Raw genomic sequence first — 55775 nt, 5'->3', positions numbered from 1 at the left:
GACAGCCGGCAGCGACGGCGCCAGCGCGTCCTGCAACGGGCACCCGCCTTGCCGATAGCCAATCCGCGCCGAAAGCATCGCCGGCACGGCGCATGGTCGGCAATCTGGCGAAGTCGCTGTCTGCCTCCGGCGCTGCCGTTGCCATCGCACCGAGCGGCGAAAACTGGGAAGAGTTCTGAGGCGATCCAAACACCTTAACGAAACGTAATATAAAACGGGCGCGCAAAGGCTGGAAAACGCCTCTGCGCGCCGTTATCATTTCGACGTGATCGAAACCGCTGCATGGTGTCGCGGCGAACAACGGAGATCCGCATGAGGACTGAGGCGGACATGTCCGCAAGCCTCGGAACCGGCCAGCAGGGAGCGGCAGGGGAGCCTCTTCCGCGCATGCCCCGACGCTTCCGGGGATTGTCCGGGCGGCTGTTGTGGCTGACCGTCATCTTCGTGATGTTCGCCGAAGTGCTGATCTTCATCCCGTCCATCTCGGTGATGCGCATGACCTGGTTGCGGGATCGGCTGGACACGGCCGCCGCTGCCGGCATCGTGATCGACGGCCTGCAGCCCGCCGAACTGCCGCGTGCCGTGCAGGATGACACGCTTTTGGCCACCGGCACCAAGGTGCTGGCGCTCCGCAAGGATGGGACTTCGCGCCTTCTGGCGGCCATCGACGTGCCGCCGCAGGTCGACCAGACCTTCGACCTTGCCCAGGAGACGGCGCTTGGTTCGATGCGCAATGCGCTCGATACGCTGGTCTTTGGCGGCGGGCGGGTGATGCGCGTCTTCGGCCCCATCGGCGAGACCGACATGGTGATCGAACTCGTCATGACCGACGACGCCCTGCGCAAGGCCATGATCTCCTTTTCGAAGATGATGTTCGCCATCTCGCTGCTGATCTCGCTTGTGACGGCCGTGATGATCTATGTGGCGATCAACAAGATGATGATCGGCCCGATCCGCCGGCTGACACATGGCATGCAGTCGTTTTCGGAGCGGCCGGAGGATCCGGAGCGCATCTTCCGTCCGGGAGCGGCCAAGGGCGAGCTGGAAGTCGCCGGCCAGCATCTGGCATCGATGCAGATGGAACTGCAGCGCACGCTCAAACAGAAGAAGAACCTCGCCGATCTCGGCCTGGCCGTCTCCAAGATCAACCACGACATGCGCAATATCCTGGCATCCGCGCAGCTGATGTCGGACCGGCTTGTGGATGTCGACGATCCGATGGTGCGCAGCTTCGCGCCCAAACTCCTGCGCACGATCGATCGTGCGGTCGGATATACCAGCGAAGTTTTGGCCTATGGTCAGGCGGAGGAGGCGGCCCCCAAACGCCGGCTGGTGCGCCTGTCGGACCTTTGCCAGGACGTGCGCGATATCCTCGCGCTTGACCCCGAAGCCGGCATCGTCTTTGTCGACCAGGTGGCCGAGGACATCGAGATCGATGCGGATGGCGAGCAGCTGTTCCGCGTCATCCACAATCTCTGCCGCAACGCCGTACAGGCGCTGGTGCAGGCCCCGCCGCCGGAAGAGGGTGGGCCGAAGCGGCTCAGCGTCACCGCCCAGCGGGTCGGCAGCGTCGTCAGCATCACCATCGACGACAACGGGCCCGGCATGCCGCGCAAGGCGCGGGAGAACCTCTTTACCGCCTTCCGGGGCTCGGCACGCTCCGGCGGCACCGGCCTTGGCCTTGCCATTGCGCGGGAGTTGATCCTCGCCCATGGCGGCACGATTGCACTGGTCGAAAAGCCGGGTCCCGGCACGCAATTTCGCATCGAAATTCCCGACCGCCCGGTCTCGCTGGAGGACTATCGGGCCAGAGCCTGAAAAATCACAAGATATTTCAATGGCTTGTTGAGATATTGCAGCAAAATGACAATTGGCGCGGCAAAATCGCTTGCAATCGAAAGCGAGAGGCTTTAGAGGATCGCCACACGCCGAGACGCACTAAACGTCTCCAACGGCAAGCACCCGTAGCTCAGCTGGATAGAGCACCAGACTACGAATCTGGGGGTCAGGAGTTCGAATCTCTTCGGGTGCGCCATTTCCTACATATGTGATGAATTTGAGGTTTGACGGGTCGGCGTTCTATTTACCTGTTGGCCGGGTTCGTAGGCACATCTACCTTGGCTGGTAGTCTCTAATTGCTATGGCAGTCAGATTGTGGCTCTAGCCAGTTCTTTCTGGTGATCGTATCTTATTCGCTTGGGCTGCTTGCCTCGAAACCGGCGTGCCATAGCCGCATTCTGCATAAGGTATGATGGAATGTCAGCACTAAAAAATGATCTTAAGCTTAAGCTTAAGCTGTCTCCTAATGTTAGACTGAGGATGACGTTTGAACGAGAGATGCTACTGGATGAGGACGAGAGCATCTTCAACGACGTGCTGCACAAGAAATACTTGGAGATGTACGACCGAGGGATTGCGAAGCAAGAGGCCCTCCTAAAGGCGGCTCTTCTGAGTGATGGATTATTAGCACTTCTGCTGTTCGGGAAAAACGTTACGATTCCCGGAACGTCAATCGGAATTCAAGATATTCCGGCAGCGGCAGAGGTGATGACCCTGTTTGCCTCGCTCAATTTTTTGGTCCTCTCGTTAGCTTTTATGAACGCACAGGCTTACCAAGCGATTTGCGAACAATTTACAATCCGCCTTGCTGCGAAAAGAGGAATTGATCCGGATTTCCTATCGGCAGCGCACATGTCTACTGAATTTTATCTGAAACTTTTTCGTAAAAAGATGAATATATTTGGGGAAGATTTTTTTGATGCTGGGGTTGGATATTCAGCTTTCTATTCCAGCTTATCTTTCTTGCTAGGTATGGTAATGCTTAGCGTGTTGGCGCTTCATATCTCGTTAATGGCATATGGTATCTGGATGAGTTTTTCGCTCAATTGGATATCTGTTCTGTTCGCGGTCTCAGTCTCGTTGATGAACTGCGCAGCCGTTCTGGTAAACATCTCTCCCTCTTTCAATTTCACGATTAAGCCGTCTCCCACCATTCCACAGTGACGGAAAATGCCCACCTTTGGCTGGCGCTGACCACTTGCGGCAAGCGCTAGCTACAAACGGTTTCACCTCTGCATTCGCCGCACTTTAAATTGCCTGTTAACCGTTACCAGCCGTAGCTGAAGGTCAGGCCGCCTTCGCGGTTGCCGTATTGCTCGACATCCGTGCGGGCATTGCGGCCGTACTGGAAAATGCCGTAGGCATTGTCGTTGCCATTCTGCCGCAAGGTTGCGGAATGGCCATCACCGCGCTGACGCACGAAGCCGACATTGCCGCTGCCGTTCTGCGAGACGCCGGCCTCGTTGTCGTGGCCGCGCTGGCGGATTTCGCCGTTCTTCAATCCCCGATACATCGAATAAAGCCGGATGCCGGTGGAGAGGATGTCGCCGCCTTCGTCGGAGGGAGGGGCGAGCGTGAAGGACACGCTGCCGGCAACAGCCGGAGCAGGCAGCAGTGCCGGCATCAGCAGGCCGGTCACAAGGGCAATCGACAAGGTTCTGGTCAGCGTGCGGTGCATGTCTCTCTCCGTTTCGGTCCATCCCTTGACCGTTGAATCAATCTTTGCATGGCGCGGCTGAACGGCTGCGGAACCCTCCATTCACATAGCGTTCAGCGCCATCCGTCCGCTCGCTGCACGACGAAAAAACGCCCGGGTCGCGAGGACGCCGGGCGTTGTGATGTCGCAGTGAGGAGAGGAAGTCAGATCCGGCCGCCCACCCATTCGGAACAGGAAACCGTCTTGCCGCCGGCGCTCACCTTCAGCGTCACGTCGTAATTGGCGCCGGATGAGCCGAGGGAGACGAGACCGAGCGGATTGCCGCGGCCGGCGGTGGCGCTGAAGGCGCCGCCCTGCTGGATCGAGTTGCTACCGCCGCGGCCCGAACCTTCAACCTGCAGCGAATAGGTGCCGTCGATGCTGCGGTCTGAGAAGACCACGCCCTGAAGCGTCACCATGCCGCCCTGGGGCGTCACCTTGATTTCACACCGAAGCGGTGCCTTGGACGTGGGGCCGGCCGCAAGCACGGCGGTGCCGCCTGCCGCCGTCAGAAGCACGGCAAAAGCGGAGAGGGTGGTTTTTGCTGACAGTCCGAAAGGCAACATGGCGCTCTCCTTGAAAGGGATGGCGTCGGGCTCTGCCGACGCCGGTCGACGGGAATTTGGGATCAGTCGCAGGTCTGGACGAAGGCGGCGACATTGCCGCTGCCGCCCTGCGAGACATTGGCGCTGCAGCCACGGCCGACCTGCACGCCGGCGGCGATATTGCCATTGCCGTCCTGGGTCAGGATCGTCGTGTGGTCGGAACCGAACTGGCCGACGCCGGCGACGTTGCGGTTGCCCGTCTGATAGGTGCTGGCGCGGTTGCGGCTGCCTTCCTGGCCGAAGGCGGAGAGGTTGTCATAACCGCGCTGCTGGGCGGCCGAATTGTTGTAATAACCGTTCTGGTAGACGCGGACCCGGTTACGATAACCGTTCTGCGAACCGCCGGCGGAATTCGACCAGCCATACTGTTCGAAGCGCACGTCGTTGGCGAATGCGGGAACGGCGCTGCCGATGCCGATGAGGGCGACGAGTGCGGTGGCGATGAAAGAGGTGCGGGTCATGGAAGCGTCTCCGTTTGCGGGCCGTGCCGCCGTTGAACGCTTTCCTTGTAATAGACCCAGTCGGAACGGCGCCTGAAGGCACCGTTCACCTGTCGTTTAGCCGCTCAGACGGTTCTGTAGCCGCGGTCGAAATAGATCAGCGCCTGGCCATCCTCGCGGGTATGGATTGCCTCGACCGCGCAGAACAGCACGTCATGGGTTGCGCCATCGGCAATCGACGTAATGCGGCAATCAAACGAGGTGAGTGCTCCCTCCAGCCGGTGGCAGCCGGTTTCCGTCGGATGCCAGGTGGCCCCGGCGAACCGTTCCTCGACGGGCGTCTTGCCGCCGAACAGCCGGCTGAGCGCCTCGTGTTCGGCAGACAGGACGTTGACGCAGACGACCTTGTTGAGGCTGACCGGCTGGTAGGCGGAGGAACCGCGGTTGAGGCAGACCAGCAGCGTCGGCGGGCTGTCGGAGACGCTGCAGACGGCGGTGGCGGCAAAACCCGCTCTGCCGCCCGGGCCGTCGGTGGTGACGATGGTGACGGCGGCGCCGAGCCTTGCCATGGCGTTCCGATAGGCCTGGCGATGGTCGTCTTGCGGGTGGGCGATCGATGCTGTGGCAGCAGGCATTCACGGGTCTCCGGTCTTTTGTGCCTGAAGGTCTACGCGGGATTGGTCCGGCAGTTCAGGGGGCATCGAAGAGAGATTGGCTTTGTGGTTAAGCTGCATCACTGCGCCGGGTTTGTTCCGGCGGTCAGGAATGACAGGATGTCCTGGTTGATGGTCTGCGGAAAGACGATGTTGACCGCATGGGCTCCGCTCTCGCTCAGCGAAAGCGTGGCGTTCGGCAGACCCTCCGCAAGACGGACGGAGCGCGTATAAGGCACGAGAAGGTCGTCCTTCGTCGCGATCAGCAGCGTTTGCGCGGCAATCTCGCCGAGCCGGTCGTCGACATCGAAGGCGCGCAGCGCCGCAATGCGGCGGGTGACATTGTCCTTGCCCTGGAAATGCGACACGCCATGCGCATCGTCCTCCGCCAAACGTGCGGCATTTTCGCTCATCCACCAGGCGGGATAAAGGAACAGCGGCTGCGCCTTGACGAAGGCCCCCACGCCAGACGCGTTCAAAAGTTCAAGGCGCACATCGAAACAACGGCCGGAATGCGGATCCGCCTTGCTCCAGGCATTGATGAGGATGAGCTTGTCGATCAGATCCGGTCGGCGCAGCGCGAGATCGAGCCCGATCAGGCCACCCAGCGCATGACCCATGAAGTGGAACCGCGTGAGGCCCAGTTCGGCAACGATGTCCAGCACGTCATCCGCCATGGCGGAAATACCGCCCGTCTCCGGAACCGCGCCCCCCGTCCTCCCACAACCGCGATGGTCATAGGTGATGACGCGGAAGTGCGCCGAGAGTGCCGGAATCTGCGGCGCCCAATAGGCGCCCGATCCGCCCAACCCGGACGAGAGCAGGATGGTCGGCGCGTCGGGGGCGGTCAGTCCGTGGATGTCGTAATGCATGGGTCGGGCCTGATTTCAGCGGTTACGGTGAAGTCCCCTCCCCAACCCCTCCCCACAAGGGGGAGGGGCTCAACCTGCCGAACCCTCGCATTCCGCTTGTTGGGCAAGGCGGTGAGGCTGGTCTTCTCCCCCCTTGTGGGGGAAATGGCCGGCAGGCCAGAGGGGGTCTTTTGTGTAGGCTTCGGCAGATGCAGGAGGCGAATAAGGCCAATGAGGGGCAATAACGCCCTCACTTCTTCCCGATATGCGCGACGGTCGCGATTTCCACCAGTGCATCCGGCTTCACCAGGCCGCACTGCACGCAATAGCGGGCGGGTTTGTCGCCGGGGAAATATTCAGCATAAACCGTGTTGATCGCCTGGTAGTTCGCCCAGTCGGTCAGGAAGATGTGGTTCATGGTGACATCCTCCATCGTGCCGCCGGCGGTTTCGATCACCGACTTGATGGTTTCCAGCACATGGCGGGTTTGTGCTGCCGCATCGCCCACATGCACGACGTCATTGTTCTTGTCGAAGGGAAGCGTTCCCGAGACATACACCACGCCATCGGCCAGCGTGCCGGGCGAATAGGGGGCGATGGGCTTCTGCGTGCCTTCCGGGACGACGATGGTCTTCGGCATTCTGATTGTCTCCGTTTTCTAAAAGGTGAGCGTGTTATTCGGCGGCTTCGGCGGGGGCTGCCTGGGAAATCGCGCCGCAGAAATCATGGACGGTGGATACCCAGCCGAAGAATTTCTCGACATTGTAGACGGTGGCCTGCTGGATGAACTCCGGGCCCAGATGGTGGGTGGCGTCCTCCAGCATCACGCCGAAATATTCGAGGTGGAAGGCATCGCGCAGCGAGCTTTCGACGCAGACATTGGTGGCAATGCCGACGAAGACGAGATTGCGGATGCCGCGGGCGCGCAAAACGCTGTCCATATTGGTGTTGAAGAAACCGGAATACCGTGTCTTCGGCACCAGGATGTCGCCCGGCTGCGGCTGTAATTCGTCGACGATGGCATAGTCCCAGGTGCCCTTGGCGAGCAGCTGCCCCTGCAGTTCCGGCCGCTTGCGCATGGTCTTCAGCGCATTCGATTTGTGCCAGTTGGGTGAACCGGGGCCGCCGGCCTCGACATAGTCCTTGTCCCAGCCGTTCTGGAAATAGACCACCAGCACGCCGGCGGCGCGTGCCGCGTCCAGCGTCTTTTTGATGTTGGCAATCGTGCCCTTGGCGCCGGCAATGTCGAAGCCGGCAAGGTCCACATAACCGCCTTCGGTGGAATAGGCGTTCTGCATGTCGACGACGACAACGGCGGTTTCGGACGGCTTCAGCGAGATCGGCTCCGGCCGTGCCGGAAGCGTGACGCTTTTCGTCCGTTCCGGCCTTGGCTGGTAGCCCGCAACAACGGCCTCGCTCATTCGGCGGCCTCCAGCATCTGGTTGACATGGGCGCGGCTCTTCATCAGCGGCTGCACATATTTGCCGAACTTCTCGATACCTTCCAGGAAGTCGTCGAAGGTCAGCATCACGCCGCCGGTGCCGGGCACTTCGCTCATCTCGTCCAGCATGGCCGCCACTTCGGCATAGGAGCCGATCAGGGTGCCCATGTTGATGTTGACGGCCGAAACCGGGTTCGACATGTGGCGCACATTGGTGTCGGAACCGGACTTGGTATCGGCAGCACTCTGCAGGCCAAGCCACTTGATGGCTTCCTCGTCGGCGCCGGCCTTGTAATGCTCCCATTTGGCAAAAGCGGCTTCGGTCGTTTCTTCGGCGATCACCATCGTCAGCACGAAGGAACGTACGTCGCGACCGGTCTTTTCCGTGGCCGCCAGCAGGCGTTCATTGGTCGGCGCAAAGGCCTTCGGCGTATTGACGCCAACGCCGAAGCAGAAGCTGTAATCGGCAAACTGAGCGGAAAACGCCATGCCGGAATTGGAAGAGCCGGCGCAGATCAGCTTCACATCGCCTTCCGGCACCGGCTTCATGCGGCAATCGTCCATCTGGAAATATTTGCCCTTCAGGTCCGACTGACCGGTGGTCAACAACTCCTTGAGAACGGTCGTATATTCGGTGAGGTATTCGTAGCGGTCGGCAAAATAGTCGTCTCCCGGCCACAGACCCATCTGGCTGTATTCCGGACGTTGCCAGCCGGTGACGAGGTTGACGCCGAAACGTCCGCCGGAGATGGAATCGATCGTGGTCGCCATGCGGGCAACGATCGCCGGCGGCATCACGAGCGTTGCGGCCGTGCCGAACAGCTTGATCTTCGAGGTGACGGCGGCAAGGCCGGCCATCAGCGTAAAACTTTCCAGGTTGTAGTCCCAGAACTCCGTCTTGCCGCCGAAGCCGCGCAGCTTGATCATCGACAGCGCGAAGTCGAAACCATAGTGCTCCGCCTTCAGCGTGATCGCCTTGTTCAGTTCGAAGCTCGGTTTGTATTGCGGGGCATTTTCCGACAACAGCCAGCCATTGTTGCCGATCGGAATGAAGACGCCAATTTCCATTTTTGATGCTCCCTCTGTGGCCGGGCCGAGATGCCCGTTTATGCTGAAAAGGAAGCAATGACCGTGCCAGTTCTAAAAAGATAAATGAATTCAAATGGTTGATTTGTTGGCGGCGATAAAATTTATCAAACGGTCAAAAATTTACCGGCTGATCAATAAAAAATGGGCGTTCCGCACCCATGTGGTGCAGCAAAGTGATGATTTTTTGATCTTTGCCAGGTCTGGGTGAAAATTGTGCAGACAATCCTCCGCCGGAGCGGACGCTCAGCCGCAGCGCGACTGAAGTTTCGCCAGGCTCTGCACCTCGATATGGCGATTGGCGGTGATGGAGATGATCCCGTCTTTCTTCAGCCGGGAAAACTGTCGCGACACCGTTTCGATGGTGAGGCCCAGATAATCGGCGATGTCGAGCCTGGACATCGGCAGGTCGAAGATGCGCCGGTCGCCTCGGGCGTCGGGGTCGAGGTGCACGGCGATCAGCATCAAAAGGCTTGCGACCTTCTCCGACGCCGTTTTGCGGCCAAGCGTCACCATCCATTCGCGGGCTTCGTCCAGTTCGCGCAGGGCCTGGTCCATCAGCCGTTTGCGCAGCGCCGGATTTCTTTCGATCAACCGCTCCAGCATCACCTTCGGCACGCGGCAGACCTCGACATCGGAAGCGGCTTCCGCCGTCATCGGGCTTTCGGTGGCGTAAAGCCGCCCGACCAGATCGGGTGCGAACTGCAGGCCGACGATCTGCTGGCGGCCGTCTTCCAGCGTCTTCGACAGTTTCACCACGCCGCGCATGACATTGTCATAAGCTTCCACATCGGTGCTTTCGCCCACCAGTTCCTCTCCCGAGGAATGCTGGAGCTGGCGTGTGTGACGGGATAGCAGCGTCAGTTCATCGGGGTTCAGGGCGCCGCACATGCCTTTGTGACGCACCTCGCAACTGCGGCAAAGCACGGGAATCTCGGTCGAGTGGATATCGCGGCGGCTAAAGTCCATGGCCCTTCTCCTATACCTTTTTCCACTAGCAAGTGCCACGGGCCCAGAATTGATCTTGATCAAGGCAAGGCTGGTTTTTGCGCCCTAGCTTTGGCTGACAGAGGAAAAATCCATGCAGCCAGATCTCATCCGTCGTTATGCGTCTCCCGTGCCGCGTTATACCAGTTATCCGACAGCCCCGCATTTTCATGGTGAGGTGGATGCCAAGGTCTATTCGGGCTGGCTGGAGCAGGAAGATGGCGATGCACCGCTCTCGCTTTATCTGCATGTGCCCTTCTGTGACCGGCTGTGCTGGTATTGCGGCTGTCACACCAAACATACCCGCCGTTACGAACCGGTCGCGGATTATGTCGATGCGTTGATCGCCGAGATCGCCCTGGTGGCAAGCCGCCTGCCGAGACGCCGTTCGGTCGGCGCGATCCATTTCGGAGGCGGGTCCCCGACGATCGTCTCGCCGCACGACCTCATTCGCCTGCGCAACGCCATCGAACGTCAGTTCGACCTGGAGCCCTCCGCCGAGGTGAGTGTCGAGATCGATCCGGGTTTTGTCGACGCCGTGAAACTCGCCGCCTGGCGAGATTTCGGCATGACGCGCGCCAGCGTCGGTGTGCAGGATTTCGATCCGGCCGTGCAAAGGGCGATCAACCGGCCGCAAAGTTTTGCCCAGACCCAGCGTGTCGTGAGCCTTCTGCGCGAGTTCGGTGTCGGTGGCATCAACCTCGATGTCGTCTATGGCCTGCCCTACCAGACCCTGAACAGCCTTGCCCGCACCCTTGATCGCGCGCTTGCCATGCAGCCGGAGCGTTTCGCCATCTTCGGTTACGCGCATGTGCCGTGGATGAAAAAACACCAGACGCTGATCGATGAACAGGCGCTCGCCGGCATCGAGGAGCGTTTCGAGATGCAGCAGCTGATTGCCGATACGCTGACCGCGGCCGGTTATCTCGCCGTCGGCATCGATCATTTCGCCAGACCCGGTGACAGCCTTGCCGAGGCGTTGAACCAGGGCGAGGTCAAGCGCAATTTCCAGGGTTACACCACCGACAGCGCGCCGGCGCTGATTGGGCTCGGAGCGTCCGCCATCGGCCGCAGTGAACGGGGCTATGTGCAGAACATCGTTGCGACGGGCGAATATATGCGGGCGATCAGCGAAGGACGCCTGCCGGTGGCCAAGGGTTTTGCGCTGAATGATATCGACCGGGCTGTCGGGGATGCGATCGAGGCGCTGATGTGCCACTACGGTTTTTCCGTCCACAGTCTGAAGGAACGTTACGGCGCCGCGGCAGAGGTGGTGCAGGCGGATGCCGCGCGCATCCACCAGCAGGATCCGGACGGCTTTACCGCCTTCGACGGCGACCGGTTCGAGGTGATGCCGCGTGGGCGCATGTTCGTGCGCACCATCGCTTCCCGTTTTGACCAGTATTTCGGCCGCGGCACGGCGCGCCATTCGGTGGCTGTCTGAGCCTGTGGCTCAGGCGTCCCTGCCGCCCCACGCAAAAAAGGCGCCATTGGCGAAATCCGCCGCATCGCGTCGACCGCGCTTGCCATAGGTAAGTGGCGCGCCGTCAGCGGCAAGCACGCTGCCGCCGGCAGCACGGACCACAGCATCACCCGCAGCCGTATCCCATTCCATGGTGCGCCCGAAGCGCGGATAAACGTCGGCCTTGCCTTCAGCCACCAGGCCGAATTTCAGCGAAGAGCCGACGGTGCAGCATTCGCAGGGTTCAAGTTCGTCAAGATAACGCTTGGTCTCCGCATCGAGATAGGACCGGCTGGCCACCGCGATCGGCGGCGCGGCGACGGGTCGGACACGGATCGGCTGTCGCGACAGGACCTGCTGGTTCTGGTCGATCGTCAGCTTGGCAGCGCCATCAGGGCCGCCGGTATAGGCAACTCCGACGACCGGCGCATAAACGATCCCGGCCACGGGCTTGCCATCCTCGATCAGGGCAATGTTGACGGTAAATTCGCCATTCCGGTTGATGAATTCGCGCGTCCCGTCCAGCGGATCGATCAGCAGGAACCGCCCGCCGGAAATATCCGGCTCGATGCCGGCGGCCATCTGCTCCTCGGCAATCACCGGAACATCCGGCATATGCGCTTTCAGATGCGAGAGAATCACCTCTTCGGCCCGCACATCCGCTTCCGTCACCGGGCTCTGGTCGGCCTTGGTCTCGACCTCGAAACCGCGCTGGTAGATGTCGAGGATGACGCGACCGGCGGCGAGCGCCGCCTCTTCGAAAATGGCAAGCATCAATCTGTCCCTGTTCTTGCGCAACCTGATGCGACAAGGCAGGGCGAAATGCAAATCCCGCATGACAAAGCGGTCGGAAAATCCATCAGGCAGGCGGATTTTCTTTCGCGTGAAGGCGCAATATGGTCCGGGCACCATCAAATCAGGAAGGGTGTTCGCCATGCGGTGGAAACGCACGATGCAGTTGCTGGATGTCCATGCGGAGGGAGAGATCGGCAAGGTCGCAATCGGCGGCGTGCCGAAAATCCCCGGCGCCACGACGGCGGAAAAGCTCGCCTGGCTGAACAGCGATCCGAAGGGGCAGGAACTGCGCCGGTTTCTTTGTCTTGAGCCGCGCGGAAACCCGATCGGCTCCGTCAACCTGCTTCTGCCGGCCACGCATCCGGAGGCCGACGCCGCCTTCGTTATCCTGCAGCCGGATCAGGCGCATGCGAGTTCCGGCTCGAACTCGATCTGCGTCACCACCGCACTTCTCGAGGTGGGGATCGTCGAGATGCAGGAGCCGGAAACGATCGTGACGCTGGAAACGGCGGCGGGTCTGGTGAGGGCAAAAGCGACCTGCCGTGACGGGCGCTGCGAACGGGTGGAACTGACCATGGTTCCCTCCTTCGTGCATCAGCTGGACGTCAAGCTGGAAACGCGCTGGGGAGAGATTAGCCTGGATCTCGCCTATGGCGGGGTCTTTTACGCGCTCGTTGATGTCGAACAGATCGGTCTCACCATCGAAAAACACAATGCGGCGGCGCTGGTTGCCGCCGGCATGGAGCTGAAGGCGGCGATCAACGCGGCTTTTCCGGTCGTCCATCCGGAAATCCCGGAAGTGTCAGGTGTGGCTTACGTTATGTTCCGCAGTGTCGATCCGGACGGGGCGGTGCGCACCTGCACCACGATGTGGCCCGGACGTGCCGACCGCTCTCCCTGCGGCACGGGCAATTCCGCCAATCTCGCGACGCTCTATGCCCGCGGCAAGGTGGCGAAGGGCGATGTCTTCACCTCGCGCTCCATCATCGGTTCGGAATTCCGGGTGGGGCTGAAGGATATCACCACGGTCGGTAACCTTCCGGCCGTCGTGCCGACGATCAGTGGCCGCGGCTTTACCTTCGGCCAGCAGACGGTGGCGCTCGATCCCTTCGATCCGCTGGCAGGCGGTTTTGCCATGACGGATGTGTGGGGTCCGTCGGCAGGCGACATTCCCGGCTGATCAGATATCTTTGAGCGTGGTCGGCGTTTCGATCTCGTTCGGCGCAAGTACCAGCATGTGAAAACCCTGCGGCAGCGAGGAGACTTCCGGCGCCTGTTCCGGCAGGCGAACGCCGGCCTGCTGCAGCTGCTGCAGCTTGCTGGCGCCGAATTCATCACCCAGAGCTGCGGCCTGGGCATAGAGTTCGGCGGCGGCCTCGCGGTTGGCGCGGATGCCTTCACCGGCCTCGTACATCAGACCGAGGTTGATCATTGCATCCTTGTTGCCGCCCTTGGCCGCAACATCATACCAGGCGATCGCCATCTGATTGTCTTCGGTCACCTGATTGCCTTCGTCGTAGATCACGCCGATGTTGAAGGCGGCGGTCATGTCGCCACGGGCGGCGGCCTCTTCGAACCAGCGAATGGCCTCATTCGCATCCGGCACCGTGCCGATCCCGTCGCGATAGGAGACGCCGAGATTGTAGGCGGCCAGCATGTTGCCGGCTTCCGCGGCCTCCTTGTACATCCGGAACTCCGCCTCGCTGTCGCCGATCCGACCAAGCAGCATGCCGAGATTGACCTTGGCGGCGGCATAATCCGCCTTCACGGCGGTCTCCATAAGCGGTCATGGCCTGTTCGGCCTGTTCCGCCTTGTTGAGGGCACGGCCCAGCTGGAAGGCGTAACGGGGATTTCCGGTGGATTCATAGGCGATCCGGCAGGCGGTTGCGGCGGTCGCATCGACTTCGCCAATGCCGACCGGCGCATAGGCCGGGTTGCGGTTGAGGTCGAACGGGCTGCCGGCCATCCGGTCGCACTGGTCCTGCATCTGCGCCGCAAGAATGGCGGTCGATGGCTCGCGGGCTTTTGGCGCCGCGGTGAAGGCTCCCAGCGCAAAAACAGTGCCGGCGCATAAAACGGCAAAAGTAGTCACTCGCGAAGAACGGGTGTTCATTCTTCATCTCCAGCATCTGATCTTTAGATTTGTTTAACGAACGCGGCAGAACGCAGTCGGTTCCTCTTGGGGGTATCCATCACGCTTTGCTGATCTCTCCCGGCTCTCCCGGCTCTCCCGGCTCTCGCGGCATTTCGCCGGCCATGGCAAAAATCGCCAAACATCGGTTGTCGCTGTTCCGGTCCCGGTGCTATTCGGGGGACCTCTTTTTCTTTGCACGGAACAGCAGCCCATGAAGACCTTGAGCATTCGCCGCCCGGATGACTGGCACCTCCACCTGCGCGACGGTGGCGTGCTGGCCGGTGTGATCGGCGATACGAGCCGCCATTTCGGCCGCGCCATCATCATGCCGAACCTGGTGCCGCCGGTGGTGACGACCGAGGATGCAAAGGCCTATCGCGAGCGCATTTTGGCGGCGGTGCCGGCAGGCGACCGCTTCGAACCGTTGATGACGCTGTACCTGACCGAGCACACGAATGCGGACGATGTGGAAGAGGGCAAGAAAAGCGGCCTCATCACCGCCGTCAAACTCTATCCGGCCGGCGCCACGACGAATTCGCATGGCGGCGTGCGCGATCTCGACAAGGTGATGCCGGTGCTGGAGCGCATGGCGAAGATCGGCCTGACGCTCTGCGTGCACGGCGAGGTCACGACGCCGGAGGTCGATATCTTCGACCGCGAGGCCGTGTTCATTGAGGAGAAGCTCGAGGTTATCCGCCGCCGTCTGCCGGAGCTGAAGGTGACGATGGAACACGTCACGACCAAGGAAGGTGTCGATTACATCCTTGCCGCAGATCGCAATCTCGCGGGTTCGATCACCACCCACCATCTGATCATCAACCGCAATGATATCCTCGTCGGCGGCATCCGGCCGCATTACTACTGCCTGCCGGTCGCCAAACGCGAACATCATCGCCAGGCGCTGCGCAAGGCGGCGACCTCCGGCGATGCGCGTTTCTTCCTCGGCACCGATTCCGCCCCGCATGTGGATCCGCTGAAGGAGTGCGCCTGCGGTTGCGCCGGGATCTACACCTCGATCAACACGATGAGCTGCCTGGCGCATGTCTTCGAAGAGGAAAACGCCCTCGACCGGCTGGAAGCCTTCACCTCGCTCAATGGTCCCGCCTGGTACGGGCTGCCTGCCAACGAGGATGTGATCACGCTGGAAAAGCGAGAGGAAGCAGTCGTCTACCCGTCGAAGATCGATACCGAGGCCGGCCTGATCACCGTCTTCGACCCGAAATTCCCGCTGCATTGGGCGGTACGCTGACGGCGTATCGTTCCCATTCTCGGAAATATGATAACCAATCCGTTAGAGTTTGGCCGCTAGCCTGCGCTGTACGGGCACGCTGTTCGCGTCCAATGGGTGGGCATGATGCTGGACTACAGGACACTTCTCGTATCGTTGGGGGTCTCGGCGTTCTGCCTGCTCCTGACGCTTCTGGGCACCTGGATGGCGCGCCGTCGTGACGGTTTTCTGCTGACCTGGGTCTGTGGGCTCGGCTTCATCATTCCCGGCATCTTTTCCTACACCTACTATACGCAATATCCGTTCCTCGCGATCGGTGTGGTGTGCACATCGCTGATGCTGATCGGTTTTGCCGTGATCTATGCGGCGGCGGTCCAGTTCTGCCGCAATCGCGCGCCGTTGAAGACCGCCAGCCAATGGTCCCTGATGTCGATTGCCACGACCGCCACGCCTATGGCGGTGGGATATGATGCCGTTGCCTTCATCAGTCTCAATGTCTGGGCCGCAAGCCTTCTCTTCGCGACGGCCTTCGAATACTGGCGGGGACGGCGGGAAGCAGTCGGCCCGCTCACGGGCATGGCGGCGCTCTATGCGCTGACTGGCGTTTCCTTCATTCTTTGCGCCATCGTTCTTGCCAGCGAGGGGCAGTGGATCCTCGGCCACGCGCCCGACAACTGGGCCGAAAACCTCAACATCGCCATGAGCATTGCCGGCATGACCGGTGTCGGCGCCATGTCGCTGATGGTGCAGCAGGCGCGCATTACCGAACATCACCGCCGGGAATCGCTCACCGATCCGCTGACCGGCCTGCACAATCGCCGCGCGCTGTTCGAACTGCACGAGCGGCAGATGTTCACCCATGAAATGGCGGTCATCGTGTTCGATATCGACCGGTTCAAGTCGATCAACGATCAGTATGGACACGCCACGGGAGATGCGGTCATCCGTGCGCTGGCACAGGATCTGAAATCCGCCGTCGGTCTCAACACGACCGCGCGTCTGGGCGGCGAGGAGTTTGCCGCGGTGGTTCGTACGGCCGCCCCCGGTTATGCCGAATGGCTTGCGGAGCGGATCCGCCGCAGTTTTGCCGATCGCGAACTGTGTGTCGATGGGGTCACCGTCAAGGCGACCGTGAGCGCCGGCATTGCCTATGGACTGCCGGAGGGGCAGGACTTCGAAACCATACTGAGCGCCGCTGACGGGGCGCTCTACAATGCCAAGCGCAATGGCCGCAACCGTGTCGAGATCGCCCCGATTGCGGCCGGTAAGCAACTGGACGGTGAACGCACCAGCGCCTGATCAACGGCTCTGGTTTCCGGGCGCCGATGCTGCTATTGCCGCGCGAGGCAGAAGACGGAGAGCAGCATGATCCAGATGATTTATCCCGACCGCGCGCTGATGGCCGAACTCATGGCAAAGATGCTGTGGGAAATCGGCGCTGTCCATTTCAGGCCGCAGGAGCCCTACAAGCTGGCCTCCGGTATGGCGAGCCCGGTCTATATTGATTGCCGCAAGCTTCTCTCCTATCCGCGTATCCGTTCGGCGATCATGGATTTCGCCGCCTCGACCGTCACCCGCGGTGCCGGTTTCGAAGCCTTTGATTGCATCGCCGGCGGCGAGACGGCCGGCATTCCCTTCGCGGCGCTTTTGGCCGATCGCCTTGGTCTGCCGATGATCTATGTGCGCAAGAAGCCGAAGGGCCATGGCCGCGCCGCCCAGATCGAGGGCCATATGCCGGAAGGTGCGCGCGTCCTGGTGATCGAGGATCTGACCACCGTCGGCGGCAGCATGTTCACCTTCATCGATGCCATCCGTGCGGCCGGCGGCGTCGTCGATCATGCCATCGCGCTCTTTTATTATGGTTTCTTCCCGGAAGCCGAAGCACGCTTTGCCAATGGCAAGGTGACGCTGCACCACATCGCCACCTGGCGTGAGGTGCTGGCCGTCGCCCGCGCGCAGAAACTGTTCGATGATGCAACGCTTGCCGAAGTCGAAAGCTTCCTTGATGCGCCGCTCGCCTGGTCGGCCCGCAATGGTGGCGCCAGCGAACTGCCGGTTGCCTGAGGACAAGATTGTGCGTCGGCGCGCGTGGGCATCTGGTGTTTTGCGCGCACCTGATCTAATCGATTGAAGAACAGCGACTGCCTGAGGAGAACACAGATGATCTTGTGCTGCGGCGAAGCCCTGATTGACATGTTGCCGCGCGAAACCACCCGCGGCGAAAACGGCTTTGCGCCTTATGCCGGCGGGGCCATCTTCAACACGGCGATCGCGCTTGGCCGCCTCGGCCAGCCGACCGGTTTCTTCACCGGCCTCTCCGACGACATGATGGGCGACATCCTGCGCGAGACCCTGAAGCAGAGCCATGTCGACTACCGTTTCTGCGCCACCTCCTCGCGGCCCACGACGATCGCTTTCGTCAAGCTGGTCAACGGCCAGGCAACCTATGCCTTCTACGACGAAGGCACGGCCGGCCGCATGATCTCGCGCGAGGACCTGCCGGAGTTGGGGCCGGAAATCGAGGCCATGCATTTCGGTGCGATCAGCCTGATCCCGGAACCCTGCGGCGAGACCTACGAGACGCTGATGGCGCGGGAATACCAGACCCGCGTCATTTCGTTTGACCCGAACATCCGCCCCGGTTTCATCAAGGATCGCCAGAAGCACCATGGCCGCGTGGCGCGCATGGCCGCCATGTCCGACATCATCAAGTTCTCCGACGAGGACCTTGAGTGGTTCGGCATGGACGGCGACCACGATACGCTGGCCAAATACTGGCTGGGGCAGGGCGCCAAGCTGGTGGTGATCACCCGCGGTGCCGAGGGCGCGATCGGTTACACCAACGGGTTCAAGGTCGTCGTGCCGAGCGAACGGGTCGAGGTCGTCGATACGGTCGGCGCCGGTGATACCTTCGATGCCGGCATCCTGGCGTCGTTGAAGCGCCAGAACCTGCTGACCAAGGCAAAGGTCGCAAGCCTGTCCGAACAGGCGGTCAAGGATGCGCTGGCGCTCGGTGCCAAGGCCGCCGCCGTCACCGTGTCGCGCGCCGGCGCCAATCCGCCGTTTGCGCACGAGATCGGCCTCTGAGATAACAAGCGGTAGGGGAGGTGGTCTCGCCTTGCCTCATCCCTGCTGCGTATCGACGAACCTACCGCCCACTCGCCTCATCCCGGTCGAACTTGAAATCGGGCGGCAGACGGCCTCGAAAAGACCGCAGGCGCTCAAGAAGATCTTGCGGAGTGGGCTTGCGTGCGACATCGAGCTCTCGCCAGTCGGCGGCTCGAAGTTCGACATGATCGCCTTCCTTCAGGTTCAGCGCTTCGACCACGCTGGCGGGAAGGCGCACCGCAAGGCTATTGCCCCATTTTGCGATCTGCATGGCACTCTCCGACGATATACGTAGGGGAAAAGGTATATCATGCCTGCCTCTCGATGAAGCATCGGCCGTGTTTCGCAGACCGGCATTCTCGTTTCGCTGGATTGCCAAGGATTACATCATCCCGGGGCGGTGTCCGCTCCGGCATTTTTGTGTTTGCCTGTCCGTCTCTGCAATAAATTTCCTCTCAGCGCTCCTTTGATGGAATGGCTGTTGTTGATAATTCGGGCATCAAGTCCATAATTTCAGCAATCTCCTGAGAGCCCGACCCCAGGCCGCCCTCTCGCTTCTCCTAAGGACACATCATTATGTCTTCCGCTCCCGCCAGGGCTGAAAAGCCCATTTTTGCTTCGTTCGGTTTTCAGGTTCTGGCTGCCATGTTGATCGGCCTCGTGCTCGGTTACGTCGCCCGCCAGATCGGGCCGACCGGTGCAGGACCGAACTGGCTCGTCCAGACACTGTCGACCGTCGGCTCGATCTTCGTGCAGTTGCTGCGCGCGCTGGTGCCGCTTTTGATCTTCACGGCCATCGTCGCCAGCATCGCCAATCTGCGTGAACTCAACAATGCCGCCCGCCTCGTCTGGCAGACGCTGCTCTGGTTTGCGATCACGGCGCTGATTGCGGTGTCGATCGGCATCACGCTCGGCCTTCTCATCCAGCCGGGCCTCAACACCGGCCTTGCCGAGACGGCAGCCGCAGCCCCGTCCAGCACCGGCTCCTGGCTCGATTTCCTCAAGGGTCTGATCCCCGTCAACCTGCTCGGCCTGCAGGCCTCGACCAAGGTGACGGCAACCGGCGCAACCACCGCCCTGAACTTCAACGTGTTGCAGATCCTGGTGGTCTCAATTGCGGTCGGCATTGCCGCGCTGCAGGTGGGCGAGAAGGCGGAACCCTTCTTGAACTTCAACCGCTCGCTGCTGGCCATCACCCGCAAGATCCTCTGGTGGGTCATCCGCCTGACGCCGATTGGCACCATCGGTCTGCTCGGCAATGCGGTTGCCGTCTACGGCTGGGAAGCACTCGCCTCGCTCGGCTGGTTCTCCGGCGCGATCTATATCGGTCTCGCAATCGTGCTCTTCGTCGTCTACCCGCTGCTGCTTCTGGCGAATGGCCTGAACCCGGCCCGCTTCTTCTCGTCGGCCTGGCCGGCGATTCAGCTCGCCTTCGTCTCGCGCTCCTCGATCGGTACGCTGCCGGTGACCGAGCAGGTGACGGAGCGTAATCTCGGCGTTCCGCGCGAATATGCAGCCTTCGCCGTGCCGCTCGGTGCCACCACGAAGATGGATGGCTGCGCTGCCATCTATCCGGCGATCTCGGCCATCTTCGTCGCGCAGTTCTACGGCGTGCCGCTCGGCATCCAGGAATATTTCCTGATCGTCTTTGTATCGGTCATCGGTTCGGCGGCAACGGCGGGTCTCACGGGTGCCACGGTGATGCTGACCCTGACGCTCTCGACGCTCGGTCTGCCGCTGCAGGGTGTTGGTCTGCTGCTGGCGGTCGATCCCATCCTCGACATGGGCCGTACCGCCGTCAACGTTGCCGGCCAGGCCCTGGTCCCGACGCTGGTTGCCAAACGTCAGGGCATCCTCGACCAGGTCGCCTATGACCGTCAGGAAGGCATCGATGCGCTCGATCCGGTGGCGACGCCGGCTGAATAAGGGCGGGCTGCCGATCTCATGCGGCCCCGCAGCCTCTTCCAGCGCGGGGTCGTTCCGGTTGGATGGCGATGGTCAGATCACGCCGCCATTGGCGTGGATGGTCTGGCCATTGACCCAGGCGCCCTCGGGGCCCGCGAGAAAGGCCACGACGGCGGCAATTTCGTCCGTTGTGCCGATCCGCTCCAGCGGCGCCAGCTTTGCAAAGGCCTCGATCGCCTCGGGGCTTTTGTCGAGGAGAAACAGGTCGGTGGCGGTTGCGCCGGGCGCCACGGCATTGACCGTGATGTTGCGCCCGCGCAACTCCTTGGCCAGCACCGAGGTCATGGTCTCGACGGCGGATTTGCCGGCCGCGTAGATGCTGTAGTTCGGTGACCGCATGGCCGCGACCGAACTGGAAATGTTGATGATGCGCCCGCCGGTGCGCAACCGCCGCGCCGCTTCCCGCATGCCCCGGAACGTGCCGGTCAGATTGACCGCGATCTGCCGGTCGAATTCCGCATCGGTGATGTCGATCATCGGCTTGCGGATCATGATGCCGGCATTGTTGACAAGAACATCGACGCCGCCGAACCGCTCTTCGGCACGGTCGAACATCCGCGCAAAGGCGCCCTCAGCTGCGATATCCGCCTGGAGAGAGAACCTCGCTGCCTGTCTCCTCAATGCGCCCGCGGGTTTCCGCGCAGTCTTCGATGTCGCACGCAATGACGGCAAAGCCCGCCTGTGCCAGCCGCAGCGCAATGGCTGCGCCGATACCCTTGGCTGCCCCCGTGACCAGTGCCACTGATTGTCCGCTCATGTCGCCCATTGCTCCTGTCAAAACCAGAACGCCCGTGCAGGGGGCACGGGCGCGCTTTTGTTGGTCCCGTGTTGGCAGTCCGCTCAGGCCGAGGCGCGCAGCGCCTTGACCAGACCCGCCGTCGACACGTCCTGGCCGTCAGTGCCGACCTTGCCTTCGACCACCGGCAACAGGCCGGTTGCCAGTTCCTTGCCAAGCTCCACGCCCCACTGGTCGAAGGAGTTGATGCGGAACAGCACGCCTTCGACGAAGACGCGATGCTCGTAGAGCGCGATCAGGCGGCCGAGCGCAAACGGCGTCAGCTGGTCATAGACGAAGGTGATCGACGGGCGGTTGCCGGTGAACACGCGGTGCGGCGCGATGTGATCCGCCTTCGCCTCATCCATGCCGGCCTTCAGAAGCTGTGCTTTCGCTTCGGCCAGCGTGCGGCCCTTCATCAGAGCTGCGGACTGGGCCAGGCAATTGGCGATCAGAAGCTCGTGCTGGTGGCGAAGTTCTGGCTCAAATCCCTTGGCGGCGATCATGAACTCCGCCGGGATCACACTCGTGCCCTGGTGGATCAGCTGGTAGAAGGCGTGCTGGCCGTTGGTGCCGGGTTCGCCCCAGACGACGGGGCCGGAATTGCCCTCGACGGGCGTGCCGTCGATCGTCACACCCTTGCCGTTCGATTCCATGTCGAGCTGCTGCAGATAGGCAGGGAAACGCGACAGACGTTGATCATAGGGCAGGATCGCGCGCGACGGATAACCCAAGACGTTGCGATGGTAATAACCGATCAGGCCGAGCAGGGCTGGCAGGTTTTCGCGCAGCGGAGCGGTGCGGAAATGCGTGTCCATGGCATGCGCGCCATCCAGGAACTTGCCGAAGTTCTCCGGCCCGATCGCCAGCATCAGCGGCAGGCCGATCGCCGACCAGATGGAATAACGGCCGCCGACCCAGTCCCAGAAGCCAAAGATCCGGTCGCTCTCGATGCCGAAGGCGGCAACCTTGTCGAGGGCGGTGGAGACGGCGGCGAAATGATGCTTGACGGCATCTTCACCGAGCTTGCCGGCGATGAAGGTGCGGGCGGTTGCCGCATTCGTCATCGTCTCGATGGTGGTGAAGGTTTTCGAGGCAATGATGAAAAGCGTCGTTTCGGGGTTCAGCAGCTTCAGCGTATCGGCAATATGGGCGCCGTCGACATTCGAGACGAAATGCGCGCGCGGACCGTCATGGAAAGGCGCCAGCGCCAGCGTCGCCATCACCGGGCCGAGGTCCGAGCCGCCGATGCCGATATTCACGACATCGGTGATCGGCTTGTCCGTGGCGCCCTTCAGCGCGCCGGAGCGGATCTTCTCGGCAAACGCCCCCATGGCGGCAAGCACCGCGTTGACATCCGGCATCACATCCTTGCCGTCAACCAGCACCGGTGCATTGGAACGGTTGCGCAGCGCGGTGTGCAGCACGGCGCGGTTTTCGGTAAAATTGATCGCCTCGCCGGAGAACATTGCCTCGCGCTTGTCCGCCACGCCGCCTTCGGCAAACAGCCTTTCAAGCAGTGCCATGATCTCGCCGTTCACGGCGCATTTGGAGTAGTCCATCAACAGGTCGTCGAACCGCGCGCTGAACGTGTCGAAGCGGGCAGGATCGGCGGCAAAGGCTGCGCGGATATCGGTGGCGCGGGTTGCAGCAGCGGTGGATTTCAGCTGTTCGACGATCGCCTGCATGGCACTCCTCAAGGGTCATCTGTGGATGACAGGGAACCTATTCGCTTTCCATGTCAAATCAAGCACACAGAGTGTGAGGATCGTCGCTCACTGTCCAAGCGTGGTCTGGATCGTGCCGCCCAGCGTCTGGCCAAAACGCCCCACCTGCTCATTATAACTGCGCCGCGTGTTCGGATCGATGATGGCGATCGGAGCGCTGACCGCAACGCTTGCGGCGCTGCCGACGGTCTGTGCGGTACCGATGGCAATCGCGCCCAGACCCTCACCGAGCCCAACCGTGGAATCGGTCACCGCCTGTCCGGCAATCAGGCGGTTGCCGAGCAGTTTGACCACCTCCGGGCTTTCGGCGAACTTTCCGTGGTTCAGCGGATCACCACCGCGCAGTGCGGTCAGGTCCAGCACCGTGATGCCGGCTTTTTCCAGCTCCGAACGGTATGGCTCCTGCGTCGGATCGATCTGGCCAAGGCGATCGACATTACCGGAAATCCGCTTGGAGAGCTGCAGCGCCCTGTCGTCGCGCGAGACGAACAGCGTCATGCTCGGTTTGTGCTCGCCGATCTCCTCCAGCTGCTGGCCAAAGACATCGACATCGAGATCGGGTGAAGCCAGAATGACATTCTTGATCTTGGGCGCAACGCGACCATCACGGATCGCCATCTGCCGCAGCGCTTCCATCGTCAGCCACGATCCCATCGAATGGGCCATGATCGTCACTTCCGCAATGCTCGGGTCCTGGCTTGCCTGCCGCAGCATGGTTTCGAGCGCATTGCGCGAATAGTTGGTGCTTTCCTTGTCGTAGTTGTAGGCAAAAATGCTGCCGCGCGATGGCCAGGTGAACAGGACGGGTGCAACATCAGCCCCGCTGTCATGCACGATCTGCGCAAAACGATAGACGGCATCTTCGTACTGGTTGTTGAAGCCGTGCACGAAGATCAGCACGCGGCGGCTTTTCGGCAGGTGCGACTTCACCCAGGCCGGCGCCGCTGCGAGTGGGAGCGGATTGACGGCAACCGTTGCAAATTCCTTGGCAGGATCGGGCGGCAACCGGCGCGGCCACTGCACCTGGCCGATCTCACGGTTCTTGTCAGGCGGGATGGAGACCTTGATTTCCGTCACCTCCGGTTCCTGGCCACGCTCGCCGGAAAACAGGAAACCGGGTTTGTCAGACGGCTTCCGCGTCGTGCCGACCAGGATGTCGACCGTCGAGGCACCGGCCACCTCGACCTTGGTCGGGATCAGCACGCCCTCCGCGCGGCTCGCGCAGCCGGAAAGCAGGGCGATCAGCGCGAACAGGCTGACCAGTCGGGTGGCGGCAGGTGGAAAAGCTCTCAACGCGAACACATCCTGGCTGAGCGGCCGCCCCTCACGGGCGGCCTGGCACGTCGGTCCACCTTTAGCGGCACAGCCCGCGGACGTCCATCCCGCAGTGGTCACTCTTCGTGACGATATTGAGAATACGTCACTTCGGTCGCAATTCCCGTCGCAGGATCTTGCCCACCGGCGTCTTGGGCAATTCGCTGCGGAATTCGATAAAGCGCGGGCGTTTGTAGTTCGTGAGGTTTTCGGCGCAATGCGCTTTCAGTTCGGCTTCCGTCAGGTTCGGGTCTTTCTTGACCACGAAGAGCTTCACCGCTTCGCCGGAATTGGTATCCGGCACGCCGACGGCGGCGCATTCCAGCACGCCCGGATGCATGGCCGCAACCTCTTCCACCTCGTTCGGATAGACGTTGAAGCCGGAGACCAGGATCATGTCCTTCTTGCGGTCGACGATCTTGATGTAGCCGCGTTCGTCCATGTAGCCCATGTCGCCGGAGCGGAAATAACCGTCCTCCGTCATCGCCTTTGCGGTCTCGTCCGGGCGCTTCCAGTAGCCGGTCATCACCTGGGGGCCGCGGATGCAGATCTCGCCCACTTCGCCATAGAGCAACGCATTGCCGTCTTCGTCGCGAATGCTGACATCGGTCGAAGACACCGGAAGCCCGATCGTGCCGGAAAATTCCGGGATATCGATGCGGTTGGCGGTGGCGACCGGAGAGGTTTCCGACAGGCCATAACCCTCGGTGATCGGGCAGCCGGTCATCTTGTACCAGCGTTCGGCCACCGGTCGCTGGACGGCCATGCCGCCGCCGAAGACCATCAGCATCGAGGAATGGTCAAGCTTCTGGAACTCGGCATTGTTCATCAGCGCGTTGAACAGCGTGTTGAGGCCTGGGAAGATGTGGATCTTGTGTTGCGACATGTCCTTGATAAGCGAGGGCAGGTCGCGCGGATTGGCGATCAGCACATTGTGGGCGCCGATCGCGATCCCCATCAGCGAATTCACCGTCAGCGCAAAGATATGGTACAGCGGCAGCGCGCAGAGAAAAACGAGCTGTTCCGGGCGGTCGCGCTTCAGGAAAGCGCTTTCCAGCCAGACGGCCATCTGTTCCTTGTTGGACAAAAGGTTGCGGTGCGTCAGCATCGCCCCCTTCGAAACGCCGGTCGTGCCACCCGTATATTGCAGGAAGGCGATGTCATCGAGCCCGATATCGACCGGCTTCAGGGCCTTTCCGCCGCCCGCCGCGAGCACGCTCTTGAAGGTGAGTGCCGTGGGGATCGACCAGGCGGGCACGAGCTTCTTGACCCGGCGCACGACGAAATTGACGATATGCCCCTTCAGCCCCAGCATGTCGCCCATGGTGGCGACGATCACGTGTTTGATCTCCGTGCGTGGCAGAACCTGCTGGACGGTGTGCGCAAAGTTTTCAAGCACGAAGATCGCCCGGGCACCGGAATCGTTCAGCTGGTGCTCCAGTTCGCGTGGCGTATAAAGCGGATTGACATTAACGACCACGAAGCCGGATCTGAGGATGCCGTAAACCACCACCGGGTTCTGCAGGATGTTGGGCATCATCACCGCAACCCGGTCGCCGCGGTTAAGCCCCTGCGCCTGCAGCCACACGCCGATACGACGGCTGGTTTCTTCCAGTTCCTGGAAGGAGAGGGTCTTGCCCATGCTGGAAAAGGCGGTGCGATCGCCATAACGGCTGCAGCTTTCCTCGAACAACTGCCCGATCGACCGGTGCGCCAGAGGCGGCAGCTCCGCCGGCACAGCGGGCGGATAGGAACTCAGCCAAATCTTCTTGGCCGCCGGATGCATATTGGCATGGGAAACATCGTTCATTGCGGCAGCTCCTCCTGTTTATCCTTACGCGAGAGGCCTCCACTCCGCGCGCGCAAGGTTTTTTGTGTAGCGGCAGTATACACCGATTTCTCCATCACGCTAAATAACTTTGACGTAAGCGTCAATTGGCTGTCGCGGTCCCGATGGCGAAAATTCGGAACCGCCGGGGAGGGGCGCGGGTTGTCAGACCGATACAGTCTGAACAAGGAGGTACGTTCATGCATCATGAACCGAAAGCGGGCCAGGACCCCTACGTCAAGGACAACTATGCGCTGATTGCCAGCGACAAGGTGGAGGGAACCAGCGTCTACGGTGCCGATGGAAACCGTATCGGCAGCATCCAGCGCGTGCTTCTCGAAAAGCGGGGCGGCAAGGTCGCTTACGCGGTTCTGAGCTTTGGCGGCTTTCTCGGGATCGGCGATGATTATTACCCGCTGCCCTGGGAAAAGCTGACCTATGACGAAGAGATGGATGGGTATCGGATCGACCTGACAAAAGAGCAGATCACCGGCGCCCCGCGTTACGAGAACCTTGAGGATGACAGCTGGCATCGCGACAAGGACCGCACGATCTACGACTATTACGGCGTCCCGCCCTACTGGATGTAAAAGCGGGAGCATCGATGCCGGCCCGATCCGCAAGGGCGGCGTCGACGTGGTTAATGCAATCTTAAATCCATCGTGACATCGTCGCGCGCCAGAGAGAACAACAGGGCGCGCGATGACGGATGGCTCGGGAGACGTGGCGGCATATGTCCGCCCTCTGGAGCCGCAGGATATTCCTGCGGTCGGTCGCCTTTTTGTGAAGGCCTTCCGCAAGCGCGGCGCGGCGACCGAGCCCAGCCTGCCGCTCATCGAACACTTGAGGCAGGTCTACGTTGCAAATCCCTGGCATGATCCCGAAATCCCCTCCCGTGTCTTTGTGGATGACAAAGGCGACATCCGCGGTTTCGTCGGTGTCAACGTTCAACGGATGACGTTCGAGGGGCGATCGGTGCGCGCCGCATTTGCCGGCTCGCTCACGGTCGACGAGCCGGACCGGCATCCGCTGGCCGGTGCGCGGTTGATCCGCAGTTTCCTTTCCGGTCCGCAGGACATCTCGATCACGGAAACGGCGAATATGAAGGCTCTGCGCATGTGGCAGAAGCTCGGCATTCCGCCTGATACCCAATACAGCCTGAACTGGATCCGCCTGCTGCGGCCCGCAACGGCCACGGTCGGTGCGCTGAAACACCGTCACGGCGCGGCACAGCTTCTGTTTCCGCTGGCCCGTCTGGCAGATACGGCCTTCGCCCGCATCATGTCGGATCCGTTTCGGCCGCGGCTGGAAGAAGGGCCGCGGCGCCTGACATTTGCGGAGACCGACCGCGCCGCCTTCGACAAGGCGGCGCTCGATCTCGCTAGGCTCTACCCCCTCAGACCGGCCTGGGATGAAACTTCTATCGACTGGTTTTCGTCGCACGCCGCCATCAAGCGCAATTTCGGCGAGCCCTGTTACCGCCTGGCCCATGGCCGCGATGGCAAGCCGGTCGCGGCCTATGCCTATTTCCGTCGCCCGAACGATTTCGCCTGGCTGCTGCAATCCCTCGTCAAGCCGGACCAGGCCGGTGATCTGATCGACGACATGCTGGCGGATGCGCATCGGCACGGCTGCGCGGCCGTGCGCGGTGCGGCCCAGCCCTGGCTGAACAATGCCCTGATCTGCCGCCGCACGTTGTTTCTCACCCGTACCTTTTATCTGGTGCATGCAAAAGAGAAGGCACTGCTTGCGCCGTTCCGCGATGGCATGGCGCTGGCGAGCGGTCTCGCCGGCGAAAGCTGGATGCGCCTGATCGGCGACCATTTTGAGGATTGATCAACCCGCCCGGCCAAACATCGTGACAGGCTCGGCGTGCAGATACTCCGCCACCTTGCGTTTTGCGGCGATGTTTTTCCACACGGCATCCACCTGGTTTGGCGTGAGCCCGGTTCCTTCCGCCACGGCTTCGCGTGCAACGCCGTGGTCAAGGCCGTAGAGGCAGAGGTCCATCAGGGGATAGGGCAGCGAGAAATAATATTCGTCCTGGCCCTGCGGCAGCGACCAGGTATCGGTCGTCGGCGGCCGACGGCGGATCTCCTCCGGCACGCCGAGTGCTTCCGCCAGCTGGTAGACCTGGCTTTTGTAAAGATGGGCGATCGGCTTGAAGTCGGCCGCACCGTCACCGTTCTTGACGAAGAAGCCCTGGTCGTATTCCAGCCGGTTCGGCGTGCCGGCCACGGCGAAGTTCAGCCGGTCCGCATGGTAATATTCGATCTGCTTGCGGGTCCGCTGCTTCATGTTGGCGGCGGCGATCATGCCGAGATAGACCTCGAGCGGCATGCGGTGACGGCTCTGTTCGCCTTGCGGATCGGCAACCACCAGCCAGGAAATATTGTAGCCGCGCCCGGCAAGTGCATCCTCCAGCACCACCTTGCAACCCCAGCCATCACCGAAGTCCGGCACCACCTGGCGGATGAACCCGTCGCGGCGCGTATAGCAGCCGGCAGCAGCAAGGCTCGGCCCGATATCCTCCAGAACGGTCTCAATGCCGATGGCGGCCGCCAGCGCCTGGCCGAGCCGCAGGCTTTCCGGATCGGAATCATGTTCCGGCATGAAGATGCCGACGGTCTTTTTCTCTCCGAGCGCGCGTGCGCAAAGCGCTGCGGTCACGCTGGAATCGATGCCGCCCGACAGGCCCAGCACGGCACCCCGTTTGCGCAGATCCTTCGCCACCGTCTCGCGAAGCCAGTGGCAGATCCGCTCGATTTCGGCGTCCGCATCCATCCGCAAGATCTCCGGTCCGAAGCTCCTGCTGCCCGCCTGTTGTGCCTGCATCATGCCACTTTTCCTTCCGTGTCTTCGGAGACCGTGTTTGCCAGGGACAGCCGGATCTTTCCGGTGCTCGTCTTCGGCAGGGCGTCGCGAAACTCGACGAGTTTCGGCACCATGAAATCTTCCAGATGTTCGGCGCAGTGCTGCCGCACCATCCGTTCGGTCAGCGTGACACCTGGTGCTGGCACCACATGCGCCTTCACCACCTGGCCGAACAGCGGATCCGCAACACCTTCGACAGCGGCTTCCAGAACGCCGGGCAGCGCATAAAGCGCGCGCTCCACCTCCTGCGGGCTCACTTTCTCGCCGCGTGTCTTGATGATGTCGTCCTGCCGCGCAACGTAATAAAGAAGTCCATCCCCGTCCTGGCGAAACAGGTCACCGGACTTCAGCCAGCGTTGTCCACCGCGCAGGACGAGGGCGCGTTGTGTGGCCGCCTCATCCCTCCAGTAGCCGGCCATCACATGCGGGCCGCACACCTGCAGTTCGCCGGTCTCGCCGGATGCCACGGGTGTGCCATCTTCGCCGATGATCTGCACCTGCGTGCCGGGCAGCGGCCGACCGACCGACAGCGGCGTGTCTGCGGCACGTTCCGGCGCAAGATAACAGGTGCGGATGCACTCCGTCTGGCCATACATCAGGAACAGCGCGGTATCCGGGAAAAGCCGCTGCAGGGCCTGCGTCACCGCAGGCGGCATGGCAGCCGCCGCACTCGTCATGTAGCGCAGATGCGGCAGGAGGCCGGGCTGCAGGTCCTGCATGGCGGTGATCAGGCCGGCCATGGCGGGAACGAGCGGAAAACCGGTCACCTGTTCCTCGGCAAGCCGCTCGAGGATCGCACGCGGAAAGGCAAAACTGCGCTCCAGCACCAGCGTGCCGCCCGCCATCATCATCGTCACCATCTGCGTGATGCCGTAACCGAAAGAGAGCGGCAGCACGCTCAGCACCACATCGCGCGTATCGTTGCCCAGATAGTCGCAGATCGTGCTGCAGGCAAAATCGAGGTTCCGGTGCGTCAGCATCACGCCCTTCGGATGCCCGGTGGAACCCGATGTATGAATCAGCAGTGCCAGATCGTCCTCGTCGAGGCTCCGCGCCGGGAGCTGCGGCAAGGCGCAGGATGGAAGCGAATGAAACGCGATGGCCCCGTCCGGTGCCGTCTCGACATCCGTCAGGATGACGGTTGGCGAGAGGCCCGCGCGTTCGCAGGCGAGGCTGACCATGCGGTTCGTTCGTGCCTGGGTGATCAGCGCCGTCGGGGCCGTGCGCGTCAGGATCTCCGCAAGCTTGTCCGCCTTGATCGAGGGGTGCAGCGGGCAGGCCATCGCTCCAAGCTGCCAGACCGCAAAGAAGGCGATGACCGCCTCTGCCGTGTTCTCCAGCACGAACACCACCCGGTCGCCGCGGCCGGTGCCGAGCGCCGAAAGCCCGGAGGCAAGCCGCGCGACCTCATCCGCCAGCGCGCGATAGGTCATGCGCCGGCTGCCGGACACCACCGCCACCGCCTCCGGCCGGATCTCGGCGTTGCGGTGAAGATAAAGCTCGATGCGCATCCCCCGACCGCTTTCGTCGCCGTCAGGCGGCTTTGAGTTTCGAGGCGAGGTAGACCGAGACGCGTTCGACGCTATCAAGATTGGCGGGCACGATCTCGTTGTCGGCAACGGTAATGCCGTAGGTCGCTTCTAGAAAGGCAATCAGCTCCAGAACGCCGGTCGAATCCATCACGCCGCTGTCCAGCAGGGACTGGCTGTCATCGATCACCGCATCGGCGCGGAACAGGAAGTTTTCGGCAATGAATTCACGTATGGCGGAATAATAGGTCGTCGGCACGGCAACATCCTCCATCAAGCGTTACCCGCGCAACATGGCGCTCGGGGCTGGCTCGCAATCTGCGGGAGTGTGCCCCCCCATCCCTGAATCTTTTGCTAAAAAATCCGCTTTATTAAAGGGGAACTGGCCCGAAACGGCAAAGGGATGAACAGAGAAGACGCTGCGGACGATTGATTAGGCTCGCCTGATTGGGCGATCGGAAGAGAAGAGCTTGTAACGTGGTCCGGGAGTGTTGGGGAAAAATGGTGCCGCTTACGTGACTCGAACACGTGACCCCGTCATTACGAATGACGTGCTCTACCGACTGAGCTAAAGCGGCCCTCGCCAAACCCGTGCGGGCTTGCGGTGTGAGGCGGCTGATACACACAATGGCGGAGGATTTCAAGTCGCTTGTGACACCTCTTTGCAATCTTGTTGCGCGAAGTGCCATCTTGCCGCCTTTGTCGCTTGGAAAGAGCGGCTGTGGCTTGAACGAGGGCATATGCTTGCAGTTCGCCCGTTCAGAGGATAACCCAGACTGAAACACCGGTGTCGCAGCCAGGAAAAGGAAGCTTCGTGAGCGGATTGGAAACGGCAATCAGAAACGCGCTGGCGCGTTCGGAGCGGGATGATGCCCATGTGCGGGCGCGCATCTATCAATCCGCCCGCCAGGCGCTGGACGCCGGCCTGAAAAAGCAGGACATCACCGATCCGGACGTGATCGACAGGCAGCGCCGTGGCCTGGAGGACAAGATCCGCGAGATCGAGATCGAGGAACGCCATCGCATCAGGGCGGCCGAGGCGGAGGCTGCTGCGCGTGCCGCCGCAGAGGTCCAGATCGATTCGCCGACCCCGGACCTTGCGGCCGACCGCATGGACGAACCGAGCCTTGGCGGCCAGACGCGCGATCCGTCGCAGATCGAAGCCGGGGCGGCCGGTGATGAGGATGCATTCGGTTCGCTTGCGGCCATGCGCGCCGAACCGGGAAGCGACCGACTGGCACCGGAGGCGCCGTCCTCCCCCGGTCCAAAGGAATCGCGCTTTGGCCGCAAGAAAAAAAGCAAAGCCACGCGGGCAACCCGGCCCGAAAGCGAATTGTCTGCGCCTCAGGTTCCCGGTGAAAAGCGCAAGCGCCAGAGGCGTGGACTGATCTCCCGTCTCTTCATCTATTTCATATTCTTTACTTTCCTTGCGATGGGCGGCTGGTGGGCCTATTCGAGCGGGCTTTTCCTGACGCCCGAGCAACGGGATACGAGCGTTCCCAATCCGCCGCCCGCCGTCCGGGAAGAGGATTTCACCGGCGCAGCCGGCCAGGCCTTTAATCCGCAGCAGGGTTTCTCCGATGACTGGCTGCAGGTTTATACCGCCGATTCCAAGGTCGCGGTCACACCGGGGGCTGAGGCTTCTGCGGAGGTTGTCGCCATGGCCGATGGTCCGGCGCTGCGCATCACGTCACGGGCTCCGGGTGCCGGCGGCGATGTGGCCATTCCGGTGCCGGTCGAGGTTCTGCGGGAAATGGCCGGCAAGACTTCGACCATTGCGCTCACCCTGCAGGCGGTTGGCAATGCCGCGGTGCAGCTTGCCGTGCGCTGCGATTTCGCGAGCCTCGGCTCCTGCAGCCGCCATCGTGTCATGGCCATGCAGGAACGGGCGGACACCCTGTTCCGCGTCACCTTCGACCGGACGCTTGCACCGACGCAAGCCGGACGGATCTATGTCAACAGTGACATCCTGGGTGGCAGCCAGCCGATCCTTTTGTATTCCGTGCGCGTGCTGCCGGGCCAGTGATCAGCCGAAGGCCTTTGGTCCGAAGCCGAGGATTTTTCCGTCGATCTCGCCGATCGCCTTCTTGTTCTTGCCCTCATAGTCCAACGACTGGAGGATATGGCGCATGATGTTGAGGCGCGCGCGGCGTTTGTCGTTGGCGCGCACCACGGTCCAGGGTGCTTCCTTCGTATGCGTCCTTTCCAGCATCTGGTCGCGCTTTTTGCTGTAATCGTCCCATTTGGTCAGCGCTGCGATATCCATCGGCGAAAGTTTCCAGACCTTCAGCGGATCGTGGCGGCGGTCGTGAAAGCGCTTCAGCTGCATCTCACGGCCAATGTTCAGCCAGAACTTGAAGAAATGGATGCCCTCATCGACGATAAGGCGCTCGAAGGCGGGCGCCTGAACGAGGAAATGTTTGTGCTGCTCCGGCGTGCAGAAGCCCATGACCGGTTCGACCCCGGCGCGGTTGTACCAGGAACGGTCGAAGAGGACGATTTCGCCGCTGGTCGGGAAATGCGTGACATAACGCTGGAAATACCACTGCCCGGCTTCGGTCTCCGTCGGTTTGGTCAGTGCCACGACCCGGGCGGAACGGGGATTGAGATAGGCGCGGATCGCAAAGATCGAGCCGCCCTTGCCGGCCGCATCCCGCCCCTCGAACAGCGCCATCACCCGTTGTCCGCTTGTGTGCAGAAAGGTCTGCGCCTTGACCAGCTCGATCTGCAACGCCTTCAGTTCGGCCTCGTAGACATCGGTGTCCATCTTCTTGTCGTAGGGATAACCGTCGGAAGACAGGGCCTTGTCGGCAATCCAGTCCGGCAGCGTCGGGTCGTCGATGTCGAAAACCCGGCTTTTGCCGCCGATCTCCAGGGTCACTGCGCGGCTCTTTTGTGCGTCCGTCATGTCCATTCTCAAGCTCTCCGGCCTCTCGTCTTCGCCAATGATCTCGGCTGCGTGCAGTTCCCGGAGAGACTGCGACACAATATCCCGCTTTGTCGAGAAAAAGCATCGATCTGGTGATTTCGTCCCAAGTTCATCGACAGCGATGTATATCTGTCATGCGATGCGGCTATCACCACCGGTCAAGTTCGCAGTCGCCGCAACTGTTCATGTGCGGGAGAGAGAGGATTGATGGCAATCGAGGAGCGACGGGAAACAGGGCGAGAAAAGCTCAGGCGCGGCTGGCTGTCCGTCGCAGCGGCAACCCTTCTCGCAGTCCTGGCCCTGGGTGCGGAGATCAATCCTCTGTTCGTGGCGGCCGGCTGGCTGCTGATGTTCCTGTCGCTGCTCCTGTCTCCCTCGCTTCCGGGCGAGGAACTGCCATCGCCACCTGCGCTGCCGGTTGCTCTTCCCCCGCGTGATCCGCTCGGCGATCTGGCCGCTGCTTATGCGGCGCTCGATCTGCCGGTCATCGTCCTCGGTGGGGATGGCCATGTGCTGTTCCAGAATGCAGCCGCCGAAAAAGCCTTCGACGTGATGCAGCCGGGGACGCATCTGTCGGCGCGCCTGCGCTCGCCGGGCATCCTGGACATGGTGCGCGAAACGGTGGCGACCGGCCAGAGCAACCAGATCGAACATTCCGAGCGTCATCCCTCGGAGCGTGTGTTCATCCTGCGTGTTGCGCCGGTGGACCTGCCGGGGGAAGCGGCCAGAAGCGGTCCTTATTTCGCGCTGACCGCAAAGGACATTTCCGAATTGCGCCGCATCGACCGCATGCGGTCGGATTTCGTGGCCAATGCCAGCCACGAATTGCGCACGCCGCTCGCCTCGCTGCGTGGTTTCATCGAAACCCTGCAGGGCCCCGCCAAGGGAGACATGGGCGCCCAGGAACGGTTCCTCGGCATCATGCTCGACCAGGCAACCCGCATGAGCCGGCTTGTGGATGATCTTCTGTCCCTCTCGCGGCTGGAACTGAAGGCGCACATCGCGCCCAGCCAGCGTGTTGATCTCGTGCCGCTTGTCGGCCATGTCCGGGATTCGCTACTGCCGCTTGCCCATGATCTCGGCGTCGAGATCCGCATGCATCTGCCGGATACGAAGGTGGAGGTGACGGGGGACCGGGATGAACTGGTGCAGGTCATCGAAAACCTCGTCGAGAATGCCTGCAAATACGGCCAGGACGGCAAGATCGTCGATGTCTTCCTGCGCCAGGATGATCCCGCGCAACCGGTTGAACTCAGCGTGGTCGACCGCGGTCCGGGGATTCCGGCAGAGCATGTTCCGCGGCTGACCGAGCGTTTTTACCGCGTCAGCGTTGCCGACAGCCGCTCGAAAAAGGGGACCGGTCTCGGGCTTGCCATTGTCAAGCACATCCTAACGCGCCACCGCGCCCGGCTGATTGTTAAATCCGAGCTCGGCAAGGGGACGGACTTTACCGTCAGATTTTGACATGTTGGCGTGCGCGAAAGTTAACGAAGAGAGAAAAATCATTTTATTTTCAGTGATATAGCTTGTCACAATTGTTTCATCAAACTGACATAAAAGCGTGGGGCTACGGCGGCTAATACAAACGGGCCGAGCACCGGCGAGAGCGAGAGCTGGTGCAGCAGAATTCACACAAGCCCTATCGGGAGACTACAATGAACATCGTGAAACTTTCCGCGGCTGCCCTGGTGGCGTCCGTCGCCTTCACCGGCGTTGCCGTTGCGCGCGACCAGATCCAGATTGCTGGCTCTTCCACGGTTCTGCCTTACGCATCCATCGTCGCTGAAGCCTTCGGTGAAAACTCCAAGCATCCGACCCCGGTTGTTGAAGGTGGCGGTTCGGGCGCTGGCCGTAAGAAGCTCTGCGAAGGCGTGGGCGAGAACACCATCGACATCGCCAACTCCTCCTCGCGCATCAGCAAGTCCGACATCGAAACCTGCGCCAAGAACGGCGTAAAGGACATCCAGGAAGTCCGCATCGGTTACGATGGCATCGTGTTTGCGTCCGACATCAAGGGTCCGAAGTTCGCCTTCACCCAGGCTGACTGGCACAACGCCATTGCTGCCAAGGTTCTGAAGGGCGGCAAGCTCGTCGACAACCCGAACAAGACCTGGAAGGACGTTCGCGCTGACCTGCCGGATCAGCCGATCCTGACCTTCATCCCGGGCACCAAGCACGGCACCCGCGAAGTGTTCGATGAAAAGGTCATCATCGACGGCTGCAAGGAAAACGGCACCTACGAAGCCCAGCTCGCTGCCAACAACAACGACAAGGCTGCTGCCACCAAGGCTTGCGGCGCCATCCGTACGGACGGCGTGTCGGTTGACATCGACGGCGACTATCCGGAAACCCTGGCTCGCATCGATGCCAACAAGAACGGCATCGGCGTCTTCGGTCTGTCCTTCTACCAGAACAACACCGACAAGCTGCAGGTTGCCACGATGGCTGGCGTAACGCCGTCTGTCGAAACCATCGCTGCTGGCAAGTATCCGGTTTCGCGTCCGCTGTACTTCTACGTGAAGAACGCGCACCTGGACGTCATCCCGGGCCTGCAGGAATATGTTGAGTTCTTCGTATCCGACGACATGGCTGGCCCGAACGGCCCGCTCGCTGCCTACGGTCTGGTTTCCGATCCGGAACTGAAGAAGACCCAGGCTGCCGTCAAGGCTCGCACGCCGATGGCTCCGCTGAAGTAAGACTGTCTCTCCTCTGACGGCGCGGTTTCCGCGCCGTCAATTTCTTGAAGAGTTTTTGAAGAGGGTAGGGGCAACATGAGCGTTGGCGTCATTATTCTCGTTGTCCTGGTGCTCGCGGCACTGGGGTATGTCTTCGGCAGACAGCGAGCCATGGCCGTCTCTCAACAGAGCGGCATCAAACTGCATTCTCTTCCCAGTTATTACGGCCAAATGGTCGGCCTGTTCGCAGCCGTTCCGGCCTTGCTTGCCCTGGTTCTCTGGCTTCTCATCCAGCCGGTTGTGATCGAGCGCAGCGTCACCGCCATGATCCCGGACAGCGCGATCCCCGAGGGCGGCGCCCTTAGCCTCGTGATGTCGGACGTCCGCCGCATCGCTGGTGGCCTTGATGCGGTGCTCGCCAAGGGTGGCGTGGGTGAAGCGGAGGTTGATCGCATCGCGGCCAATCCGTCGGATCTGCGCGCGCGCCTCGCTGAAGTCGGCGTGCCGCTCGTCGGTGATGTGCCGGTAGCCGTTTTCGAAGCTGCTCGGGCCTATCGTTCGATGACCCAGACGGGCAGCATTCTGATGGCGGCCACGGTCATTGCCATCGCGGCGGTGTTGGCAGGCCTTGTCTATCGCCGCATCGAGCCGCACATGCGCGCTCGCAATGTCAGTGAAAGCTTCATCAAGTTGCTGCTGATTGCCTCGTCGCTGGTCGCGATCCTGACCACCGTCGGCATCATCCTGTCGCTGGTGTTCGAGACGATTTCCTTCTTCAAGATCTATCCCGCGCAAGACTTCTTCTTCTCGACGGTCTGGAACCCGCAGTTCCGCGGTGGTTCCGATCTCGGTATCCTGCCGCTTTTGTGGGGTACTTTCTACGTCTCCTTCATCGCGCTCCTGGTTGCGGTTCCGATCGGGCTGATGATCGCAATTTACCTGTCCGAATATGCCGGCAAGTCGCTGCGCAGTTTTGCCAAGCCGGCGATCGAGATGCTGGCCGGCATTCCGACCATCGTCTACGGTCTCTTCGCGCTCGTCACCATCGGTCCGTTCCTGCGCGATTATTTAGCCCAGCCGCTCGGGCTCGGTTCGTCCTCCTCGTCGGTGCTGACGGCTGGCCTGGTCATGGGCATCATGATCATCCCCTTCGTCTCCTCTCTGTCTGACGACATTATCAATGCCGTACCGCAGGCTCTGCGAGATGGGTCTTACGGTCTTGGCGCAACCCAGTCGGAAACGATCCGGAAAGTCGTCATGCCGGCCGCGCTGCCGGGTATCGTGGGCGCCATCCTTCTCGCGGCCAGCCGCGCGATCGGTGAAACCATGATCGTCGTGCTCGGGGCCGGTGCGGCTGCCAAGCTGGACCTCAATCCCTTCGAGGCCATGACGACCGTGACCGTCAAGATCGTCAGCCAGCTGACGGGTGATACCGAATTTGCCAGCCCCGAGACGCTCGTTGCCTTCGCGCTCGGCCTGACGCTGTTCACCTTCACCCTCGCCCTCAATGTGCTGGCCCTTTACATCGTACGCAAATATCGGGAGCAGTACGAATGACCGACATGACCGTTTCATCCAACGCGCCAATGGCGCCTGCTCAAGCAAAATCTCTGCTCACTCTCGATGATCGGACCCGTCGTCGTAATGCTGCCGAAAGGCGCTTCCGCATGATGGGACTGGTGGGTGTGACGATCGGTATCGTCGCTCTCGTCTTCCTGCTGGGCTCGATCCTGTCGAACGGCCTGTCGTCCTTCCAGCAGACCTATGTCCGTCTGGACGTCTTCCTGGACCCGGCACGCCTCGACAAGGCCGGCACGCGTGATCCCGCGGAGATCGCCAAGGTGACGACCTTCGGTTATGCGCCGCTGATCGAAAAGGCACTTGCCGATTCCATGGCTGCCAAGGGCGTCCAGGGTGAAGGCATCAGCGTCAAGGCGGCTGCCGAGCTGATTTCCAAGGAAGCTCCGGCCGATCTTCGCCGTTACGTTCTTGCGGATCCGTCCGCAATCGGCACCACCGTAACCTTCGATCTCCTGGCCAACGGCCGCATCGACGGTTACTACAAGGGCCGCGTGACGATGGATAGCGCGCAGCTTGACCGCAACGTTTCCCCGCAGCAGCTGATGCTGGCCGACCGGCTGAAGTCTGCTGGTATTCTGACGACCCATTTCAACTGGGCCTTCTTCACCGCCCCCGACTCGTCCGATACCCGTCCGGAATCGGCCGGTCTCGGTGTGGCGATCCTCGGTTCGGCCTACATGATGATCATCGTGCTGGTCCTGTCGCTGCCGCTCGGCGTTGCTACATCGATCTATCTGGAAGAATTCGCACCGCAGAACCGGTGGACGGACCTGATCGAAGTCAACATCGCCAATCTGGCCGCCGTTCCCTCCGTCGTCTTCGGTATTCTCGGGCTCGCGGCCTTCATCAACTTCGCCGGCCTTCCGCAGTCGGCCCCGGTGGTTGGTGGCCTGGTGCTCACGCTGATGACTCTTCCGACCATCATCATCGCAACGCGTGCCGCCTTCAAGTCGGTTCCGCCGTCGATCCGGGATGCGGCGCTCGGCGTCGGTGCCTCGAAGATGCAGGCGATCTTCCACCACGTCCTGCCGCTTGCGATGCCCGGCATCCTGACCGGCACGATCATCGGTCTGGCGCGTGCGCTTGGCGAAACCGCGCCGCTCCTGCTGATCGGCATGGTGGCCTTTGTCCGTGACTATCCGGCCGGTCCGCCGGAAGGCTTTTTCGATCCGGCCTCCGCTCTGCCGGTTCAGGTCTACAACTGGACTCAGCGTGGCGACCCGGCCTTCATCGAGCGTGCCTCGGGTGCCATCATCGTCCTGCTGGTGTTCCTGATCCTGATGAATTTGTCCGCAATCATCTTGCGTCGCCGCTATGAGCGTCGTTGGTAGTAGGGAGAGTTCGTAATGATGAATAATATCTCGACAACGATGAATACGACGACGACTACGAAAGCAGCAGCTATGATCGACTCGAAGATTTCCGCGCGCAACGTCCAGGTCTTCTACGGCGAAAAGCACGCCATCCGGGATGTGAACATCGAGATCCGTCCGCGTTCGGTCACGGCCTTCATCGGTCCGTCCGGTTGCGGCAAGTCCACGTTCCTGCGCTGTATCAACCGCATGAACGACACGATCGACAGCTGCCGCGTTGAAGGCAACATCCTGATCGACAACGAGAATATCTACGATCCGAAGGTCGATCCGGTGCAGTTGCGCGCCAAGGTCGGCATGGTGTTCCAGAAGCCGAACCCGTTCCCGAAGTCGATCTATGAGAACGTCGCTTACGGCCCGCGCATCCATGGCCTTGCCCGCAAGAAGTCGGATCTCGATGACATCGTTGCCTCCGCGCTGCAGAAGGCCGGTCTGTGGAACGAGGTGAAGGATCGCCTGCAGGAATCCGGCACCGGTCTCTCCGGCGGCCAGCAGCAGCGTCTGTGCATTGCCCGTGCCGTCGCCGTCTCGCCGGAAATCATCCTGATGGACGAGCCGTGCTCGGCACTCGATCCGATCGCGACTGCCAAGGTCGAGGAACTGATCCACGAACTGCGCACGAATTTCACCATCGTGATCGTCACGCACTCCATGCAGCAGGCAGCGCGCGTCTCCCAGCGCACCGCCATGTTCCACCTGGGTCTGCTCGTCGAAGAGAACGACACCGACAAGATGTTCACCAACCCGGATGATCAGCGCACGCAGGACTACATCATGGGCCGCTTCGGCTGATGCCGGGCGGATCTGCATTCTGCTGACAACCCTTTATCCGAGGATGAAAAACCATGTCTCCTAGCCATATTCTCTCGGCCTATGATGAAGACCTGAAATACCTGAACCGCCGCATTTCCGAAATGGGCGGCCTTGCCGAACAGATGTGCGGTGATGCCGTGCGTGCGCTCGTCAATTCCGACAGTGCCTTGGCGCAGAAGGTGATCTCCGACGATGTCATCCTCGATAACGCCGAGCGCGAGATCCAGGAAAAGGCGATCGTCACGATCGCCCGCCGCCAGCCGGTGGCCGGCGACCTGCGCGAGATCATCGGCGTTCTGCGCATTGCCTCCGATCTCGAGCGCGTCGGCGACCTCGGCAAGAACACCGCCAAGCGCGTGATTGCCGTTCAGGGCACGGGTGTGCCGCGCAAGCTTGCTCGTGGTCTCGAGCACCTGTCCGACCTGGCGCTGGTCCAGCTCAAGGAAGTGCTGGATGTCTTCTCCAATCGCTCGGTGCAGAAGGCGGAAGCCATCCGTCTGCGCGACGAAGAGATCGACGCCATGTACACCTCGCTGTTCCGCGAACTCCTCACCTACATGATGGAAGATCCGCGTAACATCACCACCTGCACGCATCTCCTGTTCTGCGCCAAGAACATCGAGCGCATTGGCGACCACGCGACCAACATTGCCGAGACGATCTATTACATCGCAACCGGTGCCGCACCGGAAGGCGAGCGTCCGAAGGACGACACGTCGAACATGCTGGGCGCGGTCGCGGAGTAAGGGCGCCACAGGCGCCTGTTTTCAGGAGTGCATGAGACATGCTGCCGAAAATTGCGGTTGTTGAGGACGAAGAAGCACTGAGCGTGCTTCTTCGCTATAACCTCGAGGCCGAGGGGTATGAGGTGGAGACCATCCTGCGTGGTGACGAGGCGGAAATCCGCCTGCAGGAACGGTTGCCGGATCTCCTGATCCTCGATTGGATGCTGCCGGGCGTGTCCGGCATCGAACTCTGCCGCCGGCTGCGAATGCGCCCGGAAACGGAGCGGCTGCCGATCATCATGCTGACGGCGCGTGGCGAGGAAAGCGAACGCGTGCGCGGCCTGGCGACCGGGGCGGACGATTATGTCGTAAAGCCCTTTTCCACGCCGGAACTGATGGCGCGGGTGAAGGCGATGTTGCGTCGGGCACGGCCGGAGGTTCTGTCCTCCGTGCTTCGCTGCGGCGACATCGAACTCGATCGGGAAACGCACCGTGTTCACCGCAAGAGCCGCGAGGTCCGTCTTGGACCGACCGAGTTCCGGCTGCTGGAATTCCTGATGGCATCGCCCGGGCGTGTCTTCTCCCGTTCGCAGCTGCTTGATGGCGTCTGGGGACACGACATTTACGTGGACGAACGCACCGTCGACGTGCATGTCGGGCGTCTGCGCAAGGCGCTCAACTTCTCCAACATGCAGGATGTCATCCGGACAGTCCGCGGCGCAGGTTATTCCATGGAAGCCTGAGCATCAGTCTCGATGCCTTGATCAAACCCGGCCTCGTGCCGGGTTTTTTGTTGCCTGCTCATCGGCGGACACAAAAAAAACGGGCCCTCGCGCCCGTTTTTTCGTCAAGGATTGCTGGTCTCAGCCGCGTGCGGCCGCATTGGCAGCCTTGCGGCGCTCGGTGACCGGCTGGTAGGCGAGGCGTGCATGGTATTTGCAGTAGGGCGAGCTTTCGCCGGATTCTGCGCCGCAGAAATGGAAATCGTCCTTCAGCGGGTCGCCGACAGGCCACTTACAGGTGCGCTCGGTCAGTTCCGTCAGGGCCAGGCGGCGTGCCATCGGAACGATGACATTCGACGTGGTCACGGGTTCCTGCGTCTCGAGAATGGTGAGCTCGATCTCTTCCTTCACCATGGTGGCGCCGACGGACCGGGTGACCGTACGCGTTGCCGCAGCCGGTGCAGCCGTTGTCGGGCGCGCATTATAGGTAGAGGGGCGCGGTGCAGAGGTGTTGCGCTTCTGCGTCCGGTTCTGGCCAGCGTTTCCGCCCGCCTTCACGCGTCCCGGCAGGCACAGCCGGTGCACCTTGCCGATGACCGCATTGCGGCTCACGCCGCCCAGTTGCGCGGCAATCTGGCTCGCGCTCAGTCCTTCCGCCCACAACCTTTTCAGTCGTTCGACGCGTTCGTCATCCCAGTTCATGCTGTCTCTCCGCCTTGAGCACACCCAGCAAGACAGAATCTCTCACCGTTACGGCGAACGTAATTCGCCGCGCATACTACATCTATACTTTTGGTGACTAGTTCCGCCGCATGCAGTCTAGTAATTGATCTTTAACCTAATGGTCGGCGGACTCGCTGACAAGAGTCGCCGGAATCGCCGCGAATCGATTTCCGGGTTTTCCCCAACTTGCTGTCGCATAGAGTCATTTTTGTCACAGCTGCCGTAACGGTGGCCAAATGTGTTTCCCTTGCGTGAATCCGCGGGAAATCCATGCTTTTGTTGACAGCGCGGGGTGAAATGCGGATAGTGCGGCAGCCGCCCCTTGAGGCGGCATTTTTGATTTCTGGCGGTCCCGGTCGCCGGTTCTGGATGGATTGCCTTAAGGAGTGCATCGCCATGGCTGAAGCTGCGCTTTTCGACACGTTTGCAAGGGCCCCTCTGCGTTTCGTACGCGGCGAAGGGGTTTGGCTCGTGACGGAAACGGGCGAGCGATATCTCGATTTCGGCGCAGGCGTTGCCGTCACCTCGTGCGGTCATTCCAACCCGCATCTTGTCGCGGCCCTGAAGGATCAGGCGGACAAGGTCTGGCACCTGTCGAACCTCTACGAGATCCCGGATCAGGAGCGGCTGGCGCGGCGGCTCGCGGAGGCAACCTTCGCCGACAAGGTCTTCTTCACCAATTCGGGTGCGGAAGCGCTGGAATGCGCGATCAAGACGGCGCGGCGTTATCATTATTCCAAGGGCCATCCGGAAAAATTCCACATCATCACCTTCGAAGGCGCCTTCCATGGTCGCACGATCGCAACGATCGCGGCCGGCGGCCAGGAAAAATACCTGGAAGGCTTCGGTCCGAAGGCTCCGGGCTTTGATCAGGTGCCGTTCGGCGATCTGGATGCCCTGAAGGCGGCGATTACCGAAAACACCGCAGCCCTGCTGATCGAGCCGATCCAGGGCGAGGGCGGCATCCGGGTCGTCTCCAAGGAATTCCTCCGCGAGCTGCGCTCCCTCTGCGACGAACACGGCCTGCTGCTGATGTTCGATGAGGTGCAGACGGGCGTTGGCCGCACCGGCAAGTTCTTCGCTTATGAATGGTCGGGTGTGACGCCGGACATCATGGCGGTCGCGAAGGGCATCGGCGGCGGTTTCCCCTTCGGCGCCTGCCTGGCGACGGCAGAAGCCGCATCCGGCATGAAGCCCGGCGTACACGGCACGACCTATGGCGGCAATCCGCTCGCCATGGCCGTCGGCAATGCCGTGCTCGACGTCATTTTGGGCGACGGCTTCCTGCAGAATGTCAACGATGTGTCGCTCGTCTTCCGCCAGGGTTTGGCGGCTCTCAAGGATCGTTTCCCCGGCGTGATCGAGGAAATCCGCGGCGAGGGCCTGATGCTCGGCATCAAGGCGCGCGTCCCGGCCGGTGAACTCGTCACCGCCATGCGCGATGAACACATCCTCGGCGTTCCGGCCGGTGACAACGTCATCCGTCTGCTGCCGCCGCTGGTGGTCACGGCGGAAGAAGCGCGCGAAGGCATTGCCCGCATCGAACGTGCGGCGGAAAAGCTTCAGAGTGAACAGTTGAAGAAGTCGGCCTGACGGCCTTGCGGAAAACACGGGGCCGCCGGACGGCGCCCCGGATGGAACGGATCATGGCATCACCCAAGCATTTTCTCGACCTCTCGGCACTTTCGTCAGGGGATCTGCGGACCATTCTCGATGATGCGCTGACGCGCAAACGGGCCACCAAGGCCGGAACGGCCGACAAGCCGCTCGCCGGCAAGGTGCTGGCGATGATTTTCGAGAAACCATCCACGCGCACACGCGTCTCCTTCGATGTCGGCATGCGCCAACTGGGCGGCGAAACGCTCTTCCTGTCCGGTACCGAAATGCAGCTCGGCCGTGCCGAAACGATCGGTGATACGGCCAAGGTTCTGTCGCGTTATGTCGACGCGATCATGATCCGCACGACCGACCATCGCCGCCTGCTGGAAATGGCGGAGCATGCGACGGTTCCCGTGATCAACGGCCTGACGGACGAGACCCATCCGTGCCAGATCATGGCCGATCTCCTGACCTTCGAAGAGCATCGCGGACCGGTGACGGGCAAAACCTTCGCCTGGACGGGGGATGGCAACAATGTGCTGCATTCCTTCATCGAAGGGTCGGCCCGTTTCGGTTACCGCATGAACATGGCGGTTCCGCTGGGCTCCGAACCGCTCGACAAATACCTCAACTGGTCGCGCAACAATGGCGGCGAGATCATGCTCTGCCACGATGCCGACCGCGCTGTCGAGGGCGTTGATATGGTGGTGACGGATACCTGGGTGTCGATGAACCAGGAGCACAAGGCGCGCGGCCACAATATCTTCCAGCCCTTCCAGGTGAACGAGCGCCTGATGCAGAAGGCCAAGTCGGATGCTCTCTTCATGCACTGCCTGCCCGCGCACCGCGGCGAGGAAGTCACCGACGAGGTGATCGACGGTCCGCAGTCCGTGGTGTTCGACGAGGCCGAAAACCGCCTGCACGCCCAGAAGTCTGTGCTCGCCTGGTGTTTTGGCGCTGTCTGACGGCGCCCTTCGCCCGGTCGGCGGCCGTGTCTTGATTTGTCGCGGCGCCGCCCCCATCTGACGGCTTTCCCAATCGCGCTCGCTCGACCCGTGGTCTCGGGCGCCTCAACACGACAGCGTCGGCCTTTCCTTCGGTTGAGCGGTTCCGCTTGGCCGACATTTGTGCGAAATGGGTGGCTTCGGCGCGAAGGAGCAAGTCATGGCAGAAGCCGCAGTAGAATTCAGTGATCTGACACTGGCGGGCGATGACCGCGTAGTCCCCTTCCAGGTGGAAGGCCTGGATGTGCGCGGCCGTGCGGTGCAGCTTGGACCGATGCTGAACGCCATCCTCGGGCGCCACGATTATCCGGCGCCGGTTGCACGGCTGCTGGCCGAAGCGATCGTGCTGACCTCGTTGATCGGCACCTCGCTGAAGTTCGAAGGCCGCTTTACGGTGCAGACCAAGGGCGATGGCCCTGTGGACCTTCTGGTGGCGGATTTCAGCAGCCCGGAAAGCATGCGCGCCTATGCCCGTTTCGACGAGGAAGCGCTTGCCGCTGCCGTCAAGGCCGGCAAGGTGTCGCCGCCGGAACTGCTCGGCGAAGGTGTTCTGGCCTTCACCATCGACCAGGGGCACGGCATGCAGCCCTATCAGGGCATCGTCCCCCTCGATGGATCGTCGCTCGAGGAAATCGCCGGTGTCTATTTCCGCCAGTCGGAACAGATCCCGACGAAGGTGCGCCTTGGCGTCGCCGAGCTCTTTGATCGCGATGAGGACGGCAAGCCCCGTCACAACTGGCGCGCCGGCGGTGTGCTGGCACAATTCCTGCCGCAGGCGCCGGAGCGGATGCGTCAGCCGGATCTGCATGGTGGCGACGGGGACGAACGGGACGGCGATTTCGCCTTGACCGAAGACGACGCATGGTCGGAAGCCCGCATGCTGGTCGAAACCGTGGACACCGATGAACTGACGGATCCACAGGTGGCGATCGAGCGGCTTCTCTTCCGGCTCTTCCATGAGCGCGGCGTCAGGATCTATGAACCGCAGGAAGTGGCGGACCGCTGCAGCTGCTCGCGCGAGAAGATCAAGGGCGTGCTCGCCGGCTTCACCGCCGAGGAGATCGAGGCAAGCCAGGAAGACGGCACGATCTCGGTGACCTGCGAGTTCTGCTCCACCACCTATCGCTACGATCCGGCCGAATTCGAAGCGGCGTGATGATACTGGCGCGAGACGCGGATCATTCCGTGTCTCGCGGCGGCAGGTGTTTGTCGCGCGGCGGCACGTTCGTATCCGTCTGCGCCGGCCGGCCATCGACAAGGGCCGGATGGCTTGTTTCATCCGTGACCGCGCCCGGTGGCAGGTTTTCCGTCCGGTCATAGGGTTCTTCAACACGGATGTCGCGTGTTGCCGGAAGATCCTGGACATAAAAGACGATGCTGCCCGCCGCGAGGATGATCACCAGCGCACCAAGCAGAACCACGGTCAGTTGTTTTCGGGTCATGATGCCTCCACGACCGATCGAACCGGCGGGAAAGGCGAAGGTTGCGGTTGGCCGCCGGCATTTTGGCGGTCTCAGTTGAGGACGCGCATCAGCCCCGGCGAATCCAGCGAGAAGGCTGGAATGTTGACGATGAAGGTCTCGCCTTCATCGGTTTCCATCTGGTAGTGGCCGAACATCAGCCCCGAGGGCGTGTCGAGCGGGCAGCCGGAAGAATATTCATAGGTATCGCCGGGTTTCAGGCGCGGCTGTTCGCCAACCACGCCCGGACCTTCGACTTCGTCGACAAGCCCGTTCTGATCGGTGATGTGCCAGTAACGGTGGACCAGCCGAACCGTCATCGGTGAATGGTTGGAGATGACGATCCGATAGCCCCAGACATAACGGCTCTCTTCCGGATCCGACTGTTCCGGAAGGAAATAGGGCTCGACGACAACCTCGATGTCCTTGGTGAGTGCACGATACATGTCGACACCTTCATCTCATGTGTACGCATATCGTACAGTACGGGCGCGAGGTCAAGAAACGCGCCCGCACTCAAAGATGCGGAAGCCTTTATTTCCATGGTCAAGGCTAACCGCGATGGTAAATGCTGGCTTTACGCAGAGACCTTGGCAAGGGCTGCAGCCAGATCCTCGATCAGATCCTCGCCGTCCTCGATGCCGCAGGAGAGGCGCAAGGTACCGGCCGAGATCCCGAGTTCCGCCCGCGCCTCGTCGGTGAGGTTCTTGTGCGTGGTGGTTGCCGGGTGGGTGATCAGGCTCTTGGCGTCACCGAGATTGTTGGAGATCTTGATGACCTCCAGCGCATCCTGCAGCGCAAAGGCTGCATCCTTGCCGCCCTTCAGCTCGAAGCAGACAAGCGTGGAGCCGCCCGTCATCTGCTTGGCGATGATATCGGCCTGCGGATGGTCCTTGCGGCCCGGATAGATCACCTTGGCCACCTTGCTCTGGTCGGCGAGGAAATCGGCAATCCGACCGGCACTTTCCGTCTGCTGCTTGACGCGCAGCGGCAGGGTCTCGATCCCCTTCAGCAGCGTCCAGGCATTAAACGGCGACATGGCCGGACCCGTGTGACGGAAATAGTCGTGCAGGTTCTCGTTGATCCATTCCTTGTCGGAGAGGATCACGCCGCCGAGGCAGCGCCCCTGGCCGTCAATGTGTTTGGTCGCCGAGTAGACGACGACATGCGCACCGAGTTCCAGCGGCTTCTGGAAAAGCGGCGTGGCAAACACGTTGTCGACGACGACTTTTGCGCCGATCTGGTTGGCGAGCTTGGCGACACCGGCGATATCGACGACTTCCAGCGTCGGGTTTGTCGGGCTTTCGAGGAAGAACACCTTGGTGTTCGGGCGAATGGCAGCTTCCCAGTGGGCCAGATCGCGGCCATCGACCAGCGTGCATTCGACGCCGTATTTCGGCGCCAGCGTTTCCACCACGTAACGGCAGGAGCCGAACAGCGCGCGGGCGGCGACGATATGATCGCCGGCCTTGACCTGGCAGAGGATGGCGGCAGACACGGCGGCCATGCCCGACGCTGTGGCGCGCGCATCTTCCGCGCCTTCCAGCGCGATCATCCGCTTTTCGAACATGTCGTTGGTCGGGCTGCCGTAGCGGGCATAGATGAAGCCGTCCGTCTCACCCTTGAAACGGGCTTCGGCCGCAGCGGAATTCTCGTAGACGAACCCTTGCGTCAGGTAGATCGCTTCGGAGGTTTCGCCATACTGCGAGCGCAGCGTGCCACCGTGGACGAGTTGGGTTGCGGGGCGCCAGGTCTTGCTCATGCGTGTCACCACTTCGTAACAAAAAAACCGGTCGCAACTGCAGACCGGTTTCGCACCCGGTCTTTTTAGCCACTTGTTTAACGTGGCTGCAAGCCGACCGGCCAAATCACCACGGGATAAGCTTGCCATACGCCCAAGCAGAGCTTGCGTCAATTCCTCGCTTTTGCTTTTGTCGCCCGATTAAAGGATAGGGTCAATGAAACGCAACGCGGGCATACTGGCAGATCGAGCCATCGGCGAACTCTTCCATGAGGGCAGGTTGAAAAGCGAGGCGGCACTGGATGCCGACCAGATCCAGCCGGCAAGCCTCGATCTGCGCCTGGGCTCGAAAGCTCTTCGTGTGCGGGCAAGCTTCATGCCCGGCCCCAACCACACGGTGGCCGACAAACTGGAGCGGCTGACGCTCCACGAAATCGATCTGGAGCAGGGCGCGGTGCTCGAAACCGGCTGCGTCTACATCGTGCCGCTGATGGAAAGCCTCGATATGCCGGCGGATCTCTCGGCCTCCACCAATCCGAAAAGCTCGACCGGCCGCCTCGATATCTTCACCCGCGTAATGGTTGATCGCGCGCAGGAATTCGACAAGATCCCCGCCGGTTATGCGGGCCAGCTGTACCTCGAAATCTCGCCGCGCACCTTCCCGGTCATCGTGCGGCGCGGCTCGCGCCTGTCGCAGATCCGCTTCCGCACCGGTCAGGCGCTGTTGAGCGAAACGGAGGTGCTGGCCCTGCACGAGGCGGAAACGCTGGTCGCCAGCGAAACGCCAAATGTCTCGGGAGGTGGCATCGCGCTGTCGATCGATCTGAAGGGCACCGGCCCGGACGGTCTCATCGGTTATCGCGGCAAACACCATACCTCGGTCATTGATGTCGATCGCAAGGCCGCCCATGATGTGCTGGACTTCTGGGAACCGCTCTACAGCCGCGGCCGCGACGAACTGATCCTCGATCCGGACGAGTTCTATATTCTGGTCTCGCGCGAAGCCGTGCATGTGCCGCCGCTCTATGCCGCCGAAATGACGCCCTACGATCCGCTGGTCGGCGAGTTTCGTGTGCATTATGCGGGCTTCTTCGACCCTGGTTTCGGCCACGCCGCCGTCGGCGGTTCCGGCAGCCGTGCGGTGCTCGAAGTGCGCAGCCACGAAGTGCCCTTCATCCTGGAACACGGCCAGATCGTCGGGCGCCTTGTCTACGAACACATGCTGGAAAAGCCGCAGTCGCTTTACGGCTCGGGCCTCGGTTCGAACTATCAGGCGCAGGGCCTGAAGCTCTCCAAGCATTTCAAGGCATGACTCTTTCCGTTCTTTGCCCTTGAAGGCAGGAAGGCCTGATGCTAGGTCTGGCGTCAGCAAAGCGGGTGTAGCTCAATGGTAGAGCAGCAGCTTCCCAAGCTGAATACGAGGGTTCGATTCCCTTCACCCGCTCCAGCTTTTTCAATTCTTGCCTCATCCGCGATCAGACACGGGCCGAATTGACCGTTGGCTTTTTGCTCGCCTGATGCGGCGTCTTTTTCCAGAAGAACGGGTTGGTCCTCAGCTCGTTCAGCGCCTTCCAGGCGGCATAGGAACTCATGAACCAGTACATCGGCACGGCGAGCCAGCGCCAGCCGATCCGGCGTCGCTCCTGCCCGATCATCGAGCCCATGCCGAGCTTCAGAAAGATCATGTAGCTGCCGATCACGTTCAGGCAGTCGAGGGCAAACAGCGCCAGAACCACCGTTGGTAGTGTCGCCAGCGGTTCCGTCGCCAATCGCGTGATGCCAACCGCGATGAAGACGAGCATCAGCGGATGCAGGAGGGCCGAGGCCAGCATGCCGCCGACCAGCAGATGAAAGGCGAGTGTCCCGCGCGTGCCCATTTGCCGCGCGGTCTCGACGGGATTGCGGGTCAGCACCAGCCAGGTCTGAAGCCAGCCCTTGAACCAGCGTGTTCTCTGGCCGGTCCAGATGTTGAGCGAAACGGGCGCATCCTCGAGCGTCTGGCAACGCAGGGTCTGCGACCGGTAGCCGAGGCGGTAGAGGCGAAGCCCGAGGTCGGCGTCTTCGGTCACGTTGAACGGGTCCCAGCCGCCCACCTCCCGGAGAATATGGGTACGGAAATGATTGGAGGTGCCGCCGAGCGGCAGCGGCATGTCGTGACGCGAGAGCATCGGCAGCAGGCCACGAAAGAGTGCCGCATATTCGATCGCAAAGACGCCGCTCAGCGCATTGTCCGACAGATTGGCGATGATGAGGGGCGCCTGCAGGCAGGCCACCTGCGCCTCAGACACCCGGAAGCGGGCACAGGCCTCCAGCAGCTGCTGCGGATGCGGCCTGTCTTCCGCGTCGTAGACTGCGAGAAATTCTCCCCGGGCGCCCGCCAGCGCATAGGTCAGCGCCTTGGGTTTGGTGCGCGGGTGGTGGGGTGGCACCTCGACGATCTCGAAATGTGCGGGAAGCCTGAGCGCCTTGAGTGCCTCCACCGTTTCGCGGTCATCCGCCTCGCAGACCAGTTTCACGTCGAGACGGGCGCGCGGCCATTCCAGCCGTTCCAGGTTGGCAACCAGTTGCGACACCATGCCGGCCTCCCGGTAGAGCGCCACCATCACGGTATAGACGGGCAAGGGGCCGTCCGGCCACTGTTCGGGCGGGTGCCGCAGTCGTTTTTGCGGGAGCGAAGCCCAGATCCTCAGAGACAACGCACTCAGATAGACAGAGGAAAGGGTTGCATGGGTCAGCGGCACGAGAATGCCCGGCTCGACGAGGCAGGCGGCCACCAGGCTGGTGACAAGGCATCCGGCCAGCACACCCTGTCCGCCGGTTGCCACGATGCGCGCGGAAAACTTGGGTTCCCGGTCGAACAGGTCGCTCACCGTTTGCCGCACCCGCCGCGCCGATCCGGTGGCCCAGACCGCGTCTCGGATGGCCGAGGGCGTGGTGATGGCCAGTCCGCGGGCAAGCTCCGGAAGCCGGAGCAGCAGGGCGGACAATTCTGCAAGCCTTGCCACCTCCGGCACGATCGCCATTTGCGGCGCACGGTTGCGGTGGGTGATGCGGACCTGTTTCGGGGTGATCAATTGCGTGTCCAGGTACGGGATATCCTGAACAGTCGAGTGGTCAATGGTCGCGATGAAGGGCAGCCGGAAGGCGCGGGCAATCGCGCCATAATAGGCGTCATGATCGACCGTGCCGCAATAGAGAACTTCTTGTTCCAGCGTCGTTCCGTTTTTGCGGCTGCGGTCCTTCATCTGGCTGACAAAGGGTTTGGAGAAACCCAGAGCCAGCAGGGCTGCCTCCTCGTCGCTCGCTTCAGGTTCCGGTTCTTGCTGCGGTTGCGCCCCAGGATCGGCTGCCGTCTGCTGCCTGTTCAGGCTGACGACTTTGCCCCAGTGCGCGTCCTCACTGGTTCCTGCAGTTCCCGGCGGATATTCCCCTGCATCCGTCAAACTGGTACACCATGTCCGGCGGGCCGCCCCAGCCCTGTTCCGGATTGACATCGTAGCGATGCACGCAATGGTTTACAATAGGTAAGTAGAATGTATTTCAGGTTCCGTGCAATTGCGATTGCAATTCTTGCAATGGTTGCCGTCTCCGGCGTCTCCGCCGATGACGGGTCGCCGGGCCAGATGCCTCTTGTCGCGGATCCGAACGAACGTCTGGCAAAACCGGAGCTTACCAACCTGCCGCGTTTCCGGGTGTTGACGACGGTCGATTTCCCGCCCTTCAGCTTCGTGGATCAGACGGGGCGGCTCTCCGGTTTTCATGTCGATCTGGTTCGCGAAATCTGCCGCGAACTGGCCATCGAGGCCAAGTGCCAGATCCAGGTCACGCCCTTTGCGGATCTGGAGAAGGCGCTTGACGAGGGGCAGGGGGAAGCCGTGGCGGCCGGGATCGCGGTGACCGCCGATCTTCGGGAAAAATACGGCTTTTCCCGCCCCTATATGGTGATCCCCGCCCGATTTGCCCGGCGCAACGCCGTCGAGCTCGCCGGCAAGGCCGCCGTGGCGCTCGCCGGGCGTCCGGTCGGCGTGGTGGCCGGAACCGCCCATGAGGCCATGCTGAAAAGCCTCTTTCCGACCCTGAAGGCGACGCCCTTTCCATCGCAGGACGAGATGCTCGCCGTTCTCAAGGACGGGACAGTGGATGCCGTCTTCTCCGATGGCCTGAGCCTGCTGTCGGTGGCTGTTGAGAACCGCGCATATTTGGTGCCGAGACGGGATTACGGCGAATCTGGACGCGGCGGACAGGGCCCTGAGATTATTGCAAAGGTTTTGATGGGGGAGATGAGCGCGGGATGTGGCGTCAGGAGCCCGGAGGGCGACTGAGGCACATCCCGCGCTGCGTCCGTCAATGATAGACTGGCGGAGCGCCGCAAACAGACATCGACCAAAGCTACCAGGCCAATTCGATGTCCAATCCCTCAGGCATCTGTGAGATGACGTGGCTGTCATCACGCAGGACTGCCGACTGGTTCACGGTGAGCGTCATTATAATGGTATTGGCGCATTCCGTCGAGCTTCTCCGATCAATCCCGACGGCGCTTCGAAAGGTGCGCCGCCGCGATGCAAACTGCTCGTTTCTTCCTCTGCGGGCGGTGTCGCGCGCAGGTTCTGCTTTGCCGCCATTGCGATCGGGGTCAGCGCTATTGCGGTTCTGCCTGCGCCCATGCGGCGCGCCGTGACAGCCTACGGGCAGCCGGACGGCGCTACCAGAGCACCCGGCCGGGGCGCTTTGCCCATGCCGATCGCTCCCGCCGATATCGGCAGGCTCGCAAAAACGTGACGCATCACTCTCCACCCGTCGTTCCAGAGGGTTCACGACTGAAGGCGTCCACAAACGGCGGCATCGTTGCACCGGGCGATGGCACCGCTGGCGTGGTGTCATCGATCGAGCCGTGGTGCCGGCGCTGCGGCAGCTCTGTGCCGCTGTTCTTTCGCCGCGGCTTCGTGCGTCGCCGGGGGACACACGTGCGTCCATTCGACCATGGAGATCGAACCGATGACCATATCTGCCGAGAAGGAAGCGATGATCCTGCGCCTGTACCACGTTGAGAAGTGGCGCTGCGGCACGATCGCCAAGCAATTGCATTGCCATCACACCACCGTCTTCAGGGTCCTGAAGGACGCGGGCTTGCCTCGACACAGGCCGGTGATCCGCCCCGCCGAGATCGACCTGTACCTGCCGTTTATCCAGCAGACGCTGACCAAATATCCTGACCTGACGTCCAGCCGCCTTTACGGGATGGTGCAGGAGCGCGGCTATAAGGGATCGCCCGACCACTTCCGGCACATGGTGGCGCTGCACCGACCACGGAAGGCGGCGGAAGCTTATCTACGACTACGCACCCTGCCGGGTGAGCAGGGCCAGGTCGACTGGGGTCATTTTGGCCACATCGAGATCGGCAGGGCCCGCCGCCCGCTGATGGCCTTCGTCATGGTGCTATCCTACTCGCGCGACATCTATCTGCGCTTCTTCCTTGATGCCCGCATGGAAAACTTCCTGCGCGGCCATGTCGGCGCATTCAACGACTGGAACAGCCTTCCCAGAGTGCTGCTCTACGACAATCTGAAGTCCGCCGTCCTTGAACGGCAGGGCGATGCCATCCGCTTCCATCCGACATTGTTGGCCTTCGCGGCTCATTATCGCTTCGAACCCCGTCCTGTCGCGGTAGCACGGGGCAACGAGAAAGGCCGTGTCGAGCGCGCCATTCGCCACATCCGGGAAGCCTTCTTCATCGCCCGCACCTTCAAGGACCTCGACGATCTCAATGCCCAGGCCGAACACTGGTGCCGGACCCAGGCTGCCGACAGGCCATGCCCGGAGGACCGGGCAATGACGGTGCGTGAGGCGTTCTCAAAAGAACAGCCCATGCTTCTGCCCTTGCCGGCCAATCCCTATCCCGTCGAGGAGCAGGTGGCCGTGAAGGTTGGCAAGACACCCTACGTGCGCTTCGATCTGAACGATTACTCGGTCCCTCATACGCATGTCCAACGAACACTCACCGTTCGCGCCGATCTCGTCCAGGTCAGGATATTCGACGCCGCCACGATGATCGCCAGCCACCGTCGCAGCTTCGATAGGGGCCAGCAGATCGAGGATCCTCAGCACCTGAAGGCACTCGTCGCCGTCAAGCGCGAGGCACGCCAGCATCGCGGCCTCAATAGCCTGACGCGGGCCGTGCCGGCTTGTCAGAAGCTGATGATGCATGCCGCAGAACGTGGCGCCAATATCGGCGCAATCACCAACGCCATGCTGACGTTGCTCGACCTCTACGGCGCCCAGGAACTCCAGGCGGCCGTCGAAGACGCTTTGCGCGCCGGCGCCTCGCATTCCAAGGCGGTTCGATCAGTGCTCGAACGCCGCCGGATTGCGCGGGGCGCTCCGCCCCCGGTCGAAACCAGGCTGCCCGAGCATGTCCGCAAGAAGGACACGACTGTCATTCCCCACAAGCTCGACCGTTACGATCAACTCACATTGAAAGGAAACGACGATGAATAAGATCGACACCCTGTTCAATCGCGCCAGACAATTGCGCCTTTATGGCCTGACGGCCCATTGGGACGAGATCGCCACACAGGACTGGGTGCCGACCGTGATCCGGTGGGAAGAAGACGAGCGCTCCGACCGCTCGCTGCTGCGACGCATGCGCACCGCCAGGCTCGGCCACTTCAAGCAAATGGCCGACTATGACTGGAAGTGGCCGCGCCGCATCGACCGCGCCACCGTCGAGGAACTGATGACGCTGGCATTCATGAAGGATGCCACCAACATCGTCTTCATCGGTCCGAACGGCGTCGGCAAATCGACGCTCGCCCTCAACATCGCCTACCAGGCACTCATCCGGGGCCATTCGGTCCTGTTCCGCACCGCCAGCGAAATGCTCGGCGAACTCGCCGCCATCGACAGCGATTCCCTGCTGCGCCGCAAGCTTCAGTACTATGCTTCCCATGACGTCCTGCTGATCGACGAGATCGGCTACCTATCCTATTCCAACCGCCATGCCGATCTGCTCTTCGAGCTCATCAGCCGCCGATACGAGAAACGCTCGACCATCGTCACCACCAATAAACCCTTTGCGCAATGGTCGGAGGTCTTTCCGAACGCCGCGTGCGTCGTCAGCCTGGTCGATCGTCTCGTCCACCACTGCGAAGTCGTCGCGATCGAAGGAGATTCCTATCGCTTCAAGGAAGCCAACGAGCGCTCCATAGCCCAGCGTCAGCAACGCGCCAGTCACCAATCCGGCGAAACAGAGCCCGCATCATGACCGAAAAGACGCACCACTCTTCAGGTCTCAAGCGTGGCCTGCCAATCCTCATCAGTGCCGAATGGACCCCCGAGCAGGCATGGGCCGTCTTCGAACTCCTCGATGATCTGCGCGACGCCATCTGGAACCATTACGCCCCTGACATCCAGCACATGGTCCAAAACCAACAAGCTTCCGACGATAATCAAGATTAGCAACACTGAAGGCGGCTTCTTCAGCCGCTTTCAAAGTTCTCAATCCTCGGCACCATTTATCCGCGCTTTTGGACAGCCGCCAACAGTCCTCACTGGTTCCTGCAGTTCCCGGCGGATATTCCCCTGCATCCGTCAAACTGGTACACCATGTCCGGCGGGCCGCCCCAGCCCTGTTCCGGATTGACATCGTAGCGATGCACGCAATGGTTTACAATAGGTAAGTAGAATGTATTTCAGGTTCCGTGCAATTGCGATTGCAATTCTTGCAATGGTTGCCGTCTCCGGCGTCTCCGCCGATGACGGGTCGCCGGGCCAGATGCCTCTTGTCGCGGATCCGAACGAACGTCTGGCAAAACCGGAGCTTACCAACCTGCCGCGTTTCCGGGTGTTGACGACGGTCGATTTCCCGCCCTTCAGCTTCGTGGATCAGACGGGGCGGCTCTCCGGTTTTCATGTCGATCTGGTTCGCGAAATCTGCCGCGAACTGGCCATCGAGGCCAAGTGCCAGATCCAGGTCACGCCCTTTGCGGATCTGGAGAAGGCGCTTGACGAGGGGCAGGGGGAAGCCGTGGCGGCCGGGATCGCGGTGACCGCCGATCTTCGGGAAAAATACGGCTTTTCCCGCCCCTATATGGTG

General features: G+C 61.6%; 55 protein-coding genes, 3 tRNA genes and 1 riboswitch (2 of these 59 only partly in view). Of the genes, 31 read left to right on the top strand and 27 right to left on the bottom strand.

Going from position 1 to position 55775, the window contains the following annotated elements; translation table 11 throughout:
- From OU993_RS05105 to OU993_RS05090, 4 genes are all read left to right on the top strand, one after another.
- Positions 1 to 179 carry the final stretch of a methyl-accepting chemotaxis protein gene (locus OU993_RS05105; RefSeq protein ID WP_268155155.1) on the top strand. The gene continues 1885 nt to the left of window position 1, outside the view, so only the last 179 of its 2064 coding nucleotides appear in the window; its start codon lies off the left edge, out of view; the stop codon is at positions 177 to 179.
- A 133-nt stretch (positions 180 to 312) separates the two neighbouring features.
- Complete coding sequence (locus OU993_RS05100) at positions 313 to 1818, top strand: ATP-binding protein (protein ID WP_442792873.1); 1506 nt, start codon at positions 313 to 315, stop codon at positions 1816 to 1818.
- A gap of 140 nt (positions 1819 to 1958) precedes the next feature.
- Positions 1959 to 2035, top strand: a tRNA-Arg gene (locus OU993_RS05095).
- A 221-nt stretch (positions 2036 to 2256) separates the two neighbouring features.
- The gene (locus tag OU993_RS05090) at positions 2257 to 3003 is read left to right on the top strand and encodes a hypothetical protein (RefSeq protein WP_268155154.1); all 747 of its coding nucleotides are present in this window, start codon (positions 2257 to 2259) and stop codon (positions 3001 to 3003) included.
- Between the two features lie 103 nt (positions 3004 to 3106).
- Here the strand turns inward: OU993_RS05090 and OU993_RS05085 are convergent, their stop codons facing one another.
- From OU993_RS05085 to OU993_RS05045, 9 genes are all read right to left on the bottom strand, one after another.
- Positions 3107 to 3517 carry a curlin gene (locus OU993_RS05085; RefSeq protein ID WP_268155153.1) on the bottom strand — a complete coding sequence of 137 codons (411 nt, stop codon included), beginning with the start codon at positions 3515 to 3517 and terminating at the stop codon, positions 3107 to 3109.
- Positions 3518 to 3699: 182 nt separating this feature from the next.
- Entirely contained in the window at positions 3700 to 4101 is a 402-nt protein-coding gene (gene csgH, locus OU993_RS05080) for a curli-like amyloid fiber formation chaperone CsgH (protein WP_268155152.1), read from the bottom strand.
- A 62-nt stretch (positions 4102 to 4163) separates the two neighbouring features.
- Complete coding sequence (locus tag OU993_RS05075) at positions 4164 to 4601, bottom strand: curlin (RefSeq protein WP_268155151.1); 438 nt, start codon at positions 4599 to 4601, stop codon at positions 4164 to 4166.
- 104 nt (positions 4602 to 4705) lie between these two features.
- Positions 4706 to 5215 (bottom strand): flavin reductase, encoded by a 510-nt coding sequence (locus OU993_RS05070; protein WP_268155150.1) that lies wholly within the window; start codon positions 5213 to 5215, stop codon positions 4706 to 4708.
- 98 nt (positions 5216 to 5313) lie between these two features.
- Complete coding sequence (gene rutD, locus OU993_RS05065; RefSeq protein WP_268155149.1) at positions 5314 to 6105, bottom strand: pyrimidine utilization protein D; 792 nt, start codon at positions 6103 to 6105, stop codon at positions 5314 to 5316.
- Positions 6106 to 6334: 229 nt separating this feature from the next.
- Positions 6335 to 6724, bottom strand: a complete 390-nt coding sequence (gene rutC, locus OU993_RS05060) for a pyrimidine utilization protein C (protein ID WP_268155148.1) — start codon at positions 6722 to 6724, stop codon at positions 6335 to 6337.
- Positions 6725 to 6758: 34 nt separating this feature from the next.
- Complete coding sequence (gene rutB / locus OU993_RS05055) at positions 6759 to 7505, bottom strand: pyrimidine utilization protein B (protein WP_268155146.1); 747 nt, start codon at positions 7503 to 7505, stop codon at positions 6759 to 6761.
- Positions 7502 to 8593 (bottom strand): pyrimidine utilization protein A, encoded by a 1092-nt coding sequence (gene rutA, locus OU993_RS05050; protein ID WP_268155145.1) that lies wholly within the window; start codon positions 8591 to 8593, stop codon positions 7502 to 7504. The genes rutB and rutA overlap by 4 nt, the downstream gene beginning before the upstream one ends.
- Positions 8594 to 8857: 264 nt before the next feature.
- The gene (locus OU993_RS05045; protein WP_268155144.1) at positions 8858 to 9580 is read right to left on the bottom strand and encodes a Crp/Fnr family transcriptional regulator; all 723 of its coding nucleotides are present in this window, start codon (positions 9578 to 9580) and stop codon (positions 8858 to 8860) included.
- Between the two features lie 112 nt (positions 9581 to 9692).
- Between OU993_RS05045 and hemN the strand changes: the two genes are divergently transcribed.
- Positions 9693 to 11042, top strand: coding sequence for an oxygen-independent coproporphyrinogen III oxidase (hemN, locus tag OU993_RS05040; RefSeq protein ID WP_268155143.1), 1350 nt, complete (start codon positions 9693 to 9695; stop codon positions 11040 to 11042).
- Between the two features lie 9 nt (positions 11043 to 11051).
- On the opposite strand, the gene cysQ is transcribed toward hemN, so the two are convergent.
- The gene (gene cysQ, locus OU993_RS05035) at positions 11052 to 11834 is read right to left on the bottom strand and encodes a 3'(2'),5'-bisphosphate nucleotidase CysQ (protein WP_268155142.1); all 783 of its coding nucleotides are present in this window, start codon (positions 11832 to 11834) and stop codon (positions 11052 to 11054) included.
- A 160-nt stretch (positions 11835 to 11994) separates the two neighbouring features.
- On the opposite strand from cysQ, the gene OU993_RS05030 reads away from it, so the two are divergent.
- Positions 11995 to 13035 (top strand): proline racemase family protein, encoded by a 1041-nt coding sequence (locus OU993_RS05030; protein WP_268155141.1) that lies wholly within the window; start codon positions 11995 to 11997, stop codon positions 13033 to 13035.
- Here the strand turns inward: OU993_RS05030 and OU993_RS05025 are convergent, their stop codons facing one another.
- Entirely contained in the window at positions 13036 to 13623 is a 588-nt protein-coding gene (locus OU993_RS05025; RefSeq protein WP_268155140.1) for a tetratricopeptide repeat protein, read from the bottom strand.
- Between the two features lie 578 nt (positions 13624 to 14201).
- On the opposite strand from OU993_RS05025, the gene pyrC reads away from it, so the two are divergent.
- From pyrC to OU993_RS05005, 4 genes are all read left to right on the top strand, one after another.
- Positions 14202 to 15239 (top strand): dihydroorotase, encoded by a 1038-nt coding sequence (gene pyrC / locus OU993_RS05020; RefSeq protein WP_268155139.1) that lies wholly within the window; start codon positions 14202 to 14204, stop codon positions 15237 to 15239.
- A 105-nt stretch (positions 15240 to 15344) separates the two neighbouring features.
- Positions 15345 to 16517, top strand: a complete 1173-nt coding sequence (locus tag OU993_RS05015; protein WP_442792872.1) for a GGDEF domain-containing protein — start codon at positions 15345 to 15347, stop codon at positions 16515 to 16517.
- 66 nt (positions 16518 to 16583) lie between these two features.
- Entirely contained in the window at positions 16584 to 17282 is a 699-nt protein-coding gene (locus OU993_RS05010) for an orotate phosphoribosyltransferase (protein WP_268155137.1), read from the top strand.
- A gap of 96 nt (positions 17283 to 17378) precedes the next feature.
- The gene (locus OU993_RS05005; protein ID WP_268155136.1) at positions 17379 to 18305 is read left to right on the top strand and encodes a carbohydrate kinase family protein; all 927 of its coding nucleotides are present in this window, start codon (positions 17379 to 17381) and stop codon (positions 18303 to 18305) included.
- Positions 18306 to 18366: 61 nt separating this feature from the next.
- On the opposite strand, the gene OU993_RS05000 is transcribed toward OU993_RS05005, so the two are convergent.
- Complete coding sequence (locus OU993_RS05000) at positions 18367 to 18597, bottom strand: AbrB/MazE/SpoVT family DNA-binding domain-containing protein (RefSeq protein ID WP_268155135.1); 231 nt, start codon at positions 18595 to 18597, stop codon at positions 18367 to 18369.
- Between the two features lie 305 nt (positions 18598 to 18902).
- Here OU993_RS05000 and OU993_RS04995 point away from each other — a divergent pair, with 305 nt between their 5' ends.
- Complete coding sequence (locus OU993_RS04995) at positions 18903 to 20252, top strand: dicarboxylate/amino acid:cation symporter (RefSeq protein WP_268155134.1); 1350 nt, start codon at positions 18903 to 18905, stop codon at positions 20250 to 20252.
- Between the two features lie 72 nt (positions 20253 to 20324).
- Here the strand turns inward: OU993_RS04995 and OU993_RS04990 are convergent, their stop codons facing one another.
- The 5 genes from OU993_RS04990 to OU993_RS04975 all read right to left on the bottom strand — a co-directional run bounded on the left by OU993_RS04990 (position 20325) and on the right by OU993_RS04975 (position 25917).
- A complete protein-coding gene (locus tag OU993_RS04990) occupies positions 20325 to 20912 on the bottom strand; it encodes an SDR family oxidoreductase (protein ID WP_442792871.1) in 588 nt (195 codons plus the stop codon).
- Complete coding sequence (locus OU993_RS28820; protein ID WP_442792870.1) at positions 20863 to 21048, bottom strand: SDR family NAD(P)-dependent oxidoreductase; 186 nt, start codon at positions 21046 to 21048, stop codon at positions 20863 to 20865. Before OU993_RS28820 ends, OU993_RS04990 begins: the two co-directional genes overlap by 50 nt.
- Positions 21049 to 21131: 83 nt before the next feature.
- Positions 21132 to 22754 (bottom strand): glucose-6-phosphate isomerase, encoded by a 1623-nt coding sequence (pgi, locus tag OU993_RS04985; RefSeq protein ID WP_268155133.1) that lies wholly within the window; start codon positions 22752 to 22754, stop codon positions 21132 to 21134.
- An 87-nt stretch (positions 22755 to 22841) separates the two neighbouring features.
- Entirely contained in the window at positions 22842 to 24086 is a 1245-nt protein-coding gene (locus OU993_RS04980) for an alpha/beta hydrolase (protein WP_268155132.1), read from the bottom strand.
- A gap of 127 nt (positions 24087 to 24213) precedes the next feature.
- Positions 24214 to 25917 carry a long-chain fatty acid--CoA ligase gene (locus OU993_RS04975; RefSeq protein ID WP_268155131.1) on the bottom strand — a complete coding sequence of 568 codons (1704 nt, stop codon included), beginning with the start codon at positions 25915 to 25917 and terminating at the stop codon, positions 24214 to 24216.
- A gap of 218 nt (positions 25918 to 26135) precedes the next feature.
- On the opposite strand from OU993_RS04975, the gene OU993_RS04970 reads away from it, so the two are divergent.
- Both OU993_RS04970 and OU993_RS04965 read left to right on the top strand, forming a co-directional pair.
- Positions 26136 to 26525: a PRC-barrel domain-containing protein gene (locus OU993_RS04970; protein ID WP_268155130.1), complete on the top strand. Its 390-nt coding sequence runs from the start codon at positions 26136 to 26138 to the stop codon at positions 26523 to 26525.
- 112 nt (positions 26526 to 26637) lie between these two features.
- The gene (locus OU993_RS04965) at positions 26638 to 27771 is read left to right on the top strand and encodes a hypothetical protein (RefSeq protein ID WP_268155129.1); all 1134 of its coding nucleotides are present in this window, start codon (positions 26638 to 26640) and stop codon (positions 27769 to 27771) included.
- Here OU993_RS04965 and nadE read toward each other — a convergent pair whose 3' ends face one another.
- The 4 genes from nadE to OU993_RS04945 all read right to left on the bottom strand — a co-directional run bounded on the left by nadE (position 27772) and on the right by OU993_RS04945 (position 30916).
- Positions 27772 to 28770, bottom strand: coding sequence for an NAD(+) synthase (nadE, locus tag OU993_RS04960; RefSeq protein WP_442792930.1), 999 nt, complete (start codon positions 28768 to 28770; stop codon positions 27772 to 27774).
- Positions 28770 to 30320, bottom strand: coding sequence for a class I adenylate-forming enzyme family protein (locus OU993_RS04955; protein WP_268155126.1), 1551 nt, complete (start codon positions 30318 to 30320; stop codon positions 28770 to 28772). Before OU993_RS04955 ends, nadE begins: the two co-directional genes overlap by 1 nt.
- 22 nt (positions 30321 to 30342) lie before the next feature.
- Entirely contained in the window at positions 30343 to 30612 is a 270-nt protein-coding gene (locus OU993_RS04950; protein ID WP_268155125.1) for an acyl carrier protein, read from the bottom strand.
- Between the two features lie 228 nt (positions 30613 to 30840).
- Positions 30841 to 30916 (bottom strand) — tRNA-Thr (locus OU993_RS04945).
- 236 nt (positions 30917 to 31152) lie between these two features.
- On the opposite strand from OU993_RS04945, the gene OU993_RS04940 reads away from it, so the two are divergent.
- A complete protein-coding gene (locus OU993_RS04940) occupies positions 31153 to 32364 on the top strand; it encodes a hypothetical protein (protein ID WP_268155124.1) in 1212 nt (403 codons plus the stop codon).
- Here OU993_RS04940 and ppk2 read toward each other — a convergent pair whose 3' ends face one another.
- On the bottom strand, positions 32365 to 33246 hold the full coding sequence (gene ppk2, locus OU993_RS04935) for a polyphosphate kinase 2 (RefSeq protein WP_268155123.1): 882 nt from the start codon (positions 33244 to 33246) through the stop codon (positions 32365 to 32367).
- Positions 33247 to 33474: 228 nt separating this feature from the next.
- On the opposite strand from ppk2, the gene phoR reads away from it, so the two are divergent.
- From phoR to phoB, 7 genes are all read left to right on the top strand, one after another.
- Positions 33475 to 34731, top strand: a complete 1257-nt coding sequence (gene phoR / locus OU993_RS04930; protein ID WP_268155122.1) for a phosphate regulon sensor histidine kinase PhoR — start codon at positions 33475 to 33477, stop codon at positions 34729 to 34731.
- Between the two features lie 191 nt (positions 34732 to 34922).
- Positions 34923 to 35963, top strand: coding sequence for a substrate-binding domain-containing protein (locus OU993_RS04925; RefSeq protein WP_268155121.1), 1041 nt, complete (start codon positions 34923 to 34925; stop codon positions 35961 to 35963).
- Positions 35964 to 36038: 75 nt separating this feature from the next.
- A complete protein-coding gene (pstC, locus tag OU993_RS04920) occupies positions 36039 to 37499 on the top strand; it encodes a phosphate ABC transporter permease subunit PstC (protein WP_268155120.1) in 1461 nt (486 codons plus the stop codon).
- Positions 37496 to 38854 carry a phosphate ABC transporter permease PstA gene (gene pstA, locus OU993_RS04915; RefSeq protein WP_268155119.1) on the top strand — a complete coding sequence of 453 codons (1359 nt, stop codon included), beginning with the start codon at positions 37496 to 37498 and terminating at the stop codon, positions 38852 to 38854. Before pstC ends, pstA begins: the two co-directional genes overlap by 4 nt.
- 72 nt (positions 38855 to 38926) lie before the next feature.
- Positions 38927 to 39688, top strand: coding sequence for a phosphate ABC transporter ATP-binding protein PstB (gene pstB / locus OU993_RS04910; RefSeq protein ID WP_442792929.1), 762 nt, complete (start codon positions 38927 to 38929; stop codon positions 39686 to 39688).
- A gap of 53 nt (positions 39689 to 39741) precedes the next feature.
- On the top strand, positions 39742 to 40455 hold the full coding sequence (phoU, locus tag OU993_RS04905; RefSeq protein WP_268155118.1) for a phosphate signaling complex protein PhoU: 714 nt from the start codon (positions 39742 to 39744) through the stop codon (positions 40453 to 40455).
- 38 nt (positions 40456 to 40493) lie between these two features.
- Positions 40494 to 41177: a phosphate regulon transcriptional regulator PhoB gene (gene phoB / locus OU993_RS04900; RefSeq protein WP_165215781.1), complete on the top strand. Its 684-nt coding sequence runs from the start codon at positions 40494 to 40496 to the stop codon at positions 41175 to 41177.
- 120 nt (positions 41178 to 41297) lie between these two features.
- Here the strand turns inward: phoB and OU993_RS04895 are convergent, their stop codons facing one another.
- Positions 41298 to 41858, bottom strand: a complete 561-nt coding sequence (locus OU993_RS04895) for a GcrA family cell cycle regulator (protein ID WP_268155117.1) — start codon at positions 41856 to 41858, stop codon at positions 41298 to 41300.
- A 417-nt stretch (positions 41859 to 42275) separates the two neighbouring features.
- Between OU993_RS04895 and OU993_RS04890 the strand changes: the two genes are divergently transcribed.
- From OU993_RS04890 to OU993_RS04880, 3 genes are all read left to right on the top strand, one after another.
- Positions 42276 to 43472, top strand: a complete 1197-nt coding sequence (locus OU993_RS04890; RefSeq protein ID WP_268155116.1) for an aspartate aminotransferase family protein — start codon at positions 42276 to 42278, stop codon at positions 43470 to 43472.
- A 53-nt stretch (positions 43473 to 43525) separates the two neighbouring features.
- The gene (gene argF / locus OU993_RS04885; protein WP_268155115.1) at positions 43526 to 44443 is read left to right on the top strand and encodes an ornithine carbamoyltransferase; all 918 of its coding nucleotides are present in this window, start codon (positions 43526 to 43528) and stop codon (positions 44441 to 44443) included.
- Between the two features lie 199 nt (positions 44444 to 44642).
- Positions 44643 to 45638, top strand: coding sequence for an Hsp33 family molecular chaperone (locus OU993_RS04880; RefSeq protein WP_268155114.1), 996 nt, complete (start codon positions 44643 to 44645; stop codon positions 45636 to 45638).
- A gap of 22 nt (positions 45639 to 45660) precedes the next feature.
- Here OU993_RS04880 and OU993_RS04875 read toward each other — a convergent pair whose 3' ends face one another.
- The 3 genes from OU993_RS04875 to OU993_RS04865 form a co-directional block, all read right to left on the bottom strand.
- A complete protein-coding gene (locus OU993_RS04875; RefSeq protein WP_268155113.1) occupies positions 45661 to 45924 on the bottom strand; it encodes a hypothetical protein in 264 nt (87 codons plus the stop codon).
- 71 nt (positions 45925 to 45995) lie between these two features.
- Positions 45996 to 46388 carry a Co2+/Mg2+ efflux protein ApaG gene (apaG, locus tag OU993_RS04870; RefSeq protein WP_268155112.1) on the bottom strand — a complete coding sequence of 131 codons (393 nt, stop codon included), beginning with the start codon at positions 46386 to 46388 and terminating at the stop codon, positions 45996 to 45998.
- A 131-nt stretch (positions 46389 to 46519) separates the two neighbouring features.
- The gene (locus tag OU993_RS04865; RefSeq protein WP_268155111.1) at positions 46520 to 47704 is read right to left on the bottom strand and encodes an O-succinylhomoserine sulfhydrylase; all 1185 of its coding nucleotides are present in this window, start codon (positions 47702 to 47704) and stop codon (positions 46520 to 46522) included.
- Between the two features lie 44 nt (positions 47705 to 47748).
- A riboswitch (SAM riboswitch) is annotated at positions 47749 to 47827 on the bottom strand.
- Between the two features lie 73 nt (positions 47828 to 47900).
- Here OU993_RS04865 and OU993_RS04860 point away from each other — a divergent pair.
- Together OU993_RS04860 and OU993_RS04855 are read left to right on the top strand one after the other, a co-directional pair.
- Positions 47901 to 48995: a 2'-deoxycytidine 5'-triphosphate deaminase gene (locus OU993_RS04860; protein ID WP_268155110.1), complete on the top strand. Its 1095-nt coding sequence runs from the start codon at positions 47901 to 47903 to the stop codon at positions 48993 to 48995.
- Between the two features lie 61 nt (positions 48996 to 49056).
- A tRNA-Gly gene (locus tag OU993_RS04855) sits at positions 49057 to 49130 on the top strand.
- A gap of 28 nt (positions 49131 to 49158) precedes the next feature.
- On the opposite strand, the gene OU993_RS04850 is transcribed toward OU993_RS04855, so the two are convergent.
- The gene (locus OU993_RS04850; RefSeq protein WP_268155109.1) at positions 49159 to 51126 is read right to left on the bottom strand and encodes a glycosyltransferase family 2 protein; all 1968 of its coding nucleotides are present in this window, start codon (positions 51124 to 51126) and stop codon (positions 49159 to 49161) included.
- Positions 51127 to 51216: 90 nt separating this feature from the next.
- Here OU993_RS04850 and OU993_RS04845 point away from each other — a divergent pair, with 90 nt between their 5' ends.
- The 5 genes from OU993_RS04845 to OU993_RS04825 all read left to right on the top strand — a co-directional run.
- On the top strand, positions 51217 to 52005 hold the full coding sequence (locus OU993_RS04845) for a transporter substrate-binding domain-containing protein (RefSeq protein ID WP_268155108.1): 789 nt from the start codon (positions 51217 to 51219) through the stop codon (positions 52003 to 52005).
- Between the two features lie 673 nt (positions 52006 to 52678).
- Positions 52679 to 54178 carry an IS21 family transposase gene (istA, locus tag OU993_RS04840; RefSeq protein ID WP_268154920.1) on the top strand — a complete coding sequence of 500 codons (1500 nt, stop codon included), beginning with the start codon at positions 52679 to 52681 and terminating at the stop codon, positions 54176 to 54178.
- Positions 54171 to 54944: an IS21-like element helper ATPase IstB gene (istB, locus tag OU993_RS04835; RefSeq protein WP_268154921.1), complete on the top strand. Its 774-nt coding sequence runs from the start codon at positions 54171 to 54173 to the stop codon at positions 54942 to 54944. The genes istA and istB overlap by 8 nt, the downstream gene beginning before the upstream one ends.
- Positions 54941 to 55138 carry a hypothetical protein gene (locus tag OU993_RS04830; protein WP_268155107.1) on the top strand — a complete coding sequence of 66 codons (198 nt, stop codon included), beginning with the start codon at positions 54941 to 54943 and terminating at the stop codon, positions 55136 to 55138. Before istB ends, OU993_RS04830 begins: the two co-directional genes overlap by 4 nt.
- A gap of 226 nt (positions 55139 to 55364) precedes the next feature.
- Positions 55365 to 55775: the 5' portion of a transporter substrate-binding domain-containing protein gene (locus OU993_RS04825; protein WP_442792869.1), read on the top strand. The gene runs 441 nt beyond the window's last position; only the first 411 of its 852 coding nucleotides appear in the window; it begins with the start codon at positions 55365 to 55367; the stop codon falls past the right edge of the window.

Origin of the sequence: Rhizobium sp. SL86 (genome assembly GCF_026672545.1) — a bacterium.
Taxonomy (GTDB): domain Bacteria; phylum Pseudomonadota; class Alphaproteobacteria; order Rhizobiales; family Rhizobiaceae; genus Neorhizobium.
The sequence above is the reverse complement of the archived record's forward strand: the minus strand, read 5'-3'. Positions and strand labels throughout refer to the sequence as shown.

Excerpts from the sequence above, each read along its gene's own strand:
- OU993_RS05100 (WP_442792873.1), top strand. The coding sequence starts at position 313 with ATGAGGACTGAGGCGGACATGTCCGCAAGCCTCGGAACCGGCCAGCAG.
- OU993_RS05090 (WP_268155154.1), top strand. The coding sequence starts at position 2,257 with ATGTCAGCACTAAAAAATGATCTTAAGCTTAAGCTTAAGCTGTCTCCT.
- OU993_RS05085 (WP_268155153.1), bottom strand. The coding sequence starts at position 3,517 with ATGCACCGCACGCTGACCAGAACCTTGTCGATTGCCCTTGTGACCGGC.
- csgH (WP_268155152.1), bottom strand. The coding sequence starts at position 4,101 with ATGTTGCCTTTCGGACTGTCAGCAAAAACCACCCTCTCCGCTTTTGCC.
- OU993_RS05075 (WP_268155151.1), bottom strand. The coding sequence starts at position 4,601 with ATGACCCGCACCTCTTTCATCGCCACCGCACTCGTCGCCCTCATCGGC.
- OU993_RS05070 (WP_268155150.1), bottom strand. The coding sequence starts at position 5,215 with ATGCCTGCTGCCACAGCATCGATCGCCCACCCGCAAGACGACCATCGC.
- rutD (WP_268155149.1), bottom strand. The coding sequence starts at position 6,105 with ATGCATTACGACATCCACGGACTGACCGCCCCCGACGCGCCGACCATC.
- rutC (WP_268155148.1), bottom strand. The coding sequence starts at position 6,724 with ATGCCGAAGACCATCGTCGTCCCGGAAGGCACGCAGAAGCCCATCGCC.
- rutB (WP_268155146.1), bottom strand. The coding sequence starts at position 7,505 with ATGAGCGAGGCCGTTGTTGCGGGCTACCAGCCAAGGCCGGAACGGACG.
- rutA (WP_268155145.1), bottom strand. The coding sequence starts at position 8,593 with ATGGAAATTGGCGTCTTCATTCCGATCGGCAACAATGGCTGGCTGTTG.
- OU993_RS05045 (WP_268155144.1), bottom strand. The coding sequence starts at position 9,580 with ATGGACTTTAGCCGCCGCGATATCCACTCGACCGAGATTCCCGTGCTT.
- hemN (WP_268155143.1), top strand. The coding sequence starts at position 9,693 with ATGCAGCCAGATCTCATCCGTCGTTATGCGTCTCCCGTGCCGCGTTAT.
- cysQ (WP_268155142.1), bottom strand. The coding sequence starts at position 11,834 with ATGCTTGCCATTTTCGAAGAGGCGGCGCTCGCCGCCGGTCGCGTCATC.
- OU993_RS05030 (WP_268155141.1), top strand. The coding sequence starts at position 11,995 with ATGCGGTGGAAACGCACGATGCAGTTGCTGGATGTCCATGCGGAGGGA.
- pyrC (WP_268155139.1), top strand. The coding sequence starts at position 14,202 with ATGAAGACCTTGAGCATTCGCCGCCCGGATGACTGGCACCTCCACCTG.
- OU993_RS05015 (WP_442792872.1), top strand. The coding sequence starts at position 15,345 with ATGCTGGACTACAGGACACTTCTCGTATCGTTGGGGGTCTCGGCGTTC.
- OU993_RS05010 (WP_268155137.1), top strand. The coding sequence starts at position 16,584 with ATGATCCAGATGATTTATCCCGACCGCGCGCTGATGGCCGAACTCATG.
- OU993_RS05005 (WP_268155136.1), top strand. The coding sequence starts at position 17,379 with ATGATCTTGTGCTGCGGCGAAGCCCTGATTGACATGTTGCCGCGCGAA.
- OU993_RS05000 (WP_268155135.1), bottom strand. The coding sequence starts at position 18,597 with ATGCAGATCGCAAAATGGGGCAATAGCCTTGCGGTGCGCCTTCCCGCC.
- OU993_RS04995 (WP_268155134.1), top strand. The coding sequence starts at position 18,903 with ATGTCTTCCGCTCCCGCCAGGGCTGAAAAGCCCATTTTTGCTTCGTTC.
- OU993_RS28820 (WP_442792870.1), bottom strand. The coding sequence starts at position 21,048 with ATGAGCGGACAATCAGTGGCACTGGTCACGGGGGCAGCCAAGGGTATC.
- pgi (WP_268155133.1), bottom strand. The coding sequence starts at position 22,754 with ATGCAGGCGATCGTCGAACAGCTGAAATCCACCGCTGCTGCAACCCGC.
- OU993_RS04975 (WP_268155131.1), bottom strand. The coding sequence starts at position 25,917 with ATGAACGATGTTTCCCATGCCAATATGCATCCGGCGGCCAAGAAGATT.
- OU993_RS04970 (WP_268155130.1), top strand. The coding sequence starts at position 26,136 with ATGCATCATGAACCGAAAGCGGGCCAGGACCCCTACGTCAAGGACAAC.
- OU993_RS04965 (WP_268155129.1), top strand. The coding sequence starts at position 26,638 with ATGACGGATGGCTCGGGAGACGTGGCGGCATATGTCCGCCCTCTGGAG.
- nadE (WP_442792930.1), bottom strand. The coding sequence starts at position 28,770 with ATGCAGGCACAACAGGCGGGCAGCAGGAGCTTCGGACCGGAGATCTTG.
- OU993_RS04955 (WP_268155126.1), bottom strand. The coding sequence starts at position 30,320 with ATGCGCATCGAGCTTTATCTTCACCGCAACGCCGAGATCCGGCCGGAG.
- OU993_RS04950 (WP_268155125.1), bottom strand. The coding sequence starts at position 30,612 with ATGGAGGATGTTGCCGTGCCGACGACCTATTATTCCGCCATACGTGAA.
- ppk2 (WP_268155123.1), bottom strand. The coding sequence starts at position 33,246 with ATGACGGACGCACAAAAGAGCCGCGCAGTGACCCTGGAGATCGGCGGC.
- phoR (WP_268155122.1), top strand. The coding sequence starts at position 33,475 with ATGGCAATCGAGGAGCGACGGGAAACAGGGCGAGAAAAGCTCAGGCGC.
- OU993_RS04925 (WP_268155121.1), top strand. The coding sequence starts at position 34,923 with ATGAACATCGTGAAACTTTCCGCGGCTGCCCTGGTGGCGTCCGTCGCC.
- pstC (WP_268155120.1), top strand. The coding sequence starts at position 36,039 with ATGAGCGTTGGCGTCATTATTCTCGTTGTCCTGGTGCTCGCGGCACTG.
- pstA (WP_268155119.1), top strand. The coding sequence starts at position 37,496 with ATGACCGACATGACCGTTTCATCCAACGCGCCAATGGCGCCTGCTCAA.
- pstB (WP_442792929.1), top strand. The coding sequence starts at position 38,927 with ATGATCGACTCGAAGATTTCCGCGCGCAACGTCCAGGTCTTCTACGGC.
- phoU (WP_268155118.1), top strand. The coding sequence starts at position 39,742 with ATGTCTCCTAGCCATATTCTCTCGGCCTATGATGAAGACCTGAAATAC.
- phoB (WP_165215781.1), top strand. The coding sequence starts at position 40,494 with ATGCTGCCGAAAATTGCGGTTGTTGAGGACGAAGAAGCACTGAGCGTG.
- OU993_RS04895 (WP_268155117.1), bottom strand. The coding sequence starts at position 41,858 with ATGAACTGGGATGACGAACGCGTCGAACGACTGAAAAGGTTGTGGGCG.
- OU993_RS04890 (WP_268155116.1), top strand. The coding sequence starts at position 42,276 with ATGGCTGAAGCTGCGCTTTTCGACACGTTTGCAAGGGCCCCTCTGCGT.
- argF (WP_268155115.1), top strand. The coding sequence starts at position 43,526 with ATGGCATCACCCAAGCATTTTCTCGACCTCTCGGCACTTTCGTCAGGG.
- OU993_RS04880 (WP_268155114.1), top strand. The coding sequence starts at position 44,643 with ATGGCAGAAGCCGCAGTAGAATTCAGTGATCTGACACTGGCGGGCGAT.
- OU993_RS04875 (WP_268155113.1), bottom strand. The coding sequence starts at position 45,924 with ATGACCCGAAAACAACTGACCGTGGTTCTGCTTGGTGCGCTGGTGATC.
- apaG (WP_268155112.1), bottom strand. The coding sequence starts at position 46,388 with ATGTATCGTGCACTCACCAAGGACATCGAGGTTGTCGTCGAGCCCTAT.
- OU993_RS04865 (WP_268155111.1), bottom strand. The coding sequence starts at position 47,704 with ATGAGCAAGACCTGGCGCCCCGCAACCCAACTCGTCCACGGTGGCACG.
- OU993_RS04860 (WP_268155110.1), top strand. The coding sequence starts at position 47,901 with ATGAAACGCAACGCGGGCATACTGGCAGATCGAGCCATCGGCGAACTC.
- OU993_RS04845 (WP_268155108.1), top strand. The coding sequence starts at position 51,217 with ATGTATTTCAGGTTCCGTGCAATTGCGATTGCAATTCTTGCAATGGTT.
- istA (WP_268154920.1), top strand. The coding sequence starts at position 52,679 with ATGACCATATCTGCCGAGAAGGAAGCGATGATCCTGCGCCTGTACCAC.
- istB (WP_268154921.1), top strand. The coding sequence starts at position 54,171 with ATGAATAAGATCGACACCCTGTTCAATCGCGCCAGACAATTGCGCCTT.
- OU993_RS04830 (WP_268155107.1), top strand. The coding sequence starts at position 54,941 with ATGACCGAAAAGACGCACCACTCTTCAGGTCTCAAGCGTGGCCTGCCA.